The sequence below is a fragment of the Pseudomonadota bacterium genome (genome assembly GCA_013285445.1).
Lineage (GTDB): Bacteria > Pseudomonadota > Gammaproteobacteria > Xanthomonadales > Wenzhouxiangellaceae > Wenzhouxiangella.
In genome coordinates this window covers 3,337,029-3,394,699 of record CP053448.1, presented here as the reverse complement: position 1 = coordinate 3,394,699, position 57,671 = coordinate 3,337,029, and the positions used below count along the sequence as shown (strand labels likewise).

Here is a 57,671-nt window from a genome sequence, read left to right as displayed (position 1 = left end):
CTGGCGCTGCCGCTCAAGGGCGCGCTGTTTTTCTTCGTGCTGGCGCTGTTCCGGCTGCGCGCTCGCAATGCTTTTCTGGGTGCTCTGACGCTTACCGCTTACAGCGAGTTCGGGCTGATCGTCGCCGCCGGCATTCCGGCCATGAGCGACTGGCTGGTCCCGCTGGCGCTGAGCGTGGCGCTGTCGTTTGCCGTGGCCGCGCCGTTGAACCGCCTGGCCCACCCGCTGTTCGAGCGCTTCGAGTTCTGGCTGTGCAAGTGCCAGACGGAAACGGCCCATCCCGACGAGATTCCCCCGGATCTCGGCGATGCGCGCGCCCTGATTCTCGGCATGGGCCGGACCGGCACCGCCGCCTACGAAGCGCTGTCGTTGTGCGACGATCGGGTGGTTGGTCTTGATGCCGACCCCTACTGCGTCCAGCAACACGAGCAGGAAGGCCGAAAGGTCATCCTGGCCGATGCGGAGGATTCTGACTTTTGGCACTCGATCCGGCTCGGCCAGATCGAGGTGGCGATTCTTGCGATGGACGATATTGAAGCCAAGTTGATTGCGGCTCGCAAGCTGCGTGGTCGCGGGTTCACTGGCCCGATCGTGGCGCATGCGCTGTACGCCGAGCACGTTGACCGCATTCGTGCCGCCGGCGCTGATGAGACCTATCTGACCATGCAAGAAGCCGGCAAGAGCCTGGCCAGTCATGCTGTCCGGCAGCTGGAAGGGGTGAACGGCAGGTCAGGCTGAATCTCTGGGTCGACGCACCTCTTCTGATCGATCGCGGTAACGTAGATTCCAGCCAAACATTGACACCCGGCTGATTACGGTCACCGTGCCGGCTGTAAGCGTGCTGGTGGTGGTTGTGGCCTTGCCCTGAACTTACGCTGTGCTTGACGGGTGCCGGTACAATGCTTACCGAGCCTGTTTCGGTCTGATCCGATGACTGCACAACCCCTGACGCTGCGTCGACCCGATGACTGGCACCTGCACCTGCGCGACGGCGAGATCATGGCCCAGGTGCTGCCGGCGAGTGCGCGCTGCTTCGCTCGCGCCATCATCATGCCCAACCTGTTGCCCCCGGTGACCACGGTGGCGATGGCGGCGGACTATCGAAATCGCATCCTGGCGGCACGGCCCGATGGCTCGGCCTTTGAACCGCTGATGACGCTGTATCTGACCGACAACACGTCACCGCAGGAGATCGTTCGGGCTGCCGAAAGCGACTTCGTCCATGCGGTCAAGTATTACCCGGCCGGCGCGACGACCAACTCGGATAGCGGCGTGACCGACCTGCGCAAGGCCTATCCGGCCCTGGAGGCGATGCAGAACGCCGGTGTACCGCTGCTGCTGCATGGCGAAGTCACCGATCCGGATATCGACATCTTCGATCGCGAGGCGGTTTTCATCGAACGGCACCTCGAGATGCTGCTGCGCGATTTCCCGGAGCTCAGGATCGTTCTCGAACACGTCACCACCAAGGTCGCGGTCGATTTCGTGACTGCGGCCCCGGGGCAGGTCGGCGCCACGATCACGGTCCATCACCTGCTGCTCAATCGCAACGCGATGTTTGTCGGCGGTCTGCGGCCGCATCACTACTGCCTGCCGATCATCAAGCGCGAAGCGCATCGTCGGGCGCTGGTGGCGGCCGCGACTTCCGGCAACCCGAAGTTCTTTCTCGGTACCGACTCGGCACCGCATCCGCGCCACGCCAAGGAGTCGGCCTGTGGCTGTGCCGGCATCTTCAGCGCCCCGGCCGCGATCGAGCTCTATGCCGAGGTTTTCGAGCGCGCCGGTGCGCTGGACCGGCTGGAAGGCTTCGCCAGCGTTCACGGCCCGGATTTCTACGGTTTGCCGCGCAACGCCGAGACCATCACCCTGGAACGACACGAATGGGCCGTGCCCGAGCAATGGGACGCGGGGGAGGCGATCATACCGCTTCATGCAGGCAAGACGGTGCACTGGCGCATCAGCCACTGAACGTTGCCCGGCTTGCAATGTCGCCGCAGCAGATTGTAGTCATGAATAGTCCGGGCCAGATGCGTAATTGACCGCGACGCGCTATGCTTGAGCCTTGCTGACAACAGTTTGGCGCGGTCCCCATGAACGCAGTCAATTGCAAATCAAGTCATGATTTCCGGGCAGGCCCGCTGGTCGGCACGGCAGGGCTCGCATGAAGCCGGAGCCCGTGACTGCGTCGAGTAGCGTCGCCACGCTCGACAAGTACCTCAGGGCGCTGGCCGTGGCACTGGGCTATCGAGACAGAGTCACGCACCTCCATTCGGAACGGGTTCGTGGTCTGGCCGGGGAGGTTGGTCGCCATTGCGACCTGGACGCGTCCCAGCTCGCCGCCCTGCGGCTGGCCGCGCTGTTCCACGATATCGGCAAGATCGGGGTACCCGACAGCGTTCTGCTCAAACCAGGCGCGCTGGACCACGAAGAGTTCGAGGTAATCAAGCAACACTCGGAGATCGGGGCCATCATCATTGCATCGACCGAGCTCGAAGGCGCGCAGCAAGTCGCGCTCTACATCCGGCATCATCACGAGCACTTCGACGGTGGCGGTTACCCTGACGGCCTGTCCGGCCACGACATTCCGCTGTGTTCGCGCATCATCAGCCTGGCCGACAGCTATGACGCGATGGCTGTGCGACGGGTCTACCAACAAGCCCGCACCCACCCCGAAATCATGGCCACGATTCGCGCCGAGTCCGGATCCAAGCATGACCCCGAGTTGGTCGACCTGTTTGTCGGAATCATCGAAAACAGCCCCTTCAGGACCGTAGACCGGCTGTGACTGACGGCCTTGTGGCCGGGTGTCCGGCCACGCCGAAGGCGCTCCCCCGGCTTGTCTCTCATTGGCCGTGGACTGCGTTGTCGGCGCTTGCTGCCGGAGCCGCTGCAGCCTGCGCTCCGAGGCCTTGCCATGAATGCCGGGAGGCAAACCGAGTGTCTGCTCAATAATGAGACCGTTAGGGAGCCTCTTACATGGACACCGCCCATTTTGCAAACGCCGTTGATCTGGAAGAGGAAGGTTCGATTGCACTCTTACATCCGGCCTGTAGTCGGGACTGATATCCCTGGCCCCTATGGTGTTCGCCGACGGGTCCCTATCTGAATAGCGAAGTCTTGGCTTCAAGAGGTTCCTCGGGTTTGGCCCGTCGCGGTCCGACCTGTCTTTCCATCTCATCGGTGCTGGCAATCGTGGTGGTGAACTCTCCTGTGTTTTTCCTCGGCCCGGGTAGTGGGGGCACTGCTAGAGCGCCATGGGGCGATATCGTTCCTGACGGGTCAGCAACGCCCAGGCTACACGGGCATTGTGATTGGCCAGGGCGACTGCGGCCACATTGGGATGGCGTCGCTCCAGAAGTCTCGCCAGCCACGGGTTGCCGGGTGGTTTTCCGGCGGCCGTTCGCGCTCTCAAGTGACGCACGACGGCCCGGGCACCGTGGATCAGCAGTGTCCTGAGGTAGCGATCGCCCCGTTTGCTGATCCCCAGTAGTCGCTGGCGACCACCGGATGAGTCCTGCCGAGGCACCAGACCCAGGTAGGCGGCCAGTTCCCGCCCGTTGCGGAACGCTCGCCCATCACCAATCGCTGCCGCCAAAGCGGTGGCGGTCATCAGGCCAATGCCGGGGATCTCGGCCAGGCGTCGGCTGGCGTCGCTGTTGCGATGCCAGGTCTCAATCTGGTGTTCGAGTGCTTCAATGCGCTCATCCAGGGCTTGAAATTGCTCTGCCAGGGTGGCCAGCAGGTTGCGCGCCATCATGGGCAGCTCGTTGTCCCCGTCTTCCAGGACCTCCGGCAACCGCCGGCGCAGCACGTTGGAGCCAACAGGCACGGTGATGCCGAACTCCATCAGCACCCCACGTATGTGGTTGATCAGTGCGGTGCGTTGACTGACCAGCAATCGGCGGCTGTGGTGCAGGTGCAGTGCGGCCTGCTGCTCGGGCGATTTGGGCGTGACAAAGCGCATGCTGGGTCGCTGCACCGCTTCACAGATCGCCTCGGCATCGAGCGCGTCGGACTTGTTGGACTTGAGGTAGGGCTTGATGAAGCGTGCGGCCATGGGCCGGACCTCGTGACCGAGCGCGGTCAGCTTGCGAGCCCAGTAGTGCATGCCGCCGCAAGCCTCCATACCGATCAGGCAAGGCTGAAGGCGAGCGAAGAAAGGCAGGACCTGCGCCCGCCGCAACTGCTTGCGGCAGACCACCTGCCCGCCGTCATCCACGCCGTGTACCTGAAAAACGTTCTTTGCCAGGTCCAGACCGACTACGGTAATCTTGTCCATGGACATCGTCCTCCTGCGTGAGTTGATTGTTACCGACCCAACTGTGGCACATCGCGATGCCGAAGTCAGGAGGGCGGTGTCCATACCATCTGAACAACTCTGCGCGGGCGCAAAGCCCCGTCCCGCAGTGTTTCGCCGCAAATGCCGCATCTCGCGCGTTGCGCCCCTCGGCCGTAGCTACGGCTACTGTCACTCGAGTCGCACCACACGATCTGCGGCATTTGCGACAGAAACGCGCTCCGCGCAGAGTTGTTCAGAGGCTCCTTAGCCCGCATTATTTATGAATCGCCGCGATGATTGCGCAGGGGATTGTTCGCACAGCGGATTTTCCGACCGAGCGGAATACCAGGCTGTATTTCCGAGGGAGGAAAATCCGCTGTGCGTACAAGGCGCAAGCAAGGGCGCGAGTGAATTCATGAATAATGCGGGTTAGTAATCCCTGCGCGCGGCGCGGGTGGCATGCGCGACCTCTGCCAACACCACCGACTTGCCAATCGGAAACATGGCGATACCGGCCAGCTTGACGTGCTGGACGCCGAAGGGAATGCCGATAATGGTGATGAACAGCGCCAGGGCCCAGAACAGGTGGCCGATGGCCAGCCAGATGCCCGCCACGACGAACCAGATCACGTTGCCGATCATGCCCAGGCAGCCGGTGCCGAGATCGTCCCGGCCGGTCAGAGCCCGGCGGTCAACCGCCTCGCGCCCGAAGGGCCAGAACATGAACTTGCCCAGCACGAAACAGGCCCGTCCCCAGGGAATGCCGATGATGCTGATGAAGCACAGCAGTCCGTAGAACCACCACGCCAGACCCATGAAGAAGCCGCCCAGTACGAACCAGATGAGGTTGCCAACAAGTCGCAGCATGACGGGTTCCGAATGGGCGCTCTGGAGCGCTTATTGTATGTCAGATCAACCGCAATCGCGGCGAAGAACGTGCCACGGGGCAGGAGTTTGGCCTGACTCAATACGGGTCCGACTCGTACAGGTCAGCGCCCTGTGTGGCGAAAAGCCCCGCGTTGATGCGGGGCTTTTCGCATGAAGTGGGCAGGAGTCTGACTGCTCCCTTTCGTTCAGAGCTGGCAGGTCCCTTCCGCGCCTGGTGCCGTCGTCAGTCGCACCAGCTCCTGGGTCTGAGCGCCGTGCAGGCCGCTGATTTCCGCAGTGGCCTCTTCGCAGTTGTCGAAGGTCACGGTCAGTTCGCCCCAGTAGATGAAGTCGGCGGGTTCGGCCGGCTGGTCGAAGCGGCCTGCCTCGCTGTAGAGCAGGCCGGTGGTGACCGCTTCGCCCGGACCCGGACTCTCGATGAGCGATTCGGTGATCAGCCACAGCGGAGTCCCGCTGTCGCCAAAACCGTAGAAGTAACCCAGCAGTCCACCCTCTGCTGCCACGAAGCTCCAGCCCTGACCGGCTGCTTCCGGGTCGTACCAGGCGCCGGCCAGATCGGTGTGCGGAGCGACCTCGAACTCGACCAGCATGGTCATCTCCGGATTGTCGGCGACGGGCTGGATGGGGTTGGGCACTTCAGCCACCCAGGCATAGCGGCCCGGCGTGAGGTTCACGTGCATGTAGGCGGTAATCGGATAGGACTGGCCGGCAGCCGCATTGGCGAAGGTGGCCTGGACCCCGCCCAGGAAGGTCTCGGGCCCTGGATTCTCGTAGGTGGAAACCAGGGCGCCGCGATCGGCGTAGAAGCCGTCCTCGGCCACGTCCAGATAGTTGATCCAGCCGTTGACGTCTTCGACCGTGGTGCCGTTTTCGAGCCGGATCAGATGAACGTCGTGACCGAGCCCGTGACCGTAGACGGCGTTGTCCTCGAAGGTGACCGACACGTTGTAGGCGCCGGGCTGCACGTCCTCGGCTTCGAACACGATGCCGCCAGTCGAGGAGATCGATACCGCCAGGTCGGCGTCCGGCTCGGCTGCGGCGGATACATCCTCGGTCACGACCAGCTTTTCGAGCATACCCGACATGTTGTGGAAGGCGCCGGTGTCGTCCATCACGTAGCATTCGAGAATGTAGCTGCCCGGCTCGAGATACTGGGTGGTCCATCCGGTGCGGTGGGCGTCCAGAAAACCGGGGCCGCCGCTGGAAACCGTGTCCCCCGCCCATTCAGGCATGGCGGCGATCAGGTTGCCAAAGAAAGTGTTGACATCGACCTCGCCGTTGAAGAAGGGGGTCCAGGCCTCCTGGAAGGCGGTCGGCGTTCCCAGGCGATAGTCCTCGACGGTCATGTCGGCGTGTTCGTCGGGTAGCCGGATCATGTAGACGAAGTGCAGCATGCCCGTGGCGTTGACCTGCTTGAGCGTGGTTCAGCCCGACGGTATCTCGTTGTCCGACAGGTCGAAAACCAGGTGTTGCTCGGTAGTGCCGTCGTCTCCCGGGGTATCATGGCGGGAAATGATTTCGAGCATGCTGCGGTGGTCGAGACCGAACAGGTGCTCGGCCTGATCGGAATCTGCGGCTGCCGGCTGGTACAGGGCGGCGCCCAGTCCCAGGGCAGCAAGGCCCGCGATTGTCTTGGTCCGTAGGTTCATTGCATGTCTCCTTGTGGTGCTGTTTGAGTACAGAGGTCGCCTCTTCGGCGGACGCCACCCAAGCTACGCGGCGGCCTGCTCGCGGTACTGTGATCGGCCTGAGGAAGTCCTGAACAAAACCTGTAGAATGAGGTGATGGGGAAAAGCCCGGGGCGACCGCGGCACCCGCTTGGCAGACCTTCAGGGATATGATCCGATGCAGTTGCAGGACGGTTTTCGCATTGGCGAATGGACAGTCGATCCGACTTCCAACCGGCTGATCAGTCGCGAAACGGATGCCCAGATCAACAGCCGCTCGATGGACGTGCTGCTGTGTTTGGCTGAAAACGCCGGCCGGGTCGTCACCCGGCAGAATTTCAGTGACACCGTTTGGCGTGATACCGTCGTCACCGACGATGCCCTGACCTGGTGCATCTCCGAACTGCGCCGCAAGCTCGGTGACTCGGCCAACGACCCGCGCTACATCGAGACGATCCCCAAGCGCGGCTATCGCCTGATCGCGCCGGTCGAGCCTCCGGGCGAGGACGCCGAGCCGGCGATCGGAAAGGTTCCGGACGATGATCGGACCGGCAGCGAGAAGGCTGCGGTGCAGCGGCGATGGCGGCTGCTTCCGCTGCTGGCCATCCTGGTCGTGCTCGGCGCGCTGGCGCTCCAGCACCTGTCGACCGGGGACAGGGCGCCGGCACAGGAGGCCAGAACAACCGAGGGCATAGCGGTGCTGCCGCTGACCGCCATCGCCGAATCCGGCGAGATGCTGCTGGCCGAGGGACTGCACCAGGACCTGCTGACGAGTCTGTCCGATCTGTCCGGCCTGCGCGTGATTTCGGCAACCTCCATGCGCCGCTATCGCGACACCGACAAGCGCATTCCCGAAATCGCCGCCGAGCTCGGCGTCGACTGGATCGTCGAAGGCGCCGTGCAGCAGGCCGGGGCGCGTTTCCGGGTCAACGTTCAGCTGATCGACGCCGCGGCCGATACGCATCGCTGGGCGCGCAGCTACGAGGGCGAGCTGACTGCCAGCCGGCTGTTCGAGGCGCAGGCGGAGATCATCGACGATATCGCCAGCTCCATCGAGGCCACGCTCGAGTCAGCCCGGGCGCCCGCACAGTTGCCCACCCACAGTCTGGAGGCCTATGCCCAGCTCGTGCGCGCCAACGTGCTGGCCGGCCAGCGCAGCGAGACTGCGATGCGCCGGGCGGCTGAACTCTACAGGCAGGCGACGGAACTTGATCCGGGCTACAGCGATGCCTGGGCCCGCTGGGGGGACGCGCTGTTTCTGCTGCACTACTATGGCCATGAAAGCGCGGACGAAAACCTTCAAGCCGCGCGCGAGCGGGCCGAAACCGCCTTGTCCATCGATCCCGAGCATGCCTGGGCCCTGACCGTCATGGGGCTGGTTGCCATGCGCCTGGATCACGACCTGCCCGCGGCGCTGACCCTTCTGCGGGAGGCCCGGACCCATTCGCCCGCGCCGATCGGCTGGCTGGCCTGGATGGAGGCGGTCGCCGGCGACCTTCAAACGGGCCTGGCGCTGACCCGCGAACAGATTCGTTCCGGGCCGTTTGAGCCGAGCGTGCATATGTCGCTGGCGATGCTGGAGCTGTGCGACGGCAACCTCGACGAAGCGCTCTCACTGGCCGAACGCGCGGCGGAGCTCTCGCCGGCCTACGCCACGGCCTGGCGCCTGCAGGGCCAGGCCCTGCTGCTGTCCGGCCGCAACAAAGCGGCCATCAACGCCTTCCAGGAAGCCATGACCCTGGCCGGCAGCCAGCCGCCGGCACGCGACCTGGCCTGGCTGGCGCTGGCGCGTGCCAGAAGTGGTCAGCCCGTGGACGCGCTGGCGCAGGATGTGATGGCTCAGGACGACCATCTGGCCAGAGCCCTCGCCCATCTCGCCGGCGAGGATTTCGGCGCCGCCCTGGCCAGCCTGGATGAGGTCCGCTGGGACGACTTCTCCACCCTGACCGTCCGCTACCACCCCGTGTTCGACCCGCTGCACGAGCGCGATGACTGGGAGCGGCTGATCGCCCGGGTCGACCAGTGGTGGGGCCTGGAAGGCAGCCGCTAAAAGTCCACGCTGCCTCCGCTCCGGGGGGTTTCTCAGCTCGCTCTCAGGCCCCGCTCGCCTTCTTCTCCGGACTTTCCCCGCCTGAACCGGCACTCTGCAGCCACATTCAAGCGAGAGTAAAGATGCCGTGAAAGCCCGCAGGATCCTTTCTTCGCTGCTCCTGGCCGCCGCGGCACTGATCGCCGCCGGCGCCCCGTCGGCTGAACAGCTGCCGACCACCCTGGCCGATTTCCAGGTTGCTGGAACGCAGCCCGGCGATGTCGAGGCTTATGCGCTGCATTCATCGCAACACTGCGCCACCTGTCACGCCGTCGGGGACCAGGAGCAGTCGCCGTCGAACAGCTGGCGCGGCAGCAAGATGGCGCACGCGGGGCGAAATCCGCTGTTCTTCGCCCAGCTGGCGGTCGCCAACCAGGACGCGGCCAACGTCGGATATTACTGCCTGCGCTGCCATGTCCCGATGTCGGCGATCAGCGGCAGCGCGCTCGAAAGCAGCGAGGCGGCCCTGAGTGATCGCGACCGCGACGGCGTCGATTGTCATTTCTGCCATTCGCTGGTTGACCCCGACTACGTCGAAGGCGGCAGCCCGAGCCGCGACCTGGACGTGCTCTCGGCGCTTGAATCCGTCCCCGAGTTCCAGGGCAATGCCATGTTCGTGGTCGATCCCGAGGGCGTGCGCCGCGGCACGCGGCCGGCCGCGGCCCCCTTCCACGAGCGCCTCATCGCCCCCTTCCAGGGCGAGAGCGCGCTGTGCGGCACCTGCCACGACGTCGGCAACCTCGCCGTGTCCCGGCTCGACGACAACACCTGGCGCTACAACCCGATCGATACGCCGGCTGAAGACGAGGATCCCTGGCTGCAGTTTCCGCTCGAGCGCACCTACACCGAGTGGCTGCTGTCGGCCTTCGCTGACGGCGGCGTCGACATGGGCGGCCGCTTCGGCGGCGAGGGCGTACGGGTCGTGTCCAGCTGCCAGGACTGCCACATGCCGCGCACCACCGGCAAGATTGCCTCGATGGGCCGTGAATACGACGACCTGCGCGTGCATGAATTCGCTGGCGCGTCGGTGTGGGGCCTGGACATCATTCGGCGCCACTACGCCGACGACCCGGCGGTTGACGTCGATGCCATCGAGGCCGGCATGGCCCGCGCGGCCGGCATGCTCAGGCGCGCCGCCTCGCTGGAGCTGGTGCAGGACGGCCCGACCGTGCGCGCGCGACTGATCAACCAGACCGGCCACAAGCTGCCGACCGGGCACATCGAGGGCCGGCGGGCCTGGCTTCATGTCCGGGTTCTGGATGAACGAGATCGGCTGCTGGCCGAATACGGGGGCTACGATCCGGCCGAGGCCGCACTCGACGAGCGGCAGACGGTCATCTACGAAATGGTGGTTGGCCTGTCGGAGCAGGCCGCGGCGCTGACCGGTCACAGCCCGGGCCCGACCGGCCACATGGCCCTGGCCGATACCATCGTCAAGGACACGCGCATTCCGCCGCGCGGCTTCGACCGGAAAGCGTTCGAGACGGGCGGGGCGCCGGTGGTGGGACGCGACTACGCCGACGGCGAGTACTTCGACGATGCCTGGTTCCGCCTGCCTGTCGGCGCGGTCAAGGCGGAAATCACGGCGCTCTACCAGACGGCCAGCCGCCGCTATATCGAGGAGCTGCGAGACAACAACGTCAGCAACGACTGGGGCGAGGTGCTCTACAGCCTCTGGCAGGAATCGGGACGCTCGCCGCCTGTGACCATGGCCAGCGCCACGGTTTTCCTGTCGCCCTTTCTGCGCGGAGATTTCAACGGCAACCACCAACTCGACCTGGACGACGCAAGAAGCCTCTATGCCTGCTTCCTGACGACGCCGCCGGTTGCCGATCGATGCCTGATCGGAGATTTCAGCGGCGACGGGCGGATCGGTCGTGCCGACCTGCTCGCTTTCGTCCACCAGTGGATTGCCCTGACAGGGTTGCTCTGAAGAAGGCGATCAGCGCATGACGTCAGGAAAAGGGGTTGCCGGGCAAGCTACCGATATCGCCACGCGGTTCGGAGATCAGCCGTTTTTTTTCGATCGGAGCTTCAGGGCAGTTCGGGTTCGCCTCTCCGAGCAAGCTCGAAAGCACTATTGACCCGGCGCTGGCGAGCACCAACTGCGGCGGGACGGTCGGCCCGTCTTTCACCCGCTGTCCGGCAAGACCGGGGCGGCATGCCCCGCAGGGCATGCGCCCCGGAGTGGAGCGGTTGCGCGTGCTCGAGGTCGTGTCCCCGTCTGCATCTGCCCGTCGCCCGGGGGCAGTGCCCAGCCGCAGGTTCAGTCCACCGCCGCTTGCCGATAACCCCCGCGCAGGACGTGTACGCGGCCGGTGCCGGCGCGTTCGAGCAGCGGCGCGGCGGCGCGGCAGCGCATGCCGGTGGCGCAATAGACGACCAGGTGTTCGGCGTCGGGCAGGCCGGGCTCGCCGGTGTGCAGGCGGCTCAGCGGCAGGTTGACTGCGCCGGAGAAGTGACCGGCGGCGTATTCGTCCGGCTCGCGCACGTCGACCCACAGGGCGCCGGGCAGGGCCTGCGCCTGAGCGTGGTCGATCTCGTGCACGGCCGGGGCGGTGCCGGCCAGTTCGAGGCCGGCCGGATCTAGGCTGCATGCCGGGCAGTCCGGCCGCTTGCCAATCGCGAGCTGGCGGCTTCCCATGTCGCGCGCGTCGACCAGCCACAGCCGGCCCGACAGGCTGGTCAGGGCGGGGGTGCCGACCAGCAGCTTGATCGCCTCGGCGGCCTGCACCGCACCGGCCATGCCGACCAGCGGGCCGAGCACGCCGGCCTCGGCGCAGTTGGGCACCCAGCCCGACGGTGCTTCGGGAAACAGACAGCGCAGGCAGGGCCCCTCACCGGGCAGAAACACCGTGACCATGGCCTCCATGCCGGTGGCCGAGCCGTAGACCACCGGCAGGCCGAACTTGAGCGCTGCGTCGGCGGCCAGGTACTTGGTGGCGTAGTTGTCGCTGCCGTCGATGACGACGTCGGCCCGGCCGAACAGGCGCTCGACGTTGTCCAGGTCCAGTCGCTCCGGCAGCGCTTCGACGGCAATAGCGCCGTTGATCGCCGTCAGGCGCGCCGCCGCGGCCTCGACCTTGGGCCGGCCGATGTCGGCTTCGGCAAACAGCACCTGGCGGTGCAGGTTCGAGACATCCACCCGGTCGTGGTCGATGATCATGATCCGCCCGACCCCGGCGGCGGCCAGGTAGGGCAGGGCGGCGCAGCCCAGGGCCGCCGGCGCCGATGCACAGCACGCTGCCGGCGCCCAGGCGCCGCTGGCCCCCGGGGCCGATCTCGGGCAGGATGGTCTGGCGGCTATAGCGGGCGTGGCTCATCCCGATCCTCCATTTCATCTTCGGCCTGACGCTGCAGATCAGCCGGGGTGTTGATGTTGGCCCGCGCGTCGGCCGGGGTGGGCTCGACGACCGCCATGTCCAGACCCCGGGCCAGGGCCCGCAGGCTGCGCGCTTCGGACTGCATCATCACCGCGACGACGGAACGGAGCCGATCGCTGAGGCAGAGCACCATCGGCAGCGGCACGTCGGCGTAGCGGGCGCCGTCACCGCGCGCGGCCGCGACCAGCGAGCGCAGCGAGTCGGAGCGCAGCCGCGGCATGTCGACCGGCACGATCACCAGCCGGCCCGAAAGCGCCGGGCGCGCCTCCAGCACCGAGGCCATGCCGCCCAGCGGTCCCTGCCCGGGCCAGCGGTCGGGGACGCAGTCATGGCCGGGGCGCTTGCCGGAGACGATGACCGACCCACAGCCGACCTCGCGCAGCTGCGCCATGGCGCGATCGAGAAAGGTCTGGCCGCTGCGCCAGGTCAGCCCGGCCTTGTCGCGCCCCATGCGCGAAGACCGCCCGCCGGCGAGCACGATGCCGATCAATTGGTCTTGCCCAGCTTGCGCCATCATCGATATTTTTTCTCTGAAACCTGAAACCTGAAACCTCCTCAATCATGCCCGCAAAGCGCATGCCCCTTGACCCACTCGCTGTCGCCGTCGACGTAGTGCTCCTGCTTCCAGATCGGCGCGCGGTGCTTCATCTGCTCGACCAGGTAGCGGCAGGCCCTGAAGGATTCGTCGCGGTGGCGCGAGCTGGCCGCGGCGATCACGCTGGCCTCGCCGATGGCCAGGCGGCCGTGGCCGTGGACCAGCCACAGGTGGATGGCCTGACCCCACTGCTGCTTCGCCTCGGCGCAGATTTCGGCAAAGACGTTGCGGCACAGCACCGCGTGCAGGTCGTAGCTCACGGCGACCACGTCGCGGCCCTGGTTGATGTCGCGCACCCGGCCGATGAACAGGTCGGCCGCGCCGTGGCCCGGGGCCGAGCAGTGGTTCAGGGCGCTGACCGGGTCGAGCGAGGTCTCGGTGACGTCGACGTGAATGCTCATCTCATCCTCCACAGACCGGCGGCAGGATCGACAGCGGCTCGCCCGGCGGCAGCGCATCTTCCTCGTCGAGGACCTTGCGGTCGGTGGCCAGGGCCGAGGCGGCGAGCAGGGCCAGGGCGTTGTCGTTGTCGGCGTAGTGGGCCTGCAGCGCGCGGCGCAGGTCGGCCGCGCGGGCGTCTTCGGGTACGGTCACGCGCACGGCGCTGTCCGAATCGAACTGGCGGAAGGCGCCGAACAGCCGGACGGACACGGACTGGTCGGAGCGGTTCGGATTGGCGGTCGTGTCGTTCATCGGGAATCTGCCTGTCGGAGACTGGAGGTAGTGGCGCCGTCGCAGCCGATCGACTGCGGGGCGGGAAAGCGGTAGCCGAGTTGGTGGGCCACCAACAGCGCGGCGCCGCCGACGATGAGCACGGCGAGCATGTTGGTCGAGGCCAGCGCGGTCGCGCCCATCAGCAGCAGCACGGCGCGGCCGTGCAGCAGCCGCCAGCTCGGCCGGGCGAGCTGGAAGTGAAACCAGCCGATCACGCCGATCAGCAGTGCCTGCAGGGTGGCCGGGTACTCCGGCAGACCGCCGCCCCCGATGACCAGCAGCGCGCTCATACCCAGCAGGGTCGAGCCGATGATGGCGTTGGAGCGCCAGGTCCGGCTGCCGCCGCGGTAGTGGGCGGTCACGCCGCCGGAGCCGTGGCAGTAGGGCATGCCGCCGAGTGCGCCGACGACCAGGTTGCCGATGCCGAGCGAGCGCAGCAGGCGACGCGGCGTGACGCGGCCGGCGCGTTCGCCGTAGTAGTCGCGGGCGGCGCGCTCGGTGCCGAGGATGGAATTGGTCAGGGTCAGGGCGATCTGCGGCGCCACCATCAGGGCGACGATGGTGGCGCGGATGCCCGAATCGGCCGCCTCGCCGCCCGCCGGTACCGCGTGCAGCAGTCCCCAGACCAGGCCGCCGGCGGCAACCAGGCCGAGCACCGGCCAGCGCGTCAGTCGGGTGATCAGCACCAGGGCGGCCGCGGCGGTCACGACCACGGCCAGCTCGGCCGGCGCTGCCCCGAGCATGCGCAGGGCGGCGACCATCAGCATGATGCCCAGTCCCAGCTGAAAGCCGTGGACCAGCACCAGGGGAATGCGGTTGGACAAGCGGTTGACCGGTAGCCAGGACAGGCCGAAATAGATCAGGCCCAGCATCAGGCCGGCCAGCTGCAGCTCCTGGGCGCTGGCGCCGGCGGCAATCGCCATGACCGACAGGGACTTCAGCGGCTGGACCGGAATGGGCAGGCGAAACAGCCAGCCGGTGGCCAGGTAGGCTGCCCCGGTGGTCGCCAGCATGAGCGCGGCCGAGGCGCCGGTCTGCCAGGCCAGGGCCAGCAGCAGGGGAAACAGTACCGCGCCGTCGGCAAAGGCGCCGGCCAGATCACCGCGCCAGGGCGAACTTTTCGCCGTGGTCGGAGCGTTCACGGCCCGAAGCCCTCGGGCAGCTCGCCGATCCCGTCAGGATGTTCATAGCGCCCGGACTTGCCGCCGGTCTTGACGAGCAGGCGCACGCGCTCGATCGCCAGGTCGGCCTGGACCTGCTTGGCCAGGTCCCAGATGGTCAGCAGCGCGCCGTTGACCCCGGCCAGGGCTTCCATCTCCACGCCGGTACGCGCCGCAGTCGAGGCCTGGCAGAAAGCCGTCACCGCGCAATCGGTTTCATCCAGCCTGAAGGCCACGGAGACCTGGTCGAGGCCCAGCGGATGGCACAGCGGGATGATCTCCGGCGTCTTCTTGGCCGCCAGCACGCCGGCCACCTCGGCCAGCCTGAGCGGATCACCCTTGGGCAGCGTGCCGTCACGCACCATGGCGAAGGTCCCGGCGTTCATCACGATCCGGCCGGTGGCCACGGCCACCCGGCGGGTGATCGCCTTCCCGCCGACGTCGATCATTCGGTAACTTTGTCGGTCGTTGGTCATGATTCAAGCTTCATTGTCGGTTTCCGGTTTCCGGTTTCCGGTTTCCGGTTTCCGGTTTCCGGGCGGGCTGCGATCCTGATTTCCGGAATCCGGAATCCGGAATCCGGAATCCGGAACCCGTAAACCGTTCCTAACCGCCCGTCATCGCCAGGTGCGGCGTGTCGCCGTAGTCGCCTTCGTGCAGAAAGTGCGAGACGCGCTTGCCGAACAGGGCGGTGAGGATGGTCGCTTTCAGCTCCTCTTTCTGCCCGTCGTGCTGGAGCAGCGGGCGGAGGTTGCCGGTACCGTTGCCGAACAGGCACAGGCGCAGGCCGCCGCGGGCGGTCACGCGCAGGCGGTTGCAGGTATCGCAAAACCCCGGCGCGTAAGGCGCGATGATGCCGATTCGCCCGACATGATCGGGATGGGTGTACTCGATTGCCGGGCCGTCGGCCTCGCCGCGCTCGAGCGGCGTCCAGCCGGCACGGGTCAGCTGATCGTGCACCAGGGCGCCGCCGACGTGGCGCTGCTCGAAATAGTCGCCGTTGTCGCCGGTGCGCATCAGCTCGATAAAGCGCACGCTGACGGGCCGGGTGCGCACGAACTCGAAGAAGGCCGGCAGCTGGTCGTCGTTCAGGCCCTTGAGCAGCACGGTGTTGATCTTGACCGCGTCGAAGTCCTGTTCCAGGCAGGCGTCGACGCCGGCCATGACCTTCTCGAAGCGCTTGTCGCCGGTGATGCGCTCGAAGTGCTCGGCGTCGAGCCCGTCGAGGCTGATGTTGACGGCGTCCATCCCGGCTTCCTTCAGGGCGGCCGCGTCTTTTGCCATGCGATAGGCGTTGGTGGTCATGGCGATGCGCTTGACGCCCGGCACCGCGCGCACCGTGTGCACGATGTCGAGAAAGTCCTTGCGCACGGTCGGCTCGCCGCCGGTCAGGCGGATCTTCCAGGTACCGAGTTCTGCGAACGCCGTGACCAGGCGGCGGATCTCGTCGTGGCCGAGAAAGCCGGTCGGGTTGCCCTGGTAGCCGTTGGGCAGGCAGTACTCGCAGCGGAAGTTGCAGACGTCGGTGACCGACAGTCTCAGATAGGAAAAGCGGCGGCCGAAGCCGTCGACAAGCTGTGCCATGTGCGCTCCTTTTCAAGGCCGGAAGGCGGCGCCGTTTCCGGTCGCCACCCTGGCTGCCCGGCCCGCGTGTCGGCGGGCTGCAGCGGCGCAATGACCCTGGCCGGACAGGGCTTTAGGTCAAGACGCTCGGAGTCGTTTGTTCAAAACCAGTAAAACAGACCATACCCGCTCGAGGCAAGCGCCGATTTGATCACGATCAAGTGTGACGATTTGCTCGGGGGTGGTCCGGCAATCGGCGCCCTCGGCAACAGGCCGCGCTTTTTTGCCGCCTTGGCACCCGGCAGCTGCAGGCGGCCATGAAACGGGTCACTCGTTGCTAAGCTCTCGCAGCCGTTCCGGGTCAAGAATGGTGACCTCGCGCCGGCGCACATCGAGCACCCCCATTTCCTGAAGGCGGCCGAACAGCCGGCTGACGGTTTCCAGGACCAGGCCGAGGTAGTTGGCCAGGTCGGCACGCGACATGCTCAGCGTCAGGTGATCGGGCCGGCGACCGAGCCGCTGCTGGCGTTGGCTGAGACTATAGAGGAACAGGGCCAGGCGACCCAGAGCCTGTGGGCGGCCCATCATGGCGAGATGCCGGTGATCGTCCTGCATTTCCCGGCTGATCAGGCGCATCAGCTGGCGCTGAAGCCCCGGCACCCGGGCCGCGAGCCGCTCGAGATTGGCGTAGGGCAGTCGACAGGCGCGAGTGGGCTCCAGCGCTTCGGCCGTGCACTGGTGGCGGTAGCCCGCCAGTGCATCGAAGCCGATCACTTCACCGGGCAGGTGAAAGCCAAGGATCTGAAGCTCACCGCCTTCGGAATTGGCGAAGGTCTTCAGAGAGCCGGACTTGATGACGTAGAGCGCATCGAACGGTGCACCGGCGTGGTACAGGGCCTGGCCGGCGGGAATCTGATCACTTGCCGTGACGCCCTGCTCGATCAGCTCGATATCGGACGCGTCGAGGCCGGCCGGCAGACACAGCTCGCGCAGACTACAGCCGCTGCAACGTCGGCGAAGGAGTTCAAGGTCAAGGGCGCGGCTGGTGGCAGGCATGGTCGGCACAAACAGTCCAGTTTTCGGGCCGCAAGCGGCTTGTCATCATACTACAAGTCGACAGCGGCCCGGGCCATGTGTTGCAGAGGCCGATCGAGCAGACGTCGACCACAAGGGTCGGTACAATCGGATCTCGAGCGGCGTGCTGCAACGGGCGGCCATTCGTCGATCCGATTCAATCGTTGCTTCGAGAGTGTCTCAATGGACTGTGAAAGCCATGTACAGCGTACTTCATAGATTCTGCAGTTTCCGCCGGCGCAGCGGCTGCGGGCCGCACCGTGGTTAATCCGGCGGCCGCGCCGGCCGGGCTGATCGACCGCGCCGCAGTCAATCTGTTTCCGGGGTATTTCGCGATGGTGATGGCAACCGGCGCGGCCTCGATCGCGAGCTCGTTGCTCGGCATGGGACTTGTCGCTCGCGCCTTGCTGGTCATCAATATCGGTTTCTATCTGATGCTTGTGGCGCTGACTCTGACGCGTCTGGTATGGCACACAAGCGCCTTCGTCAGCGACATGCGCGATCATGCGCGCGGGCCCGGTTTTTTCACGATCGTGGCCGGCACCTGCATTCTTGGCTCACAGCTGATCCTGATCGCCGGTGCCGACCGAACGGCGTTCGTTCTGTGGTGCATGGCGGCCGTTCTCTGGCTCGTGATCACCTACTGGTTTTTTGTCGCAGTCGTGGTGCGTTCGCGCAAGCCGACGCTTGCCCATGGCATCAACGGCGCCTGGTTGCTGGCCTCCGTGGCCACCCAGGCGCTTTCGATTCTGACCGTCCTGCTGCCCTGGCCGGCGGCTCATGCCGGCGACATGCTCTTTCTTGGCCTGAGCCTGCACCTGATCGGCTGCATGCTCTATTTGGCCATCATCCCGCTGATCTTCTATCGTCTGACCTTCGTGCGCCTGCAGATGAGCGAACTGACGCCGCCTTACTGGATCAACATGGGGGCAGTGGCCATTGCCACGCTGGCGGGTTCGACCCTGCTGATGGCCAGCGGCAGCAACGCTCTGCTGGGTGAGTTCCAGAGCTTTCTCAAGGGCTTCACCGTGTTTTTCTGGGCCGCGGCGTCATGGTGGATCCCGCTGCTGATCGGCCTGACCGTCTGGCGCCATCTCGTGGCCCGGTTCCCGCTGCGCTACGATCCTCAGTTCTGGGGCATGGTCTTCCCGCTGGCGATGTATACCACCGGCAGTTTCCGCCTGGTCGAGGTGCTCGAACTCGATTTCCTGCGTTTTGTTCCGGCCACGTTCATCTGGCTGGCGCTGACTGCCTGGCTGGTCACTTGCGTCGGTATGTTGGGTCACCTCCTCAGGGAGGCGCGGTCGGTCAGTTGACCGAAGTCAAAACTGCGCCGGATGTCTGCCGGTATGGTGTCAGTGCATCGGGAATGACCTGCCGCGGCCGGCGTTCCGCATCATGGATCTGACGCCTTGCGGTGTTCGAATCCGACCGGCAAGACATGGTTTTCTAGAGGAGTTTTCGTGCGGTGAGCAGCGAGGCACCTGTCCCGTCCAGCGTTCCACCCCAGGCCAATCGCATGCTGGTGCTGTCGACCGCAGCCTTCGGTGCGAGCTTTGCTGTCTGGATCATATTCTCGATCATCGGAATCCAGATCCAGGAGGAGCTAGGGCTTTCGGAATCGCAGTTCGGACTTCTGATTTCCCTGCCGATTCTGACCGGCTCGATTTCGCGCCTGTTTCTGGGGATTGCGTCGGAGCGCTTCGGCGGGCGACTGATTTCGACCCTGGGCATGCTGATCAGCGCGGCTTCGGTCTGGCTGCTGACCTGGGCTCACAGCTACCCGCAGTTCCTGGCCGCGGCGCTCGGTATCGGCATTGCCGGGGGCACCTTTGTCAGCGGCATCGCCTTCATTTCGCGCTGGTACCCCAAGGAGCGCCACGGCGCGGCATTCGGGATGTTCGGCGTGGGCAATGTGGGTGCGGCCGTGACCAACTTCGGCGCACCGTTCCTGCTGGTTGCCTTCGGGTGGCAGACGACTGCCGAAATCTACGCCATCGCCTTGGCGATCGTCGCGGTGGGTTATTTCCTGCTGACGCGCGATGACCCCGAGACTCTGCGTCGGCGCAAGGAAGGCGTCAAGGGTACGACCATCGCCGAGCAGCTTCGGCCGCTCCGGCGCGTCCGCGTGTGGCGTTTTTCTCTGTACTACTTCCTGATGTTCGGTGGTTTTGTCGCCCTGGCCTCCTGGCTGCCGCGCTACTACATGGGTGTCTACCAGCTCGACATCGGCACCGCCGGAATGCTCACCGCGATCTTTTCGTTTTCAGCCGCGGTATTCCGCGCGGTTGGCGGCTGGCTGTCGGACCGCTTCGGCGCCCGCACGGTGCTGTACTGGAGTTTTTGGGCCTGCATGGGCTGCCTGCTGGTCCTGTCCTATCCCCCGACCACCTACATCATCGACGGCATCGATGGCCACTTCGAGTTTCATCTGGCCACCTCGCTGCCGCTGTTCGCGGTGCTGACCTTCGTGCTTGGCTTTTTCATGTCGCTGGGCATGGCCGCGGTGTTCAAGCACATCCCGTCGTACTTTCCGCGGTCAGTGGGTTCGGTGAGCGGACTGGTCTCCATGTTCGGGGGTCTCGGCGGTTTCTTCCTGCCGATCATCTTTGGTGTGCTCAATGATCTGACCAATCTCTGGACAACCGCCTTCATGGCGCTGTTCGGCGTCGTGACCACCTGTCTGATCTGGATGCATCTGGTCATCCTGAGCATGGCGCGACAGTTCGATGACAACCCGGATTACTTTGATGAGCCCGCCGAGGATGGCGCGGCCAGCCAGCGGACGTTAAACACATGAACAGCATGAATATCCCGCGAGGAGAGTCGCAATGAGTTATTTTCTGGACCACCTGACCTACTTCCGGCGCGAGAAACAGGAGTACGCCGACGGTCACGGCATGCTCACCAACCAGTCGCGGCGCTGGGAGGACGCCTATCGACAGCGCTGGCAGCACGACAAGGTGGTGCGCTCCACCCACGGGGTCAACTGCACCGGCTCGTGCTCGTGGAAGATCTACGTCAAGAACGGCCTGGTGACCTGGGAGACCCAGCAAACCGACTACCCGCGCACGCGTCCGGACATGCCCAACCACGAACCGCGGGGCTGTGCCCGCGGCGCGAGTTTTTCCTGGTATATCTATTCGGCCAACCGCGTCAAGTTCCCGATGGTCCGCCGGCGTCTGGTCGAGCTGTGGCGCGAGGCAAAGAAACAGCACGCTGATCCGGTCGAGGCCTGGCAGTCGATTCAGGACGACCCCGAGATGGTCAGGAGCTACCAGCAGCGTCGCGGTCTGGGCGGCTTTGTGCGCGCCGACTGGACAGAGGTCAACGAGATCATCGCCGCGGCCAACGTTCACACTGTCAAACGGTGGGGCCCCGACCGCGTGGTCGGTTTCTCGCCGATTCCGGCCATGTCGATGGTGTCCTACGCGGCTGGTACGCGTTATCTGTCGCTGATCGGCGGCACCTGTCTGAGCTTCTACGACTGGTACTGCGACCTGCCGCCGGCTAGCCCCCAGACCTGGGGCGAGCAGACCGACGTGCCCGAATCGGCTGACTGGTTCAACTCCACCTTCCTGATGATGTGGGGCTCGAACGTGCCCCAGACGCGCACGCCCGACGCCCACTTCATGACAGAGGCGCGCTATCGCGGCACCAAGACGGTGACCGTCACGCCCGACTATTCCGAGGCCTCGAAATTCGGCGATATCTGGCTCAACCCCAAGCAGGGCACCGACTCTGCGCTGGCCATGGCCATGGGCCACGTGATCCTCAAGGAATGGCACGTCGAGGGCAGAAGCGATTATTTCGACGACTACGTGCGTCGCTACACCGACCTGCCCAATCTGGTCATGCTCGACGAGCACGATGGACGGCTGGTGCCGGGGCGCTACTTGCGCGCTGTTGATCTCAAGGACCAGCTTGGCCAGTCCAACAATCCGGAATGGAAGACGCTGGCTTTCGATGAGGCCCGCGACTGTATCGTCGTCCCGAAAGGATCGGTGGGCTTTCGCTGGGGTGAGCAGAACAAGCGCTGGAACCTGGAGGAAAAGGATGCCGATGACAACGACATTCGCCTGGCTCTGACCCACATCGAGCGCGCCGACGAGGTCGCCGAGGTGGCCTTCCCGTACTTCGGCGGTGGTGGCAACGATTTCTGGGCGCAGACCGAACATGATCGAATTCAGGCGCGACGCGTCCCGGTTCGTCATGTCACGCTGGCCGACGGCTCGACCTGTCGGGTCGCCAGCGTATTCGACCTGCTGGTGGCCAATTACGGCATCGACCGCGGCCTGGGTGGCGACAACGTCGCGGCCAGCTACGACGACGACGTGCCCTATACCCCGGCCTGGCAGGAGCGTATCACCGGCGTCGACCGCGAAAAGATGATCACTGTGGCCCGGCAGTTCGCCCAGAATGCCCACAAGACCCAGGGCAAGTCCATGATCGTCATCGGTGCGGGCATGAATCACTGGTACCACATGGATATGAACTACCGCGCCATCATCAAGATGCTGATGCTGTGCGGTTGCGTCGGCGTGTCCGGCGGCGGCTGGGCCCACTACGTCGGTCAGGAAAAACTCAGGCCGCAGACGGGCTGGCAGCCGCTCGCCTTCGCGCTGGACTGGCACCGTCCGCCACGCCACATGAACGGCACCTCGTTTTTCTACAATCACACCGACCAGTGGCGCTACGAGAAACTCGACGTCAGCGAGATACTTTCGCCGCTGGCCAACCCCGAGGACTTCAAGGGCTCGCTGATCGACTACAACGTCCGGGCCGAGCGCATGGGCTGGCTGCCGTCGGCGCCGCAGCTCGGCCGCAATCCGCTCGCAATCGGGCGTGAGGCAAAGGCCGCCGGCAAGGACGTGAAGGATTACGTGGTCGAGCAGCTCAAATCCGGGGATCTGCAGCTGGCCTGCGAGGACCCGGACAATCCGGCTAATTTCCCGCGCAACCTGTTCGTCTGGCGTTCGAACCTGCTCGGTTCCTCGGGCAAGGGCCATGAGTATTTCCTGCGCCACCTGCTCGGCACCGAAAACGGTGTGCAGGGCAAGGATCTGGGCGAAGAGATCGACCGTCATCCCAAGGAAGTGAAATGGCGTGACGAAGTGCGCGGCAAGCTTGACCTGCTGGTCACGCTTGACTTCCGCATGTCGACGACCTGCATGTACTCCGACATCGTCCTTCCGACCGCGACCTGGTACGAGAAGGACGACATGAATACCTCGGATATGCACCCGTTCATCCATCCGCTGACCGCGGCCGTGGACCCGGCCTGGGAATCGCGCTCCGACTTCGAGATCTACAAGGGCATCGCCCGGAAATTCTCGGAGTTCGCCCATGGTCATCTTGGCAGCGAGACCGATGTCGTCACGCTGCCGCTACAGCATGACTCGCCGGCCGAGCTTGGCCAGGCCATCGACATCGTCGACTGGAAGAAGGGTGAATGCGAACCGATTCCCGGCAAGACCATGCCGGCGATCATCACGGTTGAACGTGACTACCCTGCAACCTACGACAAGTTCACCGCGCTCGGGCCGCTGATGAGCGAGCTGGGCAACGGCGGCAAGGGTATGAGCTGGGATACCCGCGAGGAAGTCGAGGCGCTGGGTGATCTCAACGGCCGCCACCGCGGCGATGGGGTCAACGCCGGCCTGCCGCGTATCGTCTCCGCGGTGGATGCCTGCGAGACCATTCTGATGCTTGCGCCCGAGACCAATGGCCGGGTGGCGATGAAGTCCTGGGATTCGCTCAGCGCAACCACTGGCCGCAAGCACAACCACCTGGTCGCCGGACATGCCGGCGAGAAAATCCGGTTCCGCGACATCGTCGCCCAGCCCAGAAAGATCTACTCCTCGCCGATCTGGTCCGGGATCGAGTCGGAGAAGGTCAGCTACAACGCGGGCTGGACCAACGTCAATGAACTGATCCCCTGGCGCACGCTGACCGGCCGTCAGCAGTTTTACCAGGATCATGCCTGGATGCGCGCGTTCGGCGAGAGCCTGTGCGTGTACAAGCCGCCGGTCGACCTCAAGACCATCGACCCGATCAAGGGCCAGCGCGATAACGGCAATCCCGAGGTGGTGCTCAACTTCATCACGCCGCATCAGAAATGGGGTATCCACAGCACCTACACCGACAATCTGCTGATGCTCACGCTCTCGCGCGGCGGGCCGATCGTGTGGATTTCCGAGGTCGATGCGGCCAAGGCCGACATCAAGGACAACGACTGGATCGAGGCCTACAACATCAATGGCGCGATCACCGCGCGCGCCGTGGTCAGTCAGCGCGTGCCCGAGGGCATGTCGATGATGTACCACGCCCAGGAGAAGATCGTGAACACGCCGGGGTCGGAGATTACAGGCAACCGCGGCGGTATTCACAATTCGGTTACCCGCGCGGTCCTCAAGCCGACCCACATGATCGGTGGCTACGCGCAGCAGAGCTACGGCTTTAACTATTACGGCACGGTCGGCTCCAATCGTGATGAGTTCATCATTGTGCGCAAGATGAAGAAACTCGACTGGATGGACGGCACCGAGGCCGAGGACGCCATGGATGTGGAGATTTCGACATGAAGATCAGAGCGCAGATCGGCAAGGTACTCAACCTCGACAAGTGCATCGGTTGCCATACCTGTTCGGTAACCTGCAAGAACGTCTGGACCTCGCGCGAGGGCATGCACTACGCCTGGTTCAACAACGTCGAGAGCAAGCCGGGCATCGGCTATCCCAAGGAGTGGGAAAGCCAGGACAAGTGGAACGGCGGCTGGGTACGCGACGGCAAAGGCAACCTCAGGCCGAAGATGGGCGGGCGCTGGCGCATCCTTGCGAACATCTTCGCCAATCCGGACATGCCCTCGATCGAGGACTACTACGAGCCCTGGGACTACGACTATCACCACATGCAGACCGCACCGGACGCCAAGACCATGCCAACGGCGCGGCCGCGCTCGGTGATCACCGGCCAGCGTATGAAGAAGATCGAGTGGGGTCCGAACTGGGAGGAAATCCTCGGCACCGAGTTCGAGCATCGCTCCAAGGACTACAACTTCGAAGGCGTGCAGAAGGAAATCTACGGCCAGTTCGAAAACACCTTCCTGATGTACCTGCCAAGGCTGTGTGAGCACTGCCTCAACCCGACCTGCGTGGCCGCCTGCCCGAGCGGGGCGATCTACAAGCGCGAGGAAGACGGCATTGTCCTCATTGACCAGGACAAGTGCCGCGGCTGGCGCATGTGCGTATCGGGCTGCCCGTACAAGAAGATCTACTACAACTGGAAATCGGGCAAATCGGAAAAGTGCACTTTCTGCTATCCGCGCATCGAGGTCGGTCGGTCAGCCGACGGTGTGCTCGGAGACCTGTGTCGGGCGGATTCGCTATCTCGGCGTCATGCTCTACGACGCCGACCGCATCAAGGAAGCCGCCTCCACGCCCAATGAGCAGGATCTCTACGAGGCCCAGCTCGACATCTTTCTCGATCCCAACGATCCGGAGATCATTGCCGAGGCGCGTCGCCAGGGTATACCGGACGACTGGATCGAGGCGGCCCAGCGCTCGCCGGTCTACAAAATGGCGGTCGACTGGCGGGTCGCCTTCCCGCTGCATCCGGAATACCGCACGCTGCCGATGGTCTGGTACTGCCCGCCGCTGTCGCCCATCCAGTCGGCGGCCGAGGCCGGCAAGATCGGTTACAACGGCGAGATTCCCGACGTCGAAAGCCTGCGCATCCCGGTGCGGTATCTCGCCAATATGCTGACCGCCGGTGAGGAAAAGCCCGTGGTCCATGCCATGGAGCGGATGCTGGCCATGCGCGCGTTCATGCGCGGCCGCCACGTCGACGGCGAGGAGCGCACGGAAGTGCTTGAGCGCGTCGGCATGGACGTCGAGATGGTCGAGGACATGTATCAGTGCATGGCGATTGCCAACTACGAGGACCGCTTCGTGATTCCGACCAACAAGCGCGAATACGCCAACTCGATCTACGACGGCTATTCCGAGCGCGGCGGATGTGGCTTTACCTTTGGCAGCGGCTGCGAAACCGGTGGTGGTTCCGATGCCGACGTGTTCGGCGGCAAGCCAACCACCAAGCGCAAGTTCTTCCCGATCCGGGTCGAGAAGGCCAGCAAGAACAAGGAACTGGCCGAGCACCAAACCGACAACTGGAGCCAGTGATGCTGACGCTCAGAGTGCTGTCGCGTCTGATGAGTTACCCGAGCCGCGAGCTGCAGGACGCGGTGCCGGAGATGACCGATGTCATACGACGCGAATCGCTGCTGCCGCCCGCCCGGGCCGAGGCCGTGCATTGCTTCGCCGTCGAGCTGGGCCAGCGGCCGCTGACCGAGGTGCAGGAAGACTATGTCGCCCTGTTCGATCGCGGCCGCGCGCTGTCGCTGCACCTGTTCGAGCATGTCCATGGCGAGTCGCGTGACCGCGGGCAGGCGATGGTCGACCTGATGGAACATTACCGGTCCAACGGGCTCGAGCTCGATGCCCACGAGCTGCCCGACTACCTGCCGCTCATGCTCGAATACCTGTCGACGAGGCCCCGCGCCGAAGTCGAGGAGCTGCTCGGTGATGCCATGGCGATTATCGTGCTGATCGGAGCACGGCTGCGGCATCGCGGTTCGCACTACGCGGTGCTGTTCGAGGCGCTCGAAGCGCTGGTGGGCAGTCCGGAAAACGCCGAGCTGCTGCGTGAGGCGGCCGGTCAGGAAGGACCGGATCAGACCATCGAGAAGATGGATGAAATCTGGGAAGAGGAGCAGGTCACGTTCATGGGCAATGATGATCCGTCGACCGACTGCGGCGCGGCGTCGGCGTCGGTCAACGGCCTGAAGATCCAACAGGAGCCCGACCGGACCCAGCGGTCGGCGGGCAGCCGGAGGTAATCATGGAGTACTACATCAATCAGTTCGTCTTCGGCGTGTTTCCCTACATCGCCGGTACCGTGTTCATCTTCGGATCGCTGCTCAGGTTCGAGCGCGGGCAGTATACCTGGCGCGCCATGTCGAGCCAGATGCTCACACCGAGGTCGCAGAATTTCCGTCGCGCCAGTATTGCCTTTCACGTGGGGATTCTGTTTCTGTTTTTCGGGCATCTGGTCGGCCTGCTGACGCCGACGGCAATCTACCAGGGCGTGTTCGGCATCGATCCCGGTTTCAAACAGATTTTCGCCATCGTCTCCGGCGGGCTGTTCGGGCTGCTGTGCCTGTTCGGTCTGACCTATTTGCTGTGGCGGCGGTTGTTCGTGCCGGCGGTCCGGGTCAATTCGGCGCCCATGGACACCTTCATCATCTGTCTGATCTGGCTGCAGCTGGTCACCGGCATGAGCACGACTTTCGTGTCAATCGACCATCTCGATGGCCACGTCATGCAGCAGCTGGCACACTGGGCGCAGGCCATCGTGACATTCCGGACCGGCGCGCATGAATACATCTTCAACGTGCACTGGATCTACAAGATGCACATGTTCCTGGGGCTGATCATGTTTACTGCATTCCCGTTCAGCCGACTGGTTCACATCTGGAGCTGGCCGTGGGGCTACCTGCGCCGGCGCTACCAGGTCGTGCGTCAGCACGGCTCATCGCCCAGGGTTTCGTGAGCGGGCGGAAGGTGGAAGAAACCAGGGTGAAAGGACAGTCTGCGGATACACCACCCCCGATTCGAGTCAATGATCGGGTTATCGATCATGAACAGATCGCCAGGGAAGTGCAGTACCATCCGGCCTCCAGTCTGAAAGAAGCGCGCGCCCGGGCCGCCCGTGCGCTGGTGGTGCGCGAATTGCTGCTGGCCGAGTGCGATCGCCTCGGAATCGGGCCCGGTGTATGCGAAGACGGTGAAACCGAGGAGGAAGCGCGTATCCGCCACCTCATCGCCGAGCAGATCGAGGTGCCCGAGCCGACCGAGGACGACTGTCGACGCTACTATGAGTCCAACGAAGAGCGCCTTCGCACGGCCGATGAGCACGAAGTCTCGCATATTCTCGTTCCGGCCCCGCCGGATGATGAAGCAGCGCGTGCCGAAGCCCGGAAAAAGGCCATGGGCATCAACGCCGAGCTGCGCGAGAGCCCCGACAAGTTCCTGTCGATGGCGCGCGATTTCTCGAGCTGCCCATCGAAAGAGGTCGGCGGTCATCTCGGGCTGATCAGCCGCGGTCAGACCGCGCCGGAGTTCGAAAAGGCGCTGTCGCGGCTGCCGGTCGGCGAGGTGCCGGAGTATCCGGTCGAGACCCGCTTCGGCTTTCACGTCGTGCTCATCCACCAGCGCCGCGAAGGTCGGCCGGTGACCTTCGAGTCGTGCCACGAGAAGATTGCCGACTACCTGCGCGAGCACGTGCGGCGGCGTGCGATCAACCAGTACATCCGCCTGGTTGCCGCCCAACACGACATCGAGGGCATTGACCTCGATGCCCCCTCCTCGCCACTGGTGCAGTAATCAGGGCAACGATTCGCAGGTCGGGGTCGCATCCCCGACGGACAGACCACGTGAAACGGGGCGCGAAACGCCTGAGGTGCACTCATGATCGAAACGTTTGATGATTTGCTGGAAATCGCCCGTGGCGAGCCGGTGCCGGTCAAGCTGCTGACGGTGCTGGTGCGGGCCCAGCCGATGATGCAAACCGGCAGCGACGGAAACGAGGTGGCGATCGAAGGCGAGGGCATGCTCACGCCAGTGATGGTCAAGTCCCACGCCGTCGCCGACGTGCCGGGTTTCGAATACGTGCGCGCCGATGCGGATGCGGCCAAGAAGGACTGGACCTTTTTGATGGTCGGCGTGCTGCCGGGACAGGCCGGCCGGGCACCGGCCGACGAAATCGTTGACGAGCAGCTCAAGAACATGGCCCGCGCCATCCACGCCGGCAGCGGCCTGGATCGCTATCTGTTCTTCGATCGCAGCGGTGCGCCGGTGCAGATCGGCATGCCAGAGCAGCGGTCAGACGACCACTGAGGTCAAACTCAGGCCCCGGCCGGGTCTTCCCCGTCGCCAGATTTTGGGCGGGGGCCTTCTGCCGGGCTGCTGTCATCGGGATCGGAGTCCGCATTGTCCCGGTCGGCCGTCTTATTGTTCCCGCGCTGGCCAAGCAGACCGTTCAGATCTCCGAGGTCGGTCAAGCCGACTTCATTGAGCAGGGAATCGACCAGCGGGCGCTGCGCCCGGTAGCGCAGGGCCTGGTCGACGACGGAGCGGGCCAGGTTATTGTCGCCGGACCCGGAGTCGTCGTGGCCATTGTGGCCTGAGCCGTTCTGCCCCAGGCCGCGGACATCGATGATCTTGATGCCGTCGATCTGCTCCATCGGCTTGACCGACTGCTCGATGATGGACGGCAGGTTGTTGAGCATGGCGAGCTTGATTTCGAGCCCGATCTGCTCGGGGCTCAGGGCGTTGCGTGCCTCATTGATCGCGCGCTTTCCTTCGGCCTCGACGCGGTAACGCTCCTCGTCGGCCTGGGCGCGGATGCGAACCGCATCGGCCTCTCCGGTTGCTTCCATGCGGTTGGCTTCTGCCCGGTCGTCCGAAGCCTTCTTCTCGGCTTCGGCGGCCACGGTGATGCGGATTGCCTCTTCCTCGGCTTGCTCGCGCGCCTGGACCAGGCGAACCTGCTTGGCGCGTTCGGCCGATGCGGTTTCGCGAACCGTTTTGACCTGCTCTTCGGCCTCGACCGCCTTGGCGCGCGCCAGATCGGCTTCTGCCCGCGCCGCGGACTCTTCGCGCGACTTCTCCGAGATGGCGATTTCGCGTTCCTGCTCTGCGATTTCAACCGAGCGTTTGCGCTCGATCTCGCGCTGTTCGACCTGGCGCTCACGGTCGATATCCGCTTCCCGGATGGCCCGTTCGGACTCGATCCGCGCCTGCTCCGCCTCGCGTCGTCTTTCCGCTTCCTCGCGCGCCACGGCAGAATGGGTCTCGGCCGCGCGCACTTTGACTTCCCGGTCCTGCTGCAGTCGGGCGTATTCCTGGTCGCGCGCGATCTGCAGTGACTGCTGCTCGGTCTCCAGATCCTTTTGTTCGATCATGATCTTGGTGTCGCGCTCGATGTCATTGCGTTCCTTGCGCCGGCGCTCGATTTCCTGGGTCAGTTTGGTCAGGCCCTGGGCATCGAACGCGTTTTGCGGATTGAAAAAGTCCGAGGGCGTCTGGTCCAGCCCGGTCAGCGACACCGACTCCAGTTCGAGGCCGTTCTTGTGCAGGTCTTCGGCCACGGCCATCTGCACCTTCTGCGCAAAGTCGACCCGGTTCTCGTGCAGCTCTTCCATGCTCATGCCCGCCGCTACGGCCCGCAGCGCGTCGACGAACTTGCCCTCGACCAGCTCCTTGAGCAGATTGGGCTCCATCGTGCGCCGTCCGAGCGTTTGCCCGGCTGTCGAGATGGCCTCGGCGTCGGGCTTGACGCGAACGTAGAATTCGGCCTGTACGTCCACGCGCATGCGGTCGCGGGTGATCAGCGCGCCTTCCCGCTGGCGTGCCACCTCCAGCTTGAGCGTGTTCATGTTGACCGGGATGGTGTCATGGAGCACCGGGAAGACCAGTGCACCGCCGTCGCGTACGACTCTTTCACCGCCCATGCCGGTGCGCACGAACGCCACTTCCTTGCTGGCGCGGGTGTAGAGACGGGCAAAGATCAGGCCGAGCAGGAACAGCGCGGCCAGAACGACAACGACCGGAATGATCAGTTCGCTGAGATTGAAGTCCATAGGAATCCTTATTGGTTGGTTGCGATTGTCTGTCGGTGGATGGTCAGTCGCCGTTCTCGAGCGCCTCACTGGGATTGGGAATGGCTGTAAATCGCCCGTCGACGCGGCGGACCAGCAGCACCAGTGCGCCCTGGTCCAGCTCGGTGCCGGCGTCCTCGGGCTCGACCAGGACATAGTGCGTGGTGCCAAACTGATCGGTCAGGCGTGCCTGGGCTGCCAGTCCCTGGCGAGCATTGCCGCCTACGATCACAGCGGTCCGGCCGAGAAACGAGCGCGGACTGACCGCGCTGGTCTCCTCGCGCGGCATGATTCGCGCCAGACCGCCGGCACACCAGCGCACGAACGGAAGGCTCAGAAAGAACACCGCCGGCGCGGCCACCACGCCGGGCAGCGCCGCGCCAAACCCCTGACGCAGCAGGGACTGTCCAATCAGTCCGGCCAGTCCGAATACCGTCAGGAAGATGACCAGCACCATCAGTACCGGGACCTTGCCAACATACAGCCAGGCCAGCAGGCGACCGAGCATGCCGACGCCTTCGGGTGAGGCGCTGCCGTCGATGCCGGTCGATAGCTGGGCGTCGCCGGGATCGCCGAATCCCCCGAGGTCGTCTGGCAGGTCGACATTCGACACCACCAGGTCATCGACGAGTTCGTTGAGACCCAGGCCGCCGAGCAGGGCGACGATCTCGAAGACGAGCAATCCCGCCATGACCAGCAGTGCGGCCGTGAACGGAATGCTGCCGGGCGCGAGGAAGTACTCGATCACGACGCGTCGGACTTGAGCCTGGCCATGCGTTCCTGGATACGGTTCTTGCGCGCCAGGTCATCGAGTTCGGCCAACCGGGCCTCTTCCTCGTCGCTGCCTGAAACGCCGGTCAGACCGGTCTGGCGCTGAAAGACGCGCTCGAACGCGCTTGTTGCGCGCTCTGCGCGGCTGCGTGAGTCATCGCCGTCAGCGCTTCCCGCAGCGCCCGGTTCGCCGGACGCACTCACCTGGCGCTGGGCGCGACGATAGTCCTCGAGCGCTTCGCGCATTTCCCGCTTCTTGGCCTTGAGTGCGTTGATGTAGCCCTCCAGCCGGGTTTTCTCGTCGGCCAGATCGGCCAGTCGCGCTTCGAGTACCGGAATCTGGGCCTCCAGATCGATCTGGCGAGACACTGCCGCCTCGGCCAGGTCTTCGCGCCCCTGCGACATGGCCAGACGCGCCTGCTCGCCCAGCTCATCGTGCTTCTCGCCATCCTCGGCCAGGCGTTTCGCGGTCAGGTGTCGCTGTGCCTCCACGGCGCCAAGTTCACGCCGCACTTCGGCGGTGGCCGTGTCGACCTCGCGAATGGCCTGCTCCATGACGGTCTCGGGGGCGGCATTCTCGACGGCGTCGACCAGGGCGTTGAATCCCCCGGCGACCAGGCGTCCGACCCGTTGTCTCAATGACTCGCTCATATTCAGTTCTCCTTGGTGACTGACAGATCCTGCTGTCGGCATCGTGGTCCGGCAGCGCAGAAGCGACCCGATGCTCAGGAATCGCTTTGTACCTCAAATCGCCCCCTGCTGGCCAGCGCCTGGGGGTCGAGACAGCCGGGAAAGCCCGCCTGCGCCAGCTGCAAGACGGCCTCGACCAGGCTGAACGTGCGTTCGGCCAGGCCGTGTTCGAGCGCGCGAAGGCCGGCCGTCTGATCGTTGGCGCGGGCCATCACCTGTCCGGCCGACAGTGCGTAGGCCAGCGCTTCCGGCAGCCAGGCGAGGATGCGGTGAATCAGCTCCGAGCGCACCGTGGCATCGATTTCCGCGGCGTTGATCTGGCGCTCGACGCGCGCGATGAGCTGGCGGGCGAAATCGTGAGCCGACAGGTAATCCCGACTGCCTTGACGCTGTGTTCTCGCCTCCGCGATCAGAGCGCGTATCTTCTCGCTCAGATTGGCAGCGCCCGTGATTTCGACCTGTGACAGATAGGCCAGGTCATCCTGATCCAGGCGCAGAGTTACCGTCTGTTTGGCCATGTGATGGTCTCGCATGTTTGTTATACATATTATCACATATGCATTAAAGGGCAATACGTATGTGTTAGCGATGGCAGCGCGTCCTGAAGCCGTCCCGGCGATCCGGGCTTGGGCTTGTTGCCGAGCGCTGTTCAGTTGCGCGCGGCCGGTTCACGTTACCATTTGCAGCTCGAGAGCAAAACGGCCTCGCCCATCATTCACCCAGGTTATCGACCATGACCCGATCGACCGCTGGCTTCACAGCGCAGCTGCACACGGTCACCGAGGCACGCGCCCGGCTGCTGGTTGCCGTTTCACCGCACCGCCGGCGCGATTCGGTGTCACTGGACGTTGCCATGGGCCGCGTCCTGGCCGACGATGTTCAGGCGGCTTTTAACGTGCCGCCGAACGACAACAGCGCCATGGATGGCTATGTCCTGCGGTATGCGGATTTCGAGGCCACCGGTGGGGTGTTGCCGGTCTCGGCCCGCATCCAGGCAGGTGATGCTCCTGATCCGCTCCGGCCCGGCACGGCCGCACGCATTTTTACCGGCGCTGTCGTGCCCGAAGGAGGAGACACGGTGGTCATGCAAGAAAAGACCGCCGAGCGCGATGGTCGGGTTCGTATCGACGGAAACATCGCACAGGGCGACAATATCCGGCGTGCCGGAGAGGATCTCGAGACCGGCAAAACCATCATCGCGGCCGGTCGGCGCCTGCGCCCGCAGGAGCTTGGCCTGCTGGCTTCGACCGGCATCGGGCAGGTCGAGGTTTTCAGCCGCCTGCAGGTTGCGCTCCTGTCGACCGGCGATGAACTGGCCGCGCCGGGAACTGCGCTGGCGCCCGGCCAGATCTACAACAGCAACGACGCCGTGCTGCGCGGACTGCTGCAATCCATGGGCTGCGACATCGTGGTCTGCGAACATGTCGCCGATACACCGCAAGCGACCCGACGCGCGCTGATGCAGGCCGCGGGCCAGGCCGATCTGGTTCTGACCACCGGTGGGGTCAGCGTTGGCGAGGCGGACTACGTCAAGGCCGCCGTCGAAGAACTCGGTCGGCTCGATCTGTGGAAGATCGCGGTCAAGCCCGGCAAGCCGCTGGCTTTTGGCCGCGTGTCCGATACGGTCTTTGTCGGCCTGCCAGGCAACCCGGTTTCGGCCTTTGTGACCTTCTGTCTGTTCGCCGCCCCGGTGATCCGGAAGATGCAGGGGCGGCATGATCCGTTCCCGGCAGCGCTCGAGGCGCCGGCCGGGTTTTCGCAACCGGCCGCAAAGCGTGAGGAATATGTGCGCGTCAGGCTGGAACAGGGCCATCTGCAGCGCTATCCGCACCAGGGTTCCGGCGTATTGAGTTCGGTCGTGTGGGCCGACGGGCTGGCCAGAATTCCCGCTGACACCGCCGTTGCCGTGGGCGACCCGGTCGGGTATTTCGGCTTTGAAGCTTTGCTTGCATGAACATCGGTTTCCGGCTTCCAGTTCGGTATCATCGGCCTAACCCGTAACCCTGAAAATCCCATGTCCCGAAACGCCTGCAATCCCGACACCCCGTTCAAGCGGCTCAACTGCACGGTGCTGACCGTGTCGGACTCGCGCACGCGCGACAACGATACTTCGGGCGACACCCTGGCCGAGCGCATCGAATCGGCCGGACACCGATTGTCCGACCGGCAGTTGCTTCCCGACGACATCTTCAGGCTCCGCGCCACCGTATCGGCCTGGATTGCCGCGGACGATGTCGACTGCGTACTGATTACCGGCGGCACCGGCATCACCGGTCGCGACTCCACGCCCGAGGCGATCCGGCCGCTGCTGGTGCGCGAGATTCCCGGCTTCGGTGAGCTGTTCCGCCACTATTCGCTGGACGAAATCGGCACCTCGACCATTCAGTCACGGGCCTTTGCCGGCACCGCCAACGCCACGCTGGTCTTCGGCCTGCCCGGCTCGACCGGCGCGTGCCGCACCGCCTGGGATCGCATTCTCAAAGACCAGCTCGACGCACGCACCGGACCGTGCAACTTCGTATCGCTGATCCCGCGGCTCAACGAAGCTTAGGGAGCCCCCCTGGCTGAGCACCGGAGCTGTTCGATCACGCCCGGCACGTCCTCGGCCGGCACCGCCGGACTGAACAGGAAGCCCTGGCCGAAGTGGCAGTGCCGCGCGCGCAGGTAATCAAGCTGCTCCGGGTTTTCGATGCCCTCGGCGACAACCTGCATCCTGAGGTCGGTGGCCATGCTCAATACGGCCGCAACGATCGCGGCGTCGTCGGCGCTTTGGGCGACGTCGCGCACGAACGAACGGTCGATCTTGAGCTGGTCGATTCTGAACTGCTTGAGGTAGCTCAGGCTGGAATACCCCGTCCCGAAATCATCAATGGCCAGCTTAAGGCCCAGCAGCTTCAGCTCGGCCAGTACGTCCCTGGCCGCCTCCGCATTCTGCATGATGACGCTTTCGGTCAGTTCGATGGTCAACAGAGACGGATCGACCTGCCAGCGCGACAGCGACCGCTTGACGACCTCGTCGAGATTGCCGCGCCAGAACTGGACCGCGGACACGTTGACCGATAGTGATACCTCACCCAGTCCCCGCTCACGCCATTCTGCCAGCTGGCGACAGGCCTGGCTGATGACCCAGTCACCGATCTCGACGATCAGGCCGCTCTGTTCGGCGACCGGAATGAAGTCGGCCGGGGAGACCTGCCCCAGTGTGGCGTTGTGCCAGCGCAGCAGCGCCTCGGCGCCGGCGACCTCGCCGTCGGCCAGGCTGATGATGGGCTGATAGGCCAGGCTCAGTTCTCCGCCGGCCAGGGCATGTCGCAGGTGACTCTCCAGCCTCAGACGCTCATGTGCGCGGGTGTTGAGCTCAGGAGTGAAAAAGCGGAACGTGGCGCGACCGCATTCCTTGGCGTGGTACATGGCGGCATCGGCACAGCGCAGCAGGGCTTCCGCGTCGTCGCCGTCATCGGGATGCATGGCGATGCCGATCGAGGGCGTGATGGCGAGCTCGTGGCCGTTGATCCGAAAAGAATTCCTGCCGAATTCGGTGAGCAGGCTTTCGGCCTTGCGCGCGGCTTCGCCGGCATCGGCATCGGGCAAGACCAGGGAAAACTCGTCACCCCCCTGGCGACTGATGATGTCGTAGTTGCGGGTCTTCGCACTCAGTCGTTCGGCCACGGCAGTCAGGAGGTGGTCGCCGATGCTGTGCCCGAGCGAGTCATTAATCATCTTGAATCGGTCGAGGTCCATGAACATGAACGCCACCGGCCGACCGGCCCGCCTGGCCCGGTTGAGCGCCTGTTCGACCAGGTCGCCGAACAGACGCCGATTGGGCAGCCCGGTCAGCGCATCGTAGTGAGCCAGCCGATGAACCTGCTCCTCGGCCTGTTTGCGCTCGGTGATGTCGGAAACGACGCCGTCGAAGTAGCGGATTCGCCCCCGGGCATCACGGGTTGCAACCGTGCTGTTGACCGCGACGAAACGCGAACCGTCACGTCGCAGAAAAACGACTTCCTGATTGCGATAGTAACCGTGCCGGTCGAGCAGTCGCTCCAGCTCCTCGCGCTGTTCAGGGTAGGCGTAAAGCACGGGTCCGGCGTGCGCCATCATCTCCCGGGTGGTGTCGAAGCCGAACATGTCGGCCAACGCCTGGTTGACGTAGACCAGGCCCTTTCCGGGTACGCCGCGGTAAATGCCTTCCTGGATGTTGTTGGTGATCGATTTCAGCAGGTCCTCGCTCTGCCGCCAGGCGCGCGACATGCGCTCGGCGACCAGGAGTGCACGCGCCCGGGTGCGCAGCAGGGTCAACAGGAAGCCGGCCAGCAGCAGCGTGATGGCCGTCCCCGTGCCAAGCGCCAGCCATGGTGTCAGCCCGACGGCAACCGGATGCGCGAAATGTAGCTGCAGATCACGACCGCCAAGCATCATGGTTCTGGTGGCCCGGATGGTCGGATCCTCCGCGAACGCGGTAGTGCGATAGACGGTCTCGCCTCCGGGGACCGACTGGTCGGTGACGGTCAGATCAATCGGCCGCTGGCCGGGCAGGTGCACGCCAAGCAGCTCATCGGTGGTCGCGGTGCCGGCAACCCAGCCGGAATGCCGCTGTTGATTGCCCTCGACCCAGGCAAACAGAACGTATCCGGGCACCAGCGCCGAATCGTCTGTCCCCAGTCGCAGCGGATCAGACAGGAATGTGCCGTCCTCCTGCCGGGCACGCTGCATTGCCGGCCGGGCGGGGTCGCTGACGCAGACATCCCGTCCAAGCGAACCGACGTGCAGGTGCTGGGGTTCGTTGTAGAGAATCGGGCAATAGACGTTGCGCTCGCCGGCCGGGTACACGGCGAAGTCGCCCAGGCCGTCGGCGCGGGCCGATGCCGCGATCTGTTGCAGCTCATCGCGTGTAACACGCGGCACCCAGGCCAGTTCGAACAAGCCCGATTCATCGCCCGTCGGCAGGAAAAAGCGCGCAAATTCGCGCCACTCGTCGCGGCTGACAAACGTCGAACCGGCGAACAGTGCGCGCGCGGCGACCAGCTGGATCTCGTAGCGGTTGAAGCGGCGCCTGATTTCACCGATCGACTGCTCGGCCAGGCCGGCCAGCATGACGCGCTGTCGTTCTCGCTCGGCATCGACGAGGAGTCGAAACGTCCAGCCGGTGATGATCGCGCCACCGATGAGCACGAGGGCAGTGACACCCAGGGCGCCCAGCAACGGTCGGCGGTTGACGCGCAATTCCTTCCCGGACCGGCTCAAGTCAGCGATTCGAGGCTTGTGGATTCATTCCAGTATAGCAAGCAGGCAAGCTGCGGCCAGCGTGGAGTAAGCCTGCTCCGGGCGCTGCCCCATGAATCGGTATCGGCCGTGGTCGACCCCAGCCAGGCAGCATGATAGCTTGAAGCCAACCGTCATCATGCCCGGAACCACATCATGGAAGTCGAGCAGGTCGAGATTCGCGAGCACATCAGGCGTTTCGCCCCGTTTTCATCACTCTCCGACGAGCAGCTTGACGATATCGCCCGCAGTGTCGAGGTGGCCTATTTCCGGGCGGGTGAATCGATACTGTCGTTTGGCCAGACGGTGGAGCATCTGCATTTCGTGCGCAGCGGGTCGGTCGAGGTCTATCGCCGCAGCGGCGAGCTCTACAATCGTCTCGGCGAAGGCGAGATTTTCGGACAGTTCAGCCTGCTCAGCGGCCGGGGGGCGCGCTTCCCGGTGCGCGCGCTCGAAGACTCGCTGATTTATTTCATTCCGGACGCGACGTTCCGGATGCTGTTCGACGAAGTGCCCGACTTCGCCGATTTCGTGGAGGTCGAGGACCGCACGCGATTGCGCCAGGCCGGAGCGGTGCAATCGGGCGCCAGCCCGATCATGACCACGCCGGTCGCCAAGCTCGTTGGGCGCACGCCGGTCATGATTGACAGCGCGACCACGGTCGGTGAGGCGGCCGCGCACATGACTGACCAGAACGTGTCCTCGCTGCTGGTGACCGAGCGTACGGCAGGGCACAGGGACACGGCCGCATCGGGTGAAGACGTGATTGGCATCGTCACCGACCGTGACCTGCGTCAGCGCGTGCTGGCAGCCGGGCTGCCCTACGACACGCTGGTTTCAGAGGTCATGTCAACCGATCTGGTTACCGTTGCCGATGACGACTTCGCGTTCGAGGCGCTGCTGCTGATGCTCAAGGAAAACGTGCATCGCCTTCCGGTCATGCACAGGCTCAGGCCAGTCGGTGTGATTGCCCTGTCCGACATCATCACCCATGAGACCCAGAACAGCTTGTTCGTTGCGCGCAGTATCTTTCACAAGAACAGCCTCGAGGACCTTTACAGTCTGACCGGTGATGTTCAGGCCTGTTTTGTGCGCATGGTCAATGAGGACGCCAACTCGCACATGATCGGAACGGCCATGGCAACCATTGGCCGCAGTTTCAAGCAGCGCCTGCTGCAGCTCGGCGAGGAACAGCTTGGACCACCACCGGTACCTTACTGCTACCTGGCGCTCGGGTCGATGGCACGCGACGAGCAATTCCTGTTGACCGACCAGGACAACGCCATGGTCATCGACGATGCCTTCGATCCGCAGGCGCATGATGATTACTTCCGTGAGCTGGCTGCATTCGTTTCGGATGGTTTGGATCGATTGGGCTACCCCTACTGCAAGGGGGACATCATGGCGACCAACGACACGTGGCGTCAGCCGCTGAAGGTCTGGCGTGAACGCTTCTGCCAATGGATTGGCAGACCGAGCGCAGAGTCACTGCTGCACAGTTCGATTTTTTTCGATCTGGGCGGGGTTCACGGCCAGGTCCAGATGGCCGACGAGCTCAAGGCGCTGATTGCCGAGCGCGCCAGCGCCACGCCGCAATTCCTGTTCTGCCTGTCCCAGAATGCGCAGAACAGGACACCGCCCCTGGGCTTTTTTCGGGATTTTGTTGTCGAGAAGAGCGGGCGACATCAGAATTCAATCAATCTCAAGCGCCGCGGAACCGCACCGCTGGTCGACGTCATCCGCGTGCATGCACTGGCAGCCGCCTCCCAGGCACAGAATTCGTTTCGTCGCCTCGAGGATACCGCGGCCGCAGGCTATCTGACTGCCAGCACGGCAGCGGATCTGCGCGACGCGCTCGAGTTCATTTCACTGGCGCGGGCGCGTCGCCAGGCCCATGACGTCGAGCAGGGCAATGAACTCAACAACAATCTCGATCCGCAGTCCCTGTCGGCGTTCGAGCGGCGGACGCTCAAGGATGCCTTCAAAGTGCTCAGCAACGCGCAGCGGGCACTCAAGTACCGTTACCGGACGGCGCAGGCCAGCCTGCGCGGGCCCTGATGCACTGGCCCTTCGACAAAGCATTCCGCCGCAGTGGTCCGTCCACGCCGGACTGGCCGAACGTGATGGCGGAGCTTGCCGGCAGGGCCAGGCATCCCGCGCTAAAGGACTTTTATGAACGGGGCGCGGTTGCCGGTGACACACCGATCGAATCGGTTCCGCTGGCGGCTCTGGATTTCGAAACCACCGGTCTCGATCCGAATCGGCACAGTATCGTCAGCGTCGGGATCGTGCCCTTCGATATCGGGCGAATTCGCTGTCGCGGATCGGCCTATTGGGTGGTGCAACCGCGCCGCGAACTGTCGCAGAAGTCGGTTACCATCCACCATATCACCCACGACGAGATCGCCGCCGCGCCCGATATCGGGGAAATCGTCGAGGAGCTGCTCGCGGCGATGGCCGGCCGGGTCATCGTGGTTCATTACCGGCTGATCGAACGGCGCTTTTTCGACCGCATGATGATCAATCGTTTTGGCGAGGGCCTGCTGTTTCCGGTTATCGACACGATGTCGGTGGAAGCGCGGATGCAGCCGTTGTCGCGTCCCGGCGTTCTGGGGCGCCTGTTCGGTCGTCGCCCGGTGTCGCTGCGCCTGGCCGACTGTCGCGCACGCTACCACCTGCCCACCTATGCGCCCCACCACGCGTTGACCGATGCGCTGGCCACCGCCGAACTGCTGCAGGCCCAGGTTGCCCATCACTACAGCACGGACACACCAGTGCGGGCGCTGTGGTGCTGAGACGCCCCGGGTGCAGGGTGGGCCGACAAGCCGCTGACCACCGGTCAAGGATTCGGCACCGCGGGTCAAGCGGGCAGGTCCGCCGGGAGATACAGTGGCAATGATAACGACGCCAGGCTGATCAACGATGACCCGATCTGAGCAATTCGACAAGGCCGATTTGATCGCCTGCGGCCAGGGTCAGCTGTTCGAGGGCGACATGCGACTGCCGGTTGACCAGATGCTGATGTTCGACCGCATCACCCGGATCAGCGCCAGCGGTGGTGCCTACGGCCGAGGTGAAGTGATCGCCGAGCTGGATCTGCGTCCGGATCTCTGGTTCTTCGACTGCCACTTTCGTCAGGATCCGGTCATGCCCGGGTGCCTGGGGCTGGATGCGCTGTGGCAGCTGGTCGGTTTCTATCTCGCCTGGAGCGGCGGCAAGGGCCGGGGTCGCGCCCTGGGGGTGGGCGAAGTCCGCTTCTTCGGTCAGGTTCTGCCCGATAATCGCCTGGTGCGCTATCAGCTCGACATCCGCAGGGTGATGCGTCGCGGACTGACCATGGCGATTGCCGATGGCCGGGTCGCGGTCGACGGTCGGGACATCTATACGGCACGCAATCTGAAAGTCTGCCTGTTTACCAGTATCGACGCATTCGCATCGGCAACACCATGAGGCGGGTTGCGGTGACCGGCATGGGAATCGTCTCGAGTCTCGGCACCGGCGTGCCGGCGGTGGCCGATGCCCTGCGGGCTGGCCGCTCCGGCCTGGTGTTCAGCCCACAAGCGCGCGATGCCGGATTGCGCAGCCATGTCTGCGGCGGCATCGATCTGGACCTCGACGCGCTCATCGAGCGTCGCCTGAGACGATTCATGTGTCCTGCCGCCGGCTACGGCTGGCTGGCCATGCGCGAGGCCATCGCTTCTGCCGGTCTGGAAGAGGCCCAGATCCGCTCCGAGCGGACCGGACTGGTTGCCGGTACCGGCGGTAACTCGAGCGTCGAGTTGCTTGACGCGGTCGACACCCACCGTGCGCGCGGCATCCGGCGGGTCGGGCCATGCCGCGTGCCGCGCACCATGAGCAGCGCGATCAATGCCTCACTGGGGACTGCGTTCGGCATTCGCGGCGTCAGCTACGGGATCACCTCGGCCTGCGCGACCAGCGCACACGCCATTGGCCATGCCGGCGAGCTGATCGCGCACGGCCGGCAGGACACGATGTTCGCCGGCGGCGGTGAGGATCTGCACTGGAGTCTGAGTCTGCTGTTCGATGCGATGGGCGCGCTGTCGACCCGCTACAACGACGCGCCGCAGCGGGCCTCGCGCACCTACGATGCTGACCGTGACGGTTTCGTCATTTCCGGCGGTGCCGGCATCCTGGTGCTCGAGGCGCTTGATCTGGCGCGCCGCCGCGGCGCGCCGATTCTCGCCGAGCTGGTCGGTTTCGGCGCAACGTCCGATGGTGCGGATATGGTCCAGCCCAGCGGCGAGGGTGCGGTGCGCTGCATGCGCCAGGCCCTGGTCGGCGTCGACCAGCCGGTGGGCTATATCAACACGCACGGCACCAGCACGCCGTTAGGTGACATCATCGAGCTGGAAGCCATCGCCGAGGCTTTCGGCAGCCGGATACCGCCGTTGGGCTCGACCAAGCCGCTGAGTGGCCATGCGCTGGGCGCGGCCGGCGTGCATGAGGCCATCTATTGCCTGCTGATGCAGCGTGACGGCTATATCGCGGCCTCGGCCAATATCGAGCGTCTCGATCCGGATGCCGACGGCTATCCGATCGTGCGCGAAACCGTCGACACCACCGATCTGAACGTGGTGATGAGCAACAGCTTCGGCTTTGGCGGCACCAATGCCAGCCTGGTGTTCAGCCGCGCGGCCGAAGCCAGTGACCCGGCAGGCATGTAGATCGCATTCCTGGGGTTCCTGGCCCGTTGATATGGCTGATGACAGGCCGCGCCGTGCATCTTGGCAGACGGCGTTGGCGAAACACCGCTGCATTGCTGCCGGCGTGCGCAGCACGGCTGAACGCAATCTGCATTGCCGGGGGTTGATGAATGAGCGGCTACAGGCCGTGACTGGCCCGAAAGCGGGCCGGCGACTGTCCCATCCAGCGCTTGAAGGCGCGGCTGAACGCGCTGAGCTCCGAAAACCCCAGTCGCTGGGCCACTTCGGTCAGCGTTTCGTCGGGATTGTAGAGATGAACCAGCGCCTGCTCGCGCCGGACATGGTCAAGCAGCGCGGCAAAGGTCTGGTTTTCTTCCTTGAGCCGCTTGTAGAGCGTCTGCCGGCTCATGTGCAGCTGTGCCGCAATCACGGCGGCACGGGCCCGGCCGCACTCAAGCTGTGCGTCAATCAGCTCACGGACCTTGCGGCTGAAATCCGGTGAGGGCCGCATGGTGGCCTGCACCAGCTGCCACAGGCGCGCCATCTGCGACGGTGACAGATTGGGTGCGGTCTCGGACAGCTGATCGGGATCAATGCCGGTCCGCCGCACCAGTTCGCGTCGCGACGCCCCGGCCGACTGCAGGTATCGAATCATGGCTTCGACCATGTTGCTGATTGCGTTCACGGCTGCGACTCCAGGCGTTTTCGTCCGGTTTGGATCATCAACGCCGATAGTACACCCGGATGTCGCGCTGTTGAACCGCACGGCAGCCTGAGCGCTGGCAGACCGGCCCCGGACGGCGGGGTGATGCGCACTGACCGGTGCCGGGTCAGGGCAAGCCCAGAATCTTGTGGCTCTGCAGACCCAGCCGCCAGCGCGGATGAGCGAGGCAATAGTCGATGGCCGCGCGGGTGTTTTCAGCGCGCTGGGGGCCGTCCATGGGCTGGAGCAGAAAGTGACGGAAATCGAGGGACTCGAACTCGGCCGGCTCGATCCCGGGTTGCGGAAAGACCAGCTTGAGCTCGTCACCGCTTCGCTGGACCAGTCGACTGCCCGCTTTCGGGCTCACGCACAGCCAGTCGATGCCGTTCGGTGCCGGAATGGTGCCGTTGGTTTCCACGGCCACTTCGAAGCGGCGCCGGTGCAGCGCGTCGATCGCTGCCTCATCGAGCTGCAGCAGCGGCTCGCCGCCCGTGCACACGACCAGACCGGGAGTGCTTGCCGGCCACCGCCCGGCGACGGCATCAGCGAGCTTTGCCGCGCTTGCAAACCGACCGCCGCCAGGACCATCGGTGCCGACGAAGTCGGTGTCGCAGAAGCGGCAGACGGCGCGGGAGCGGTCTGCCTCACGCCCGGACCACAGGTTGCAGCCGGCAAAGCGCAGAAACACGGCCGGTCGGCCGGCGTTGCAGCCCTCGCCCTGCAGCGTGTGGAAGATGGCCTTGACGCTGTAGCTCACGGCACCAGCAAACCGCGAACTTCGGCGCCTCGACACCGTAAGATGCCGGAACCCGGGGTGGTCAGAACATCGATCCGGTCCATTCCGGGCAATGCATCGCCGAGACGGGCGTGGAGGTAACCGGCAATGGCGGCCGCATCACCACCGGCGAGCTGCGCCCACTCGTGCAGTGGTTGATGGTCGAGCTGGCGCAGCACCGGATCGAAGCGCCGTTTGACGTCACCGTAGTCGTGAACCCATCCCAGTACCCGGTCGAGCGCGCCGGCCAGATGCAGCCGGGCCGTGAAGGTGTGGCCGTAGATCCTGCCGGACGGTGCCTCGGTCAGGGGCTGCCTGGGCCGCACCGCGCTGTCGAAGCTCATCGACTTCCAGATGCGATAGCCCTGGCCGTCAAAAAAACAGCCGGCCGTCGGTGTTTCCATCACCGTCACGCCGAGCAGGTCGGGCAGCTCCGGCCGCAGGCGCTCGCAGATCCAGCCGGCCAGCACTTCACTGGTGGGGTTGTCGAGACCGTTGAGCTCGTTGAGGCAGCCCAGGTGCAGCAGCGCGTGCAGCGGTTCCCAGGCCTTCTCGATGGCCAGCTGAAGCCCATGCGCGTCCCGCGATCGGTCGGTATCGACATGAATGCAGGCTTCGAAACCGTGGCCGTGCATTCGGCCGCACTTGTGGCCGGCCGGCACGTTGGGCAGCTGATGGGCGGCCTCGAACCGGCAGCGCCACCAGACCTGGCGTTTACCGGAACGCCAGGCGATCGCACCGCGGTTGGCCGCGCCGCTGAGTTCAACGGCTGCAAAATCCGCCAGCAACGGCGCGGTCAGGATCCACTCGGCAATCGCCAGATCGTCAGGGTGTTCAATCAGATCATTGAGCAGCCGGTAGTCCAGTTGCTCCAGTACCGACTCCAGTCGGGTCTGGTGCGGTTCGGTCGGGTCGATGTTGTCCCCTGATGGCGCTTCGCCCAGCCGCATCAGTCCACGAACGGCGAAACTGTGGCCGTGCAGCCCGCCGAACCGGCCGGCTGACAGCCTGCGCGCCGCCTCGAACGAACGGGCGGAAATGGAGTACAGGTTGCTGCAGGGCATGGGCATCAGGCCGCGTCGGCCACGCGCCGAAACTCAGATATCGGGCTGGGTATCGGCCATGTGCGAGGTCATATCGAGCGTGTCTTCGTCTTCTTCGACAAAGCGAAAATGATGCCAGCCGACCCGGACATGGTCGCCATGGTTGAGAAGGCGTGGTTCATTCAGGCGCTCACCGTTGACGAACGTGCCGTTGGTGCTGTTGGTGTCCGATATTTCGTAATCCGCGGCGCCGTCGCCGAGCTCGCCGGGACGGGCGCGTATCAGGGCATGGAAGGAGCTGACCGAGGGCTGCTTGATGCAGATGTCGCAGTCGGAATGGCGTCCGATTACGGTCACATCGGGACGCAGTTCAAAGGCGTGCACGACAACGCTGTCCGATAGCTGCAGAAGGCTGGCCATGTTGGATCGAAGGCTCCGTTGACTCATTGGCGAGCCGAAAGGTACGCTTGCAGGCAATCATGCCACAACGGTGGTTGCCTGTCAGCGCCATGCCGCGTGGCTGCCAACCGGGCGTGGATGGACTGGAGGTCTTGGCCTTGGGCATCGATCGCGAGCACGGCGCCGTCATTGCGGCGCTCTACGAGGCAGCCAGCCGGCTGCCCGAACAAGAGCGCGAGGCCTATCTGACGCGTCACAGTCCGGATTCGGCCACCTGTGAAGCGGTGCGCCGGTTGATCGAGGCGACCGAGGACGATCGCACGTTTTTCCAGCACACCATCGAGGTCGGCGAAATGCCGCCGGTTGGTGGCGGTGCCTCCCTCAACGGGGTTCGTCTCGGCGCGTGGCGCGTGCGCTACCCGATCGCCGAAGGCGGTATGGGGTCGGTCTGGCTGGCCGAGCGTGCCGATTCGCAGTTCGAACAGCAGGTTGCCGTCAAGGTCGTCCACCCGCACCTGGATTGCCCGGAGATCCGCGAGCGATTCGAGTGGGAGCGCCGGATCCAGGCGCGCCTGGAGCATCCTCATATCGGGCGGATTCTCGATGCCGGATCCACCCCGGACGGCCGCCCCTACCTGGTCACGCCATTCATCGAACAGGCCCGACCCCTGACCGGTTACTGCCGCTACCACCGGCTTGGTTTTGCGCAGCGTATCGCGCTGTTTCGCCAGGTTGCCGCGGCAGTGGGGTTTGCCCACCGCAACCTGGTCGTGCACAGCGATATCAAGCCCGGCAACATTCTGGTCGGAAAGAACGGCCAGGTGCAGCTTGTCGATTTCGGCATCGCCCGACTGATGACGGCCGGCGAGGACCACGAGACCGATCGTCGTCTGACGCCGGCCTACGCGGCCCCCGAACAGTTTGCCGGCGAACCGCCGACGACCGTCAGCGACGTCTATTCACTGGGCGTGTTGCTGGAGCGGCTCGTCGAGGACGTCCCGATCAGGCGCGTCGAGCGGGCCGATACGGCGGCCATCATTTCGCGGGCGACGGCCACTGACCCGGACCAGCGCTACCGATCCGTCGAGGCGCTGGATCAGGATCTGGAGCGCATGCTCAATCGTCTGCCGGTTCAGGCGCGCCGCCAGACGGCAGCCTACCGGGTTGGGCGTTTCATCCGCCGGAATCGCTGGCCGGTCGCCGGGGCGCTGGCCCTGGCATGCGGGCTGCTTGCCGTGGTGGTGCTCATGGCGGTCATGAATACCCGCGTTGCCGAACAGGCGCGTCGGGCCGAAGCCGAACGCGACCGAGCCGAAGCAACGGCAGCGTTCTGGGCGGACCTGTTTCAGGATACCAATCCGATTCGGGCCCAGGAGCGCGTGCGTGATATCGATGAGCTGCTCGCGCGCGCGGTCGAGCGATTGACCGACGACGATCAGCTGTCGATCGATACCCGCGCGCGGCTGCTTGGCGAGATCAGCACCGCGTACTGGAATCTGGCCGACTACCCCCAGGCGCGCGAAGCGGCGGCGCAGGCGGCTGCCCTGTTCGAGGGCGGGCGCGGCTCGAAACGCATTCGTGCGCTGGCGCATGCCCAGTTGGCCAACGTCGAGCTGGCCCTGGGCGAGACGGCGGCAGCGCGCAAGGCGATGGACCAGGCCCTGGCAGCAGTGCCGTCCGGTGAGCTGTCACTGTCAGAGAAGGCGATGGTTCTCAGCAGCGAGGCCATGATTCTCGACAGCGAGGGTCGCGCCCGCGAGGCGGCCCGGCTGATGGAAGAGACCATTGCCATGCGCGATCAACTGCCGCTGGACGATGTGATCGTTGATCAGGCCACGAACTGGGGCAATCTGGGGTATTTGTACTTTCATATCGCTGGCGGCAGTGAAGACCGCGAAATCTGGCTGGACCGTGCCGAAGCCAGCGTCGCCCGCTCGCTGGAGCTGACCGAGCAGCATTTTGGACCTGACCACCCGCGCACCGCCTACATGCACGACGCGGCCGGCGTGCTCAGCCGCACCCGCGGCGAGCTGAGCGGAGCGCTGGCGCATTTCCAGCGCGCTGAAACGATCGTGCGCGAACATCTGCCGCCGGGCCACGGTCTGCGCGCCACCGTCGGGCTGCATCTGGCCTCGACCCATCAGCAACTGGGCGATCATGAGGCGGCGCGGCTGGCTTTCGCAGCGGCGCTGGAATCGGTTTCGGCCGGGCTGCCGGCCGACCATCCCGACTACCGCGCCGCGCTGCTCGGACTGGCGCGCGCCGAGATTGCCAGTGGGCGGCTCGAGGCTGCGCGCGCAACGCTGCGGCGCGCCGCCGAATACTGGACTGACGTCGAGCTAACCGACAGCGAGAGGCTATGGCTGGACGTGTTCGGATACCAGGCCAGGCAGGAACCCGGCTCGGCTGCCCCAGACGACTATGCGGCTCTGGTCGAGCGCGCCAATCGAATCGCTGACCAGGCGCTGATCGACTACCTTCGGCAAGGCGAGCCGAGCCCCGCGATGGCCCCATAGCCGCAGATCTCAGGGTGCGACACTGATCCCCGTGCCCGATGACGCCCGGGCAGCCGGTCGAATCCAGACCTCCACGCGACGGTTCTTGGCCGTGCTCGATTCGCCGGTGCCTTCGGCCAGCGGCAGCGCGTCGCCGAAACCCCGGGCCCGCCTGACCGGAATCCCGGACCTGTTGAGCAACACGGCCACGTAGTCGACCCGGTCGCTGGAAAGCGTCATGCTGAAGTAGGGCGAGGTCTCCGAGGGATCGGCAAAGCCCATCAGCAGGACCTCGAGATGGCGATTGTCCGGCGCCTTGAGGAAAGTCACCAGTCGCTCCAGGTCGCGCTGTGACTTGCTGTCGAGCGCGGCGCGCCCGGTATCGAATCGGAAATTCATGGAGGCGCGAAGCGCGCCGTCAACAAAACGACGGTAATCGTCAGGCGCCGAGCCGGGAATGGCCACGCGCTGGAGCTCCACCGCCTGACCCACAAAACCGATGCGGTCGACGATTTGCTGCCCCTGCGCTGAAATTGCGAACCGGGCCAGCGCGCCACCGTGACCCCCGATTTCGCGCTCGGGCACATACAGATACAGCCGGCGACTCAACGGATAGTCTTCGGTTGCCGAGGAAAAGCGTTCAGGCAGCACTGCCTCGCCACCGGCCGATACGGCCAGCGCCCGTGCACTGCGTACGTAGGGCAGCCCGATGAAGCCGATGCCGTTGGGATCGCCAGCGACGCGATCGGACAGCTCGGATGATGACTCGAAGCGTTCGGCTGTCGTCAGCGAAGCACCCTGCAACACCATTGACTTGAACGAGTCCCATGTGCCGGACTGCTCATCACGGGCGTAGCGCCGGATTGGTGCATCCGGACCGCCGAGCTGGCGCCAGTTGTCGTAGCGGCCAGAAAACACGGCGCGAATCTGCCCGACGCTCATGGCCCGGATCGGATTGCTCGGGTGGACGATGACGGCAAGGCCGTCGATGCCCACGACAAACTCGTTGCTGGGCCGATCGAGTTGGCCGAGGAAGTCAAGTTCCCGGACCTCGGTTGGGCGAATCCGCCGCGAGGACATGCCCATATCCGCGGTTCCATTGAGCAGGCCGCTGAACGAGGTCGAGGACCCGTGCGCATGAATCTCCACGCTGCGCGTCTGGCCGGCGGCATTGGTGCCGGTGATCGTGCGCTCGAGCGGGGCATGAATCGTCGTTTCGATGTCGCTGTAGCCTTCGGCCTGCAGCCAGCCGGCGACGAGCGCTGGCGCCAGTTCCTCGCCGATCGTGTTGGAGCCATGCAGCCGCAGCTGCGCGTGCGCTTGCAGCCCGTGAGCGAGCAGCAGTGCCGGGAGAATGGAATAGAGCAGTCTGAAGACAAACATGGGCATGAACGGCGTTGCTGGGCGACAGCCCGCAATAATGCCTGCGCGTGATTAAAGCCTGATGGCGTTTGTGTTGCGTGACGCCTGGACCGGGCATCGGGTGGCGGCACGAATCGGCTGTCGCGCGGGCGGCCGATTCTGCCGGCAGGATCAAAATCTGCGAAAATCAGGGTTTGCGCGAGGGTCGACCCGCAGGTCCCGGGCAGCAACGGAGTAAGGCATGAGCGAGAGACGCAAGATCACCGTCCCCGATATCGGCGATTTCGGCAAGGTGCCGGTGATCGAGGTGCTGGTTGACGAGGGCGATGATATCGAGCAGGAACAGTCGCTGATTACGCTGGAGTCGGACAAGGCGACGATGGACGTGCCGTCGCCGGCGGCCGGCAAGCTGGTCGAGCTGAAAGTCTCCGAAGGTGACGAGGTTGGAGAAGGCGACGTCATTGGAATCGTGGAGGTTTCCGAAGGCGGCGGGGAAGCGTCGGACGATGACGACTCCGGCGATGAACGTGAAACGGGTTCCGGGGAGACTTCGGATGACTCGCAGGATGCCGAAGCATCCGGTGGTTCCGGAAAGGCGGACGAGGCCCGCCCGGAAACCGTAAACCAGAAACCGGAAACCGCTTTCGATCCGACCGATCACGACCACGACTTCGACCTGGCCGTGCTCGGCTCCGGGCCAGCTGGCTACACGGCGGCCTTCCGCGCCGCCGACCTGGGTCTGAAGGTCGCGCTGATCGAGCGCTACGGCGCGATCGGCGGGGTCTGCCTGAACGTCGGCTGCATCCCCTCCAAGGCGCTCTTGCACGTCGGCCAGGTGATCGACTCGGCCGCGCATCTCGGTGAACATGGCGTGTCTTTCGGCAAGCCTGGCATCGACCTCGACAAGCTTAGGGACTTCAAGGACTCGGTCGTCGGCAAACTGACCGGCGGCCTGGCCGGCATGGCCAAAAAGCGCAAGGTCGAGATTGTCCGGGGCATGGGCCAGTTCAGCGGCCAGCACGAAATCGTCGTCGAGCACGACGGCGAGGAGCGCACGATCGATTTCAGACAGTGCATCATCGCCGCCGGTTCGCGCGTGGTCGAGATTCCCGGCCTGCCCCGGGACGACGATCGGGTGATGGACTCGACCGGGGCGCTGGAGCTGGCCGACGTGCCGGAGCGCCTGCTGGTCATCGGCGGCGGCATCATCGGCCTGGAAATGGCCTGTGTTTATCGAGCGCTGGGCTCGAAGGTCACCGTCGTCGAAATGATGAAGCAGCTCATGCCCGGCGCCGATCCGGACCTGGTCAAGCCGCTGCAGCAGCACCTGAAAAAGCAGGGTGTCGACTTTCACCTGGGCACGAAAGTCAAGAAGATCGAGGCCGGCGACCAGGCGCTCACCGCAACACTGGACGGCAGGGACGCGCCGGAATCGAGCGAATTCGACCGCGTGCTGGTCTGCGTCGGGCGCCGGCCCAACGGCGACCAGCTCAATGCCGAGGCCGCCGGCGTGGAGGTCGACGAAAAGGGTTTCATTGCCGTTGATGGACAGATGCGCACCAATGTCGGTCATATCTTCGCCATTGGCGACATCGTCGGTCAGCCGATGCTGGCCCACAAGGGCTCCTACGAAGGCAAGGTGGCCGCGGAAGTGGCCGCGGGCGAACAGCGCGCCGCCGACGCGCGCGTGATTCCCTCGGTGGCCTACACCGACCCGGAAGTCGCCTGGGTCGGGCTGACCGAGGCCCAGGCCAGGACCAGGGGCATCGACTACGGCATCGGCAAGTTCCCCTGGGCGGCGTCCGGTCGGGCGCTGGGCATGGACCGCTCGGAAGGATTCACCAAGCTGATCTTCGAAAACGAGACAGGTCGCCTGATCGGCGCCGGGGTCGTCGGCCTGCACGCCGGTGACCTGATCGCCGAGCTGGCGCTGGCCATCGAGATGGGTTGTGACGCCGCCGATATCGGTCTGACCATCCACCCGCACCCGACCCTGTCGGAGTCAATCATGATGGCCGCCGAGGCCTACGAGGGCACGATCACCGACCTCTACATGCCCAAGAAATAGCGCCGGATTGCCATGGAACCACAAGGAGGCCAGGAATGGATTCAAGCAAGAGAGATCGTTTGCCGGGCACGGCACGCCGCATCGCCGAGAACAATCCGGCGGTCTGGGAGGCCTACAACCGTCTGGGCAAGGAAGTCGCCGAAGCCGGACCATTGAGCCGGCGTGAAATGAGGCTGGTCAAGATCGCTCTGGCCATGGGCATTCAGTCCGAGGGCGCCGTGCATTCGCACGCCCGGCGCGGCCGCGCGGAGGGGCTGAGCGAGGAGGATCTCCATCATGTCGCCGTGCTCGCCATTCCGACCATCGGCTTTCCCCGTGCAGCCGCTGCATGTTCCTGGCTGGGTGATGATGCCGGCGAATCGGCCGGTTACTAATGCGGCCACGAATCAGCTGAGTGTCTGCTGATTAGTGACCGCATCAGTCATTCCCGGCCGCCTTCCGGTTCTTTCGAGGTGAGCACCAGCCCGACCGCGCGCACCCCCCGGGGGCGTTGCCAAACCATTCGAAGGCCAGACGTTTTCGGGCTGGTGATATGCTTCTTGGCCGTTTAACCGTGCAGCCCTGATCCGTGTACTACGCCGCCGCCTGCCAGACCAACTTCCCCGCGCCAGAACATCGGCGCGAAATCGGCGACCGGGTTCGTCGCATCGCGCAGATCGTTGACCAGACCGTCATCGGTTACGAGCCCTTTTTCGACGTGCGCCTGTTGGCGTTTCCCGAGTTCGCCCACGCCGTGCCGATCCACACCAGTCCGAAGCGGCTTCTGCAGACCGTGGCCGTGGAGCTGCCCAATGAGCACACCGACATCTATGAGAAGCTGGCGCGAAAGCACGGCTGCTACATTCAGACCGGCACGTTCCTCGAGCGTGACCATGACTGGCCTGGCGTGGTATTCAACACCACGCTGCTGATCGGTCCCGAGGGCATCCTGTCGAAGTACCGCAAGGTCAATCCCTGGATTCCCTGGGAGGTTCACGCCAGCCCGCACGACCTGCCGGGCTACGCTAATGACCCGTTTCCGGTGGTCGAGACCGAGATCGGCCGGCTGGGCGTGGCCATCTGCTACGACTGGCTGTTTCCCGAAACCATCCGCGAGCTGGCCTTTCGCGGCGCCGAAGTGCTGATGCGTGTGTCGGCCTACATGGATCCCTGGGGCACCCAGCAGCCGACTGACTGGTGGACGCTGATCAACCGTACCCGGGCGCTGGAAAACACCGCCTACGTGGTGGCGGCCAACCAGGGAGCCGAGATGCACCACTATCCGCCGTTTTCCTGGCCGGGCGGTTCGATGGTGGTCGACCCCGATGGCCGCATCCTGGCCCAGGCCGAACCGGGGACCGGGGAGAAAGTGGTGGTCGCGCCGATCGATATTGACGCGCTGCGCCGCGAACGCGAGCGTCGACGCGGCCACGATATGCGCGCCCATTTCCGCGCCGAAATCCACGACTATGCCCGTCATGCAAGACTACAGCCTGCAGGCAGCGGCGACATCAACATCGACCAACTGAACCGGCGCATCGCCGAGTCGAAGAAGCGATTGCCCTGATGTCGTTGGGCGGCTGAATGCGGGAGAAGAGCTCATGAAGCGAATGGTATCCATGGTCTTGCTGGCGCTCGTCGCGCTGACTGGCTGTGAGCGAGAACCGTTAGGCCCGAGTGCCGAACAGATCGAGCGCAACAACCGCGGCGTGGCGCTGATGGGGCAGTACCGCAATGAGGAAGCGCGTCAGGTCTTCGCGCAGCTTGGTCAGGAGCGGCCAGGCTGGCTCGATGTTCAGGTCAACGAGGCGATCGCCACGCTGAATCGTCAGCAGGAGGGCGATGAACAGCGTGCGCTGGCGATGGTCGAGGCGGTGCTCGACAAGACGCCGGACCACGCCCGCGCTCGCTATATCGCCGCACTGATGCATTATTACCTCGGTCAGACCGAACGGGCGCTCGGGCATTTCGAGCAGGTGCTCGATGCTGTGCCGGGTGATGCCCATGTCGCCTACTTCACGGCTCAAACCCTGGTCCAGCTCGGTCAGGAAGAACGCGCACTTGAACTGTATCGGCGCGCCATCGATCTCGATCCCTACCTGCGCAGCGCCTATTATGGTGCCGCACTGGTGCTGCGCAAGCGTGGCGATCCCGAACAGGCGCGCTCGTTGCTGGCCGACTACCAGCGTTTCGAGGACAACCCGCGTGCTCACCTGGCCGAGTTTCGCTACACCCGCATGGGCCCGCTGGCCGAAGCGCTGGCGGTCGATCAGTCCGCCGGGCATACGCCACAACCGCTGTCCGACGGGCCCGTGTTCGATACACCGGAGCTGCTCGTCGAATGGTCCGGCACCGGAACGACCGCGTCCCTGACCGCCGCCGACATCAATGCTGATGGGCATCCCGATCTGTTCTTGTCAGACGGCACCCGTACCCGGGTGTTGCTCGGGCATTCCGAGGGATTCGAGCGGGCGGAGGATCATCCCCTGTCCGGCATCGACGGCGTGACCGCGGCGGCATGGGGCGACGTCGACAACGACGGCAATCTGGATGTTTACCTGTGCCGCCGCGGCGCCAACCAGCTGAGGACTTCCGCCGGCAACTGGGCGCTGATGGCCGGCAGCAGCGATGTCGGCGACTCCGGCGATTGCCAGGATGTGGCCCTGTTCGACGCCGACCACGACGGCGATCTCGATCTGTTCGTGGTCAACGCCAACACACCCAATGAGCTGTTCAGCAACAATCTTGACGGCAGCTGGCGCCGCCTGAGTCACCGGGCTGAGGTCAATCTGGGTGGTCATGGCGCAGGCCGCCAGGTGCTCATTGGCGATCTCGACCGGGACCGCGATGCCGATATCGTGGTGCTGCATGACGACGGTCCGCATCAGGTGTTCGTCAACGACCGGCTGTGGCGCTACCGGATCTCCGGCGCCTTCGATCGGTTTGCCGCGGGCGATCACCGCGCCGTGACTGCCGCTGATTTCGATGCCGACGGCCAGCTCGAGCTGGTGACCGTCAATCACGCCGGTGTGCTGAGCCTGTGGCGTCCGGATGATCAGGGCGATTGGCAATCCCGGCCCCTGATCGAGTCGGGCCTGCCCGTGTCGGACTTGCCCCGGCTGACGGCGGCCGATTTTACCGGCGACGGGCGACCCGATATCCTGGTCCATCACGGGGAAGGCTTCGAGCTGATCACGGTCGGCGCCGGGGCCAGCGCCCGCATCCGGGTGTCGGAAGCGGTCCGGCTGGGCGCGCTGCTGCCGCTGCTGCGCGATCCCGCGACCGGTCCCGAACTGCTGGGCCTGGTCGCGGTCGATCCTGCCGGGTTGATGCGCTGGCCGGCCGGCGATGGTCGCGGGCGCTTTGCCGCGCTGGCGCCGACCGGGCGTTCCGAGCAGGCCGACGGCATGCGCTCGAACGCCTCGGGCATCGGCACCGGCATCGCCGCCCGCGTCGGCAGCCGCTGGAGCCTGTCCGATACCTACGACCGGCACTCGGCGCCGGGCCAGAGCCTGCAGCCGGTGGCCATCGGGCTCGGCGGGGACGAGCGCATCGACTTCGTGCGCCTGTCGTGGACCGACGGAGTCATGCAGACCGAGCTGGCCCTGCCGGCCGGCGAGGTGCACCGCATCGCCGAAACCCAGCGCCAGCTCGCCAGCTGCCCGGTGCTGTTCGCCTACAACGGCGAGCGCTTCGAGTTCGTCTCCGACCTGCTCGGCGTGGCCGGCATCGGTTTTTTTCATGCCCCGGGCGAATACTCCGAGCCGCGGCCCTGGGAATATTTTCGCTTTCCAGAAGGGAGTATCGCGCCGCGCGAGGGCCGCTACGCGATCAAGATTGGCGAGCCGATGGAAGAGGTTGCTTATCTCGACACGGCCCGCCTGCATGTGCACGACCTGCCGCCGGGCTGGTCGCTGGCGCTCGACGAGCGCATGCACACCGGTGGTGGACCGGCGCCGAGCGGTGAGCCGGTCTTCTATCGCGACGAAACGCTGCGTGGGCCCGTTCGCGCCGTCAACGAGCGCGGCGAGGACGTCACCTCGCGCTTGAGTCAGGTCGACTTCGAGGCCGCCCCCCCGGGCGAACGCGACCGACGCTTTCTGGGCCGGCTGTCTGGCGAGCACCTGCTCGAACTGGAATTTGGCGAGCCGATCAATCCCGCCGGCACCCGACCGGTGCTGATCATCGACGGCTGGGTCGAATATCCTTACTCGCAGACGGTCTTTGCCGCCTGGCAGGCCGGCGCCGACTATGCGGCGCCAAGCCTGGAGGCGCGTGCCGACGGACGCTGGCAGATGGTCCATGAGCACTTCGGCTACCCGGCCGGCATGCCGCGCGAGATGTCGCTGCCGCTCGATGGCCTGCCAGAAGGCACCACGGCGCTGAGACTGCGCACCAACCTCGAGATCTACTTTGATCGGATCGCCGTGGTCGCGGCCGAGGCGGCGCCCGCGGAAGCCGCATCACGTGTGATCGAGCCGGGACAGGCTCGCCTGGAGCGGACCGGCTTTGCGCGGCGCGAAACGCTCGATCAGCGCCGCCCCTACTACGACTATGCCGACCGCAGCCCCTTCTGGGACACTCGTGCGCCAACCGGCTACTACACCGCCTTCGGGCCAGTCAATGAACTGGTAGCCGCCGCCGATGAGGCCTTTGCCGTGATTGGCCCCGGCGAGGAAGTCCATTTCGAGTTTCCGGCACCGCCGGCACCGCCGGACGGTTTCCGTCGAGAAATCGTGCTCGAGGTGCGCGGCTACGCCAAGGACATGGACCTCTACACCCGCGACGGCGAGACGGTCGAACCGGTTCCGGGCGATGATCATCCCCGTCGACAGGCGCTGCACGAGGCCTATCTGAACCGATTCCGGGGCGGCGAGTGATGACGCAACGGCGTCCGCGCAAGGCGGTTGGCCCGCGCTTGAAGATCCTTCTGGTCGTCGTTCTGGCCCTCTTCGCGCTGCTGCTGGTCAACTCGCTCTATTTGGCCGGTGTGACACTGGTCGAGCATTTGACCGGCGCCACCTACCAGGACTACGCCTACCAGCTGATGTTCCTGTTCCACCTCGCGGTCGGGCTGCTGCTGGTGGTTCCTGCCCTGGTGTTCATCGGCTTGCACATGCGCAATACCTGGCGCCGACCCAACCGCAGGGCGGTCTACGCCGGGCTCGGCCTGTTCGCGGCCGTGCTGCTGTTGCTCGTCAGCGGCATCCTTCTGGTGCGCTTCGATTTCTTCCAGATCCGCAACGAGACGTTCCGCAACGTCGCCTACTGGCTGCACGTGATTGTGCCGCTGGCCTGCATCTGGCTGTTCGTGCTGCACCGCCTGGCCGGGCCGCGCATCCGCTGGAAGTCGGGCCTGGCCGTCGCAGCGGTCGGCGGCGTATTCGCGCTCGGCCTGGTCGCGCTTCAGGCACAGGATCCGCGGCAGTGGAATCGTCCCGGGCAGTACGGCAAGGCCGACTTCTTGCCGGCCCTGACGCGTTCGGCCACCGGTGACTACATTCCGGCCGAGACCCTGATGATGGATGGCTACTGCGCCGAGTGCCACGCTGATGTTCATGCACAGTGGGAAAACAGCATGCACCGCTGGGCCTCGTTCAATAACCCGGTCTACCTCATGTCAGTGCGCAACACCCGCGAGTTCGCGCTCGAGCGCGACGGCAACGTCGAGGCGGCGCGCTTCTGCGCTGCCTGCCACGACCTGGTGCCGCTGCTCTCGGGTGCCTTCGACGATCCCGGCTACGACGACGTCAACCACCCCACCGCACACGCCGGGATCACCTGCACCTCCTGCCACGCCATCACCCACGTCAACAGCCCGCGCGGCAACGGCGACTTCACCGTCGAGGAGCCGGTCCACTATCCCTTCGCGTTCAGCGACGATCCGATGCTCGAGTGGGTCAACGCCCAGCTGATCAAGGCCAAGCCAGCCTTCCACAAGAAGACCTTCCTCAAACCCCTGCACAAGACCCCGGAATTCTGCGGCACCTGCCACAAGGTGCATCTGCCCGAACACCTCAATGCCTACAAGTGGCTTCGGGGTCAGAATCACTACGACAGCTTCCGGCTCAGTGGTGTGTCGGGTCACGGCGTGACCAGCTTCTATTACCCTGAGCGGGCGCGCGAGAACTGCGCGAGCTGCCATATGCCCACCGTGGCCTCTGACGACTTCGGCGCGCGCCTGCGCGGAGGCGAGGCCGCATACACCGTGCGCGACCACCTGTTCCCCGCCGCCAACACCGCCATTGCGAAGATGGTGGGCCTGCCCGAGGACGTCATTGACCGGCACCAGGCCTACCTGCACAACGCGCTGCGCATCGACATCGCCGCGCTGCGTGAGGCGGGCCGTATCGACGGTCCCCTGATTGCGCCGATCCGCCCGGAGGTCCCGGCCCTGCAACCGGGGCGCGACTACCTGATCGAGACGGTGGTGCGCACCACCGGCGTGGGCCATCACTTCACCCAGGGCACGGCCGACTCCAACCAGGTCTGGGTCGAGGTCGAGGTCGAGCATGACGGCCGCATCGTCGGGCGCAGCGGCGGCATGGAGGGCGAAGAGCACCGGGTCGATCCCTGGTCACATTTCATCAATGTCTACATGCTTGATCGCGAGGGCAACCGCATCGAGCGGCGTAATCCGGAAGACATTTTCGTACCCCTGTATAACCACCAGATCCCGCCCGGCGCGGCCGACCTGCTGCACTACCGGCTTGAAGTGCCCGAGGGAGTGAACGGCGAGCTGACGGTGCGTGCCCGCGTCCATTACCGCAAGTTCGACGTGGCCCTGATGAAGCACGTCGAGGATCCGCCGTTCGTGCGCAACGATTTGCCCATCACGACTCTCGCTACCGATGAAGTGACCTTCCCGGTCGGCGAAGCGTCCCGGTCGGTCATCGTTGCCGAGCGCGGCATCCCGCAGTGGCAGCGTCTCAACGACTACGGCATCGGCGCGCTGAGAAAACCCCAGCGCCGCCAGTTGCGCCAGGCCGAAGACGCCTTCGCGCGCGTCGAGGCACTGGGTCACAGCAGCGGAGCGCTCAACCTGGCCCGGGTGTACCTGGAAGAGGGTCGCCTGGACGAGGCGGCCGCGGCGCTTCGGCGGGCGGCCACACATGAGGGCCCGCCGCCGGCCTGGTCCATGGCCTGGTTCAGCGGTCTGCTGCTGTTCCAGGAAGGACGCTTCGAGGCCGCGCTCGAAGCCTTCGAGGCCCTGGTCGAGACGCGCTTCAACGAGGCGCGTGAGCGCGGTTTCGACTTCGCGCGCGACGACCGCCTGCTCAACCGCATTGGCCTGACCTGGCGCGAGCTGGCCAACGCCCGCCGCGGCGAG

General features: G+C 65.0%; 46 protein-coding genes, 1 pseudogene and 1 riboswitch (2 of these 48 cut by a window edge). Of the genes and pseudogenes, 25 read left to right on the top strand and 22 right to left on the bottom strand.

Annotated elements, in window-relative coordinates; translation table 11 throughout:
• The 3 genes from HND55_15015 to HND55_15005 all read left to right on the top strand — a co-directional run.
• Positions 1–738: the 3' end of a cation:proton antiporter gene (locus HND55_15015; GenBank protein ID QKK03852.1), read on the top strand. The gene continues 837 nt to the left of window position 1, outside the view; 738 of the gene's 1,575 nt are visible here — the last part of the coding sequence; its start codon lies off the left edge, out of view; its stop codon occupies positions 736–738.
• A 192-nt stretch (positions 739–930) separates the two neighbouring features.
• Positions 931–1,968 carry a dihydroorotase gene (gene pyrC, locus HND55_15010; protein QKK03851.1) on the top strand — a complete coding sequence of 346 codons (1,038 nt, stop codon included), beginning with the start codon at positions 931–933 and terminating at the stop codon, positions 1,966–1,968.
• A gap of 193 nt (positions 1,969–2,161) precedes the next feature.
• The gene (locus tag HND55_15005) at positions 2,162–2,785 is read left to right on the top strand and encodes an HD domain-containing protein (protein QKK03850.1); all 624 of its coding nucleotides are present in this window, start codon (positions 2,162–2,164) and stop codon (positions 2,783–2,785) included.
• A gap of 459 nt (positions 2,786–3,244) precedes the next feature.
• On the opposite strand, the gene HND55_15000 is transcribed toward HND55_15005, so the two are convergent.
• The 4 genes from HND55_15000 to HND55_14985 all read right to left on the bottom strand — a co-directional run bounded on the left by HND55_15000 (position 3,245) and on the right by HND55_14985 (position 6,816).
• Positions 3,245–4,285, bottom strand: a complete 1,041-nt coding sequence (locus HND55_15000; GenBank protein QKK03849.1) for an IS110 family transposase — start codon at positions 4,283–4,285, stop codon at positions 3,245–3,247.
• 423 nt (positions 4,286–4,708) lie between these two features.
• Positions 4,709–5,143, bottom strand: coding sequence for a YccF domain-containing protein (locus HND55_14995; GenBank protein QKK04145.1), 435 nt, complete (start codon positions 5,141–5,143; stop codon positions 4,709–4,711).
• Positions 5,144–5,352: 209 nt separating this feature from the next.
• Positions 5,353–6,561 carry a hypothetical protein gene (locus tag HND55_14990; GenBank protein ID QKK03848.1) on the bottom strand — a complete coding sequence of 403 codons (1,209 nt, stop codon included), beginning with the start codon at positions 6,559–6,561 and terminating at the stop codon, positions 5,353–5,355.
• A gap of 30 nt (positions 6,562–6,591) precedes the next feature.
• The gene (locus HND55_14985) at positions 6,592–6,816 is read right to left on the bottom strand and encodes a hypothetical protein (GenBank protein ID QKK03847.1); all 225 of its coding nucleotides are present in this window, start codon (positions 6,814–6,816) and stop codon (positions 6,592–6,594) included.
• Positions 6,817–7,012: 196 nt separating this feature from the next.
• On the opposite strand from HND55_14985, the gene HND55_14980 reads away from it, so the two are divergent.
• Together HND55_14980 and HND55_14975 are read left to right on the top strand one after the other, a co-directional pair.
• Positions 7,013–8,884, top strand: coding sequence for a hypothetical protein (locus HND55_14980; GenBank protein QKK03846.1), 1,872 nt, complete (start codon positions 7,013–7,015; stop codon positions 8,882–8,884).
• A 127-nt stretch (positions 8,885–9,011) separates the two neighbouring features.
• Positions 9,012–10,856 carry a hypothetical protein gene (locus tag HND55_14975; protein QKK03845.1) on the top strand — a complete coding sequence of 615 codons (1,845 nt, stop codon included), beginning with the start codon at positions 9,012–9,014 and terminating at the stop codon, positions 10,854–10,856.
• A gap of 333 nt (positions 10,857–11,189) precedes the next feature.
• On the opposite strand, the gene HND55_14970 is transcribed toward HND55_14975, so the two are convergent.
• The 8 genes from HND55_14970 to HND55_14935 all read right to left on the bottom strand — a co-directional run bounded on the left by HND55_14970 (position 11,190) and on the right by HND55_14935 (position 17,394).
• A complete protein-coding gene (locus HND55_14970; GenBank protein QKK03844.1) occupies positions 11,190–12,089 on the bottom strand; it encodes a hypothetical protein in 900 nt (299 codons plus the stop codon).
• Between the two features lie 137 nt (positions 12,090–12,226).
• Positions 12,227–12,823 carry a molybdenum cofactor guanylyltransferase gene (locus HND55_14965; GenBank protein ID QKK03843.1) on the bottom strand — a complete coding sequence of 199 codons (597 nt, stop codon included), beginning with the start codon at positions 12,821–12,823 and terminating at the stop codon, positions 12,227–12,229.
• A gap of 38 nt (positions 12,824–12,861) precedes the next feature.
• Positions 12,862–13,302 (bottom strand): molybdenum cofactor biosynthesis protein MoaE, encoded by a 441-nt coding sequence (locus tag HND55_14960; GenBank protein QKK03842.1) that lies wholly within the window; start codon positions 13,300–13,302, stop codon positions 12,862–12,864.
• Position 13,303: 1 nt separating this feature from the next.
• The gene (locus HND55_14955; GenBank protein QKK03841.1) at positions 13,304–13,594 is read right to left on the bottom strand and encodes a MoaD/ThiS family protein; all 291 of its coding nucleotides are present in this window, start codon (positions 13,592–13,594) and stop codon (positions 13,304–13,306) included.
• Positions 13,591–14,757 (bottom strand): hypothetical protein, encoded by a 1,167-nt coding sequence (locus tag HND55_14950; GenBank protein ID QKK03840.1) that lies wholly within the window; start codon positions 14,755–14,757, stop codon positions 13,591–13,593. The genes HND55_14955 and HND55_14950 overlap by 4 nt, the downstream gene beginning before the upstream one ends.
• Positions 14,754–15,251 (bottom strand): cyclic pyranopterin monophosphate synthase MoaC, encoded by a 498-nt coding sequence (gene moaC / locus HND55_14945; GenBank protein QKK03839.1) that lies wholly within the window; start codon positions 15,249–15,251, stop codon positions 14,754–14,756. The genes HND55_14950 and moaC overlap by 4 nt, the downstream gene beginning before the upstream one ends.
• 130 nt (positions 15,252–15,381) lie before the next feature.
• Positions 15,382–16,359, bottom strand: coding sequence for a GTP 3',8-cyclase MoaA (moaA, locus tag HND55_14940; protein ID QKK03838.1), 978 nt, complete (start codon positions 16,357–16,359; stop codon positions 15,382–15,384).
• Positions 16,349–16,503: riboswitch (molybdenum cofactor riboswitch) on the bottom strand. (Overlaps the previous gene by 11 nt.)
• Positions 16,504–16,665: 162 nt before the next feature.
• A complete protein-coding gene (locus HND55_14935) occupies positions 16,666–17,394 on the bottom strand; it encodes a helix-turn-helix domain-containing protein (protein ID QKK03837.1) in 729 nt (242 codons plus the stop codon).
• 308 nt (positions 17,395–17,702) lie between these two features.
• On the opposite strand from HND55_14935, the gene HND55_14930 reads away from it, so the two are divergent.
• The 8 genes and pseudogenes from HND55_14930 (at position 17,703) to HND55_14895 (ending at position 28,367) form a co-directional block, all read left to right on the top strand.
• Positions 17,703–18,728, top strand: a complete 1,026-nt coding sequence (locus HND55_14930) for a C4-dicarboxylate ABC transporter (GenBank protein ID QKK04144.1) — start codon at positions 17,703–17,705, stop codon at positions 18,726–18,728.
• A gap of 203 nt (positions 18,729–18,931) precedes the next feature.
• Entirely contained in the window at positions 18,932–20,212 is a 1,281-nt protein-coding gene (locus tag HND55_14925; GenBank protein ID QKK04143.1) for a NarK/NasA family nitrate transporter, read from the top strand.
• A 31-nt stretch (positions 20,213–20,243) separates the two neighbouring features.
• On the top strand, positions 20,244–23,996 hold the full coding sequence (locus HND55_14920) for a nitrate reductase subunit alpha (GenBank protein QKK03836.1): 3,753 nt from the start codon (positions 20,244–20,246) through the stop codon (positions 23,994–23,996).
• Positions 23,993–25,592, top strand: a pseudogene (gene narH / locus HND55_14915) (nitrate reductase subunit beta). The gene HND55_14920 and the pseudogene narH overlap by 4 nt, the downstream one beginning before the upstream one ends.
• The gene (gene narJ / locus HND55_14910) at positions 25,592–26,308 is read left to right on the top strand and encodes a nitrate reductase molybdenum cofactor assembly chaperone (protein QKK03835.1); all 717 of its coding nucleotides are present in this window, start codon (positions 25,592–25,594) and stop codon (positions 26,306–26,308) included. The pseudogene narH and the gene narJ overlap by 1 nt, the downstream one beginning before the upstream one ends.
• A gap of 2 nt (positions 26,309–26,310) precedes the next feature.
• Entirely contained in the window at positions 26,311–27,021 is a 711-nt protein-coding gene (gene narI / locus HND55_14905; protein ID QKK03834.1) for a respiratory nitrate reductase subunit gamma, read from the top strand.
• Between the two features lie 26 nt (positions 27,022–27,047).
• Positions 27,048–27,854, top strand: a complete 807-nt coding sequence (locus HND55_14900; GenBank protein ID QKK03833.1) for a peptidylprolyl isomerase — start codon at positions 27,048–27,050, stop codon at positions 27,852–27,854.
• A gap of 84 nt (positions 27,855–27,938) precedes the next feature.
• On the top strand, positions 27,939–28,367 hold the full coding sequence (locus HND55_14895) for a hypothetical protein (GenBank protein ID QKK03832.1): 429 nt from the start codon (positions 27,939–27,941) through the stop codon (positions 28,365–28,367).
• A gap of 8 nt (positions 28,368–28,375) precedes the next feature.
• Here HND55_14895 and HND55_14890 read toward each other — a convergent pair whose 3' ends face one another.
• The 4 genes from HND55_14890 to HND55_14875 form a co-directional block, all read right to left on the bottom strand.
• Positions 28,376–30,112, bottom strand: a complete 1,737-nt coding sequence (locus HND55_14890; GenBank protein ID QKK03831.1) for a flotillin family protein — start codon at positions 30,110–30,112, stop codon at positions 28,376–28,378.
• Positions 30,113–30,155: 43 nt separating this feature from the next.
• Positions 30,156–30,878 carry a YqiJ family protein gene (locus HND55_14885; GenBank protein QKK03830.1) on the bottom strand — a complete coding sequence of 241 codons (723 nt, stop codon included), beginning with the start codon at positions 30,876–30,878 and terminating at the stop codon, positions 30,156–30,158.
• Positions 30,875–31,552 (bottom strand): PspA/IM30 family protein, encoded by a 678-nt coding sequence (locus HND55_14880; protein QKK03829.1) that lies wholly within the window; start codon positions 31,550–31,552, stop codon positions 30,875–30,877. Before HND55_14880 ends, HND55_14885 begins: the two co-directional genes overlap by 4 nt.
• Positions 31,553–31,626: 74 nt before the next feature.
• Positions 31,627–32,109: a hypothetical protein gene (locus tag HND55_14875; protein ID QKK03828.1), complete on the bottom strand. Its 483-nt coding sequence runs from the start codon at positions 32,107–32,109 to the stop codon at positions 31,627–31,629.
• 248 nt (positions 32,110–32,357) lie between these two features.
• On the opposite strand from HND55_14875, the gene HND55_14870 reads away from it, so the two are divergent.
• Both HND55_14870 and moaB read left to right on the top strand, forming a co-directional pair.
• Positions 32,358–33,545 (top strand): molybdopterin molybdotransferase MoeA, encoded by a 1,188-nt coding sequence (locus tag HND55_14870; GenBank protein ID QKK04142.1) that lies wholly within the window; start codon positions 32,358–32,360, stop codon positions 33,543–33,545.
• A 60-nt stretch (positions 33,546–33,605) separates the two neighbouring features.
• Positions 33,606–34,142 carry a molybdenum cofactor biosynthesis protein B gene (gene moaB, locus HND55_14865; protein ID QKK03827.1) on the top strand — a complete coding sequence of 179 codons (537 nt, stop codon included), beginning with the start codon at positions 33,606–33,608 and terminating at the stop codon, positions 34,140–34,142.
• Here the strand turns inward: moaB and HND55_14860 are convergent.
• A complete protein-coding gene (locus tag HND55_14860) occupies positions 34,139–36,835 on the bottom strand; it encodes an EAL domain-containing protein (GenBank protein QKK03826.1) in 2,697 nt (898 codons plus the stop codon). The genes moaB and HND55_14860 overlap by 4 nt on opposite strands.
• Before the next feature lie 174 nt (positions 36,836–37,009).
• On the opposite strand from HND55_14860, the gene HND55_14855 reads away from it, so the two are divergent.
• The 4 genes from HND55_14855 to HND55_14840 all read left to right on the top strand — a co-directional run bounded on the left by HND55_14855 (position 37,010) and on the right by HND55_14840 (position 41,538).
• Positions 37,010–38,911: a cyclic nucleotide-binding/CBS domain-containing protein gene (locus HND55_14855; GenBank protein QKK03825.1), complete on the top strand. Its 1,902-nt coding sequence runs from the start codon at positions 37,010–37,012 to the stop codon at positions 38,909–38,911.
• Entirely contained in the window at positions 38,911–39,648 is a 738-nt protein-coding gene (locus HND55_14850) for a 3'-5' exonuclease (GenBank protein ID QKK03824.1), read from the top strand. The genes HND55_14855 and HND55_14850 overlap by 1 nt, the downstream gene beginning before the upstream one ends.
• 127 nt (positions 39,649–39,775) lie before the next feature.
• Complete coding sequence (gene fabA, locus HND55_14845) at positions 39,776–40,303, top strand: bifunctional 3-hydroxydecanoyl-ACP dehydratase/trans-2-decenoyl-ACP isomerase (GenBank protein QKK03823.1); 528 nt, start codon at positions 39,776–39,778, stop codon at positions 40,301–40,303.
• On the top strand, positions 40,300–41,538 hold the full coding sequence (locus HND55_14840) for a beta-ketoacyl-ACP synthase I (protein QKK03822.1): 1,239 nt from the start codon (positions 40,300–40,302) through the stop codon (positions 41,536–41,538). The genes fabA and HND55_14840 overlap by 4 nt, the downstream gene beginning before the upstream one ends.
• Before the next feature lie 157 nt (positions 41,539–41,695).
• On the opposite strand, the gene HND55_14835 is transcribed toward HND55_14840, so the two are convergent.
• From HND55_14835 to HND55_14820, 4 genes are all read right to left on the bottom strand, one after another.
• Positions 41,696–42,028: a helix-turn-helix transcriptional regulator gene (locus HND55_14835; GenBank protein ID QKK04141.1), complete on the bottom strand. Its 333-nt coding sequence runs from the start codon at positions 42,026–42,028 to the stop codon at positions 41,696–41,698.
• Positions 42,029–42,347: 319 nt separating this feature from the next.
• On the bottom strand, positions 42,348–42,977 hold the full coding sequence (gene queE / locus HND55_14830) for a 7-carboxy-7-deazaguanine synthase (protein ID QKK03821.1): 630 nt from the start codon (positions 42,975–42,977) through the stop codon (positions 42,348–42,350).
• Positions 42,974–44,065, bottom strand: coding sequence for a 6-pyruvoyl tetrahydropterin synthase (locus HND55_14825; protein QKK03820.1), 1,092 nt, complete (start codon positions 44,063–44,065; stop codon positions 42,974–42,976). Before HND55_14825 ends, queE begins: the two co-directional genes overlap by 4 nt.
• Positions 44,066–44,092: 27 nt before the next feature.
• Positions 44,093–44,458: an FHA domain-containing protein gene (locus HND55_14820; protein QKK03819.1), complete on the bottom strand. Its 366-nt coding sequence runs from the start codon at positions 44,456–44,458 to the stop codon at positions 44,093–44,095.
• Between the two features lie 59 nt (positions 44,459–44,517).
• Here HND55_14820 and HND55_14815 point away from each other — a divergent pair, with 59 nt between their 5' ends.
• Positions 44,518–46,953 (top strand): serine/threonine protein kinase, encoded by a 2,436-nt coding sequence (locus HND55_14815; GenBank protein ID QKK03818.1) that lies wholly within the window; start codon positions 44,518–44,520, stop codon positions 46,951–46,953.
• A 9-nt stretch (positions 46,954–46,962) separates the two neighbouring features.
• Here the strand turns inward: HND55_14815 and HND55_14810 are convergent, their stop codons facing one another.
• On the bottom strand, positions 46,963–48,321 hold the full coding sequence (locus tag HND55_14810; GenBank protein QKK03817.1) for an OmpA family protein: 1,359 nt from the start codon (positions 48,319–48,321) through the stop codon (positions 46,963–46,965).
• A 214-nt stretch (positions 48,322–48,535) separates the two neighbouring features.
• Here HND55_14810 and lpdA point away from each other — a divergent pair, with 214 nt between their 5' ends.
• The 5 genes from lpdA to HND55_14785 all read left to right on the top strand — a co-directional run.
• On the top strand, positions 48,536–50,362 hold the full coding sequence (gene lpdA / locus HND55_14805) for a dihydrolipoyl dehydrogenase (GenBank protein QKK03816.1): 1,827 nt from the start codon (positions 48,536–48,538) through the stop codon (positions 50,360–50,362).
• Positions 50,363–50,397: 35 nt separating this feature from the next.
• Complete coding sequence (locus HND55_14800; protein ID QKK03815.1) at positions 50,398–50,736, top strand: carboxymuconolactone decarboxylase family protein; 339 nt, start codon at positions 50,398–50,400, stop codon at positions 50,734–50,736.
• A gap of 281 nt (positions 50,737–51,017) precedes the next feature.
• Positions 51,018–51,908, top strand: a complete 891-nt coding sequence (locus HND55_14795; protein QKK04140.1) for a nitrilase — start codon at positions 51,018–51,020, stop codon at positions 51,906–51,908.
• A gap of 34 nt (positions 51,909–51,942) precedes the next feature.
• Complete coding sequence (locus HND55_14790; GenBank protein QKK03814.1) at positions 51,943–55,221, top strand: tetratricopeptide repeat protein; 3,279 nt, start codon at positions 51,943–51,945, stop codon at positions 55,219–55,221.
• A protein-coding gene (locus tag HND55_14785) for a tetratricopeptide repeat protein (protein QKK03813.1) crosses the window boundary here: on the top strand, positions 55,221–57,671 show its 5' portion. It continues 348 nt past the right edge of the window; 2,451 of the gene's 2,799 nt are visible here — the first part of the coding sequence; the start codon lies at positions 55,221–55,223; its stop codon lies off the right edge, out of view. The genes HND55_14790 and HND55_14785 overlap by 1 nt, the downstream gene beginning before the upstream one ends.

What these genes read in the sequence shown, in the direction of transcription:
- pyrC (QKK03851.1), top strand. Translation starts at nt 931, where the DNA reads ATGACTGCACAACCCCTGACGCTGCGTCGACCCGATGACTGGCACCTG.
- HND55_15005 (QKK03850.1), top strand. Translation starts at nt 2,162, where the DNA reads ATGAAGCCGGAGCCCGTGACTGCGTCGAGTAGCGTCGCCACGCTCGAC.
- HND55_15000 (QKK03849.1), bottom strand. Translation starts at nt 4,285, where the DNA reads ATGTCCATGGACAAGATTACCGTAGTCGGTCTGGACCTGGCAAAGAAC.
- HND55_14990 (QKK03848.1), bottom strand. Translation starts at nt 6,561, where the DNA reads ATGCTGCACTTCGTCTACATGATCCGGCTACCCGACGAACACGCCGAC.
- HND55_14985 (QKK03847.1), bottom strand. Translation starts at nt 6,816, where the DNA reads ATGAACCTACGGACCAAGACAATCGCGGGCCTTGCTGCCCTGGGACTG.
- HND55_14980 (QKK03846.1), top strand. Translation starts at nt 7,013, where the DNA reads ATGCAGTTGCAGGACGGTTTTCGCATTGGCGAATGGACAGTCGATCCG.
- HND55_14970 (QKK03844.1), bottom strand. Translation starts at nt 12,089, where the DNA reads ATGATCATCGACCACGACCGGGTGGATGTCTCGAACCTGCACCGCCAG.
- HND55_14965 (QKK03843.1), bottom strand. Translation starts at nt 12,823, where the DNA reads ATGATGGCGCAAGCTGGGCAAGACCAATTGATCGGCATCGTGCTCGCC.
- HND55_14960 (QKK03842.1), bottom strand. Translation starts at nt 13,302, where the DNA reads ATGAGCATTCACGTCGACGTCACCGAGACCTCGCTCGACCCGGTCAGC.
- HND55_14955 (QKK03841.1), bottom strand. Translation starts at nt 13,594, where the DNA reads ATGAACGACACGACCGCCAATCCGAACCGCTCCGACCAGTCCGTGTCC.
- moaC (QKK03839.1), bottom strand. Translation starts at nt 15,251, where the DNA reads ATGACCAACGACCGACAAAGTTACCGAATGATCGACGTCGGCGGGAAG.
- moaA (QKK03838.1), bottom strand. Translation starts at nt 16,359, where the DNA reads ATGGCACAGCTTGTCGACGGCTTCGGCCGCCGCTTTTCCTATCTGAGA.
- HND55_14935 (QKK03837.1), bottom strand. Translation starts at nt 17,394, where the DNA reads ATGCCTGCCACCAGCCGCGCCCTTGACCTTGAACTCCTTCGCCGACGT.
- HND55_14925 (QKK04143.1), top strand. Translation starts at nt 18,932, where the DNA reads ATGCTGGTGCTGTCGACCGCAGCCTTCGGTGCGAGCTTTGCTGTCTGG.
- HND55_14920 (QKK03836.1), top strand. Translation starts at nt 20,244, where the DNA reads ATGAGTTATTTTCTGGACCACCTGACCTACTTCCGGCGCGAGAAACAG.
- narJ (QKK03835.1), top strand. Translation starts at nt 25,592, where the DNA reads ATGCTGACGCTCAGAGTGCTGTCGCGTCTGATGAGTTACCCGAGCCGC.
- narI (QKK03834.1), top strand. Translation starts at nt 26,311, where the DNA reads ATGGAGTACTACATCAATCAGTTCGTCTTCGGCGTGTTTCCCTACATC.
- HND55_14895 (QKK03832.1), top strand. Translation starts at nt 27,939, where the DNA reads ATGATCGAAACGTTTGATGATTTGCTGGAAATCGCCCGTGGCGAGCCG.
- HND55_14890 (QKK03831.1), bottom strand. Translation starts at nt 30,112, where the DNA reads ATGGACTTCAATCTCAGCGAACTGATCATTCCGGTCGTTGTCGTTCTG.
- HND55_14880 (QKK03829.1), bottom strand. Translation starts at nt 31,552, where the DNA reads ATGAGCGAGTCATTGAGACAACGGGTCGGACGCCTGGTCGCCGGGGGA.
- HND55_14875 (QKK03828.1), bottom strand. Translation starts at nt 32,109, where the DNA reads ATGGCCAAACAGACGGTAACTCTGCGCCTGGATCAGGATGACCTGGCC.
- moaB (QKK03827.1), top strand. Translation starts at nt 33,606, where the DNA reads ATGTCCCGAAACGCCTGCAATCCCGACACCCCGTTCAAGCGGCTCAAC.
- HND55_14855 (QKK03825.1), top strand. Translation starts at nt 37,010, where the DNA reads ATGGAAGTCGAGCAGGTCGAGATTCGCGAGCACATCAGGCGTTTCGCC.
- HND55_14850 (QKK03824.1), top strand. Translation starts at nt 38,911, where the DNA reads ATGCACTGGCCCTTCGACAAAGCATTCCGCCGCAGTGGTCCGTCCACG.
- fabA (QKK03823.1), top strand. Translation starts at nt 39,776, where the DNA reads ATGACCCGATCTGAGCAATTCGACAAGGCCGATTTGATCGCCTGCGGC.
- HND55_14840 (QKK03822.1), top strand. Translation starts at nt 40,300, where the DNA reads ATGAGGCGGGTTGCGGTGACCGGCATGGGAATCGTCTCGAGTCTCGGC.
- HND55_14835 (QKK04141.1), bottom strand. Translation starts at nt 42,028, where the DNA reads ATGCGGCCCTCACCGGATTTCAGCCGCAAGGTCCGTGAGCTGATTGAC.
- HND55_14825 (QKK03820.1), bottom strand. Translation starts at nt 44,065, where the DNA reads ATGCCCATGCCCTGCAGCAACCTGTACTCCATTTCCGCCCGTTCGTTC.
- HND55_14820 (QKK03819.1), bottom strand. Translation starts at nt 44,458, where the DNA reads ATGGCCAGCCTTCTGCAGCTATCGGACAGCGTTGTCGTGCACGCCTTT.
- HND55_14815 (QKK03818.1), top strand. Translation starts at nt 44,518, where the DNA reads ATGCCACAACGGTGGTTGCCTGTCAGCGCCATGCCGCGTGGCTGCCAA.
- HND55_14810 (QKK03817.1), bottom strand. Translation starts at nt 48,321, where the DNA reads ATGCCCATGTTTGTCTTCAGACTGCTCTATTCCATTCTCCCGGCACTG.
- lpdA (QKK03816.1), top strand. Translation starts at nt 48,536, where the DNA reads ATGAGCGAGAGACGCAAGATCACCGTCCCCGATATCGGCGATTTCGGC.
- HND55_14800 (QKK03815.1), top strand. Translation starts at nt 50,398, where the DNA reads ATGGATTCAAGCAAGAGAGATCGTTTGCCGGGCACGGCACGCCGCATC.
- HND55_14790 (QKK03814.1), top strand. Translation starts at nt 51,943, where the DNA reads ATGAAGCGAATGGTATCCATGGTCTTGCTGGCGCTCGTCGCGCTGACT.